We start from the raw sequence: 43951 nt of genomic DNA on the forward strand, positions 1-43951 counted from the left end.
GACGCCGTCAGCTCTCCGTCTTCCGCCGTCCCTGCCGTCGATTTCATGGCATTGCGGGTTGCCTCATGGCCCGCCCTGCCCCCATATTGCAAAGGCGGCGGCTTCGGGCGGCGCATATCCGACATCGCGATTTCTGAAAGGCGCTCCATAGATCATGCCGCAAGACACGCCCCTTATCGCCACCATCGTCGCCGGTCTGGGGCTGGCTTTCGTCTTCGGCGCTCTCGCCAACCGCTTCCGCATCCCGCCGCTGGTCGGCTACCTCGTCGCCGGCGTTCTGGTCGGGCCGAACACGCCGGGCTTCGTCGCCGATGCCGGCCTCGCCAACGAACTGGCCGAGATCGGCGTCATCCTCTTGATGTTCGGCGTCGGCCTGCATTTCTCGCTGAAGGACCTTTTGTCGGTTCGCGCCATCGCCGTGCCCGGCGCCATCGTGCAGATCGGCTTTGCGACCGCGCTTGGCGCCGGCCTCGCCTGGCTGCTCGGCTGGTCGATCGGTGCCGGGCTGGTCTTCGGCCTGGCGCTGTCCGTCGCCTCGACCGTGGTGCTGTTGCGCGCCCTGCAGGAGCGGCGGCTGGTCGAGACCGAACGCGGCCGTATCGCCGTCGGCTGGCTGATCGTCGAGGATCTGGCCATGGTGCTGGCGCTGGTGCTTTTGCCGGCGCTGGCCGGCGTGCTTGGCGGTCAGCAGCAGGTCGAGACCCACTCGAGCCTGCTGTCGCTGCCGGCGAGTTACGGCATCTGGGGCGTCGTCGGCGTCACGCTGGCCAAGGTCGTCGCCTTCGTTGCGGTCATGCTGGTGGTCGGTCGCCGGGTCATTCCCTGGATCCTGCACTATGTCGCCCATACCGGGTCGCGCGAACTGTTCCGGCTGGCGGTGCTTGCGATTGCGCTTGGCGTCGCCTTCGGCGCCGCCAAGCTGTTCGGCGTGTCGCTGGCGCTGGGCGCTTTCTTCGCCGGCATGATCATGAGCGAATCCGAACTCAGCCACCGGGCGGCCGAGGAATCGCTGCCGCTGCGCGACGCCTTTTCCGTGCTGTTCTTCGTCTCGGTCGGCATGCTGTTCGACCCGTTCAGCCTGATCGACAACGGTTTGCCGATCCTGGCGACGCTGGCGATCATCGTCATTGGCAAATCGCTGGCGGCCTTCGTCATCGTCGTCGCCTTCCGCTATCCCTTGGCCACGGCGCTGATGATCTCGGCCAGCCTCGCCCAGATCGGCGAATTCTCCTTCATCCTGGCCGAGCTCGGCGTCGGCCTGAAGCTGTTACCCGAACAGGGCCGCGACCTCATTCTGGCCGGCGCCATCCTGTCGATCCTCCTCAACCCGCTGATGTTCCTCGCCCTCGACTGGATGAAGCCGTGGCTGGAGGCGCGCGCTGCCAAAGCATCGCCACCGGTCGAGGCAAAGCCGATCGGTCCGGCGACGGAACCGGGTCAGGTGGCTTCGGTTGCGGTCCCAATGAAAGACGACGGTCCACCGCCCGGGACAGCACTCACCGGCCACGCCATCCTGATCGGCTATGGCCGGGTCGGCAGCCTCGTCGGCGCAGCGCTGAAGGAGGCCGCCCTGCCCTTCCTCGTCATCGAGGACGCCGACAAGACGCTGGCCAAGCTCAAGGCGGACGGCATTGAAACCGTCGCTGGCAACGCGGCCAATGCCAATGTCTTCGCCGCCGCCAATCCGGAGGGCGCCAAGCGGCTGATCCTGGCCATCCCCAACGCCTTCGAGGCCGGACAGATCGTGCTGCGCGCGCGTGCCGCCAATCCTGGCATCAGCGTCATCGCGCGCGCCCATTCCGATGCCGAGGTCGAGCATCTCAAGGGGCTCGGCGCCGATACGGTCATCATGGGCGAACGCGAGATTGCGCGCGGGATTGTGGAAGAGGTGCTTGGTCACAAGCCAGAGGCGGCTGAACCGTCCGCTGCCTGAGCCGCTCCTGCATGATCATGCGTACTGGTAGCCAACAGCCGATGGTTGGCGAAGATTACACAGTCGATCTGAACCGTCCGTCCGCAGGCGAGTTGATCACGCCACGAATGCAGAGCCACCATTTTGAGTGATACTGCCGAGGTATTTTGCCGGGGGCTTCCCAAGCGCCTTCTTGAACATGGTGATGAAGGCCGTGACGGAACCATAGCCGAGATCGCCCGAAACTTGCTGCACGCTCGCACCGGAGGTTAGCTCTCGTATTGCGACGATCAAGTGCAATTGCTGGCGCCAGCGCCCGAAGCTCAGCCCTGTCTCCTTTACCACCAGGCGGGCGAGGCTGCTCTCGCTGAGCGCAACGCGATTGGCCCATTCCGCCAGGGTGCTGCGGTCGGCGGGGTCTTGCGCCAACGCTTCGGCGATCCTCCTCAAGCGTGGCTCGGATGAAATCGGCAGATGCAGCTGCTGGACAGGCATACGAGGCAGTTCGGTGAGCAGCGTCCTGATCAAAAGCCCGTCCCTCGCCTCATCATCCTCCACGCCATCGGACAGCTCGATGATCAGTTCGCGCAACAGTGGCGAGATCGAAAGGGTGCAGCACCGGTCCGGCAGATCGGCGGCTCCCGGCTCAATGTAGACGAAGAAAATCCGAGCATTGGCGGTCGCAACATTGCTGTGCTCCATGTCGCCGGGAATCCAGACCCCGCAATGAGGCGGTACCATCCACAGGCCGCTTGGGACGTGGCACGTGACGCCGCCTCCGAGCGCGAAGACGAGTTGGCCTTTGCGGTGCCGATGGGCGGGCACCTCCGCTCTGGTCTCGGGGACGTCAACGCGCACGGCAATCGCCGGCGCGGAAGGGTCATCCACATCGAGATTGAGCCAAGGGTAACGGAGGGGCTGTCTCATGATTGACTGTTTTTAGCGATCGAATGCTTCAATATCTAGATTATTCGAAGGGGAAAATCGATAGGTTCCGCTTGTGAATGAGCAACTCTGGAGCGTGCGGAGCTGGCGAACTTTTCTTCGGCCAGCGGCCGCCGACGCTCCAAAGTCGAACCAGCAAGACCCGGGCACACAACTGCCCGAAGAGCCGTGCGTCCACCCGCACGGCAGTGAGGTATGAACCATGCTCGCCCTCGTCATCTCTTCCGATAGCGCGACCGGACTGAGGATCGCGGAGCTCGCCGAGCCTCAAGCGGCCTCGAACGAGGCGCTTGTCTCGGTCCACGCAACCTCGTTGAACCGCGGCGAACTGCGCCTGCTCACCATACGTCCGAACGGCTGGATACCCGGCCAGGACATCGTTGGGGTTGTCGAACGGGCAGCAGCCGATGGCTCCGGGCCAGCCGTGGGCACCCAGGTTGCGGCTCTGGTCGACCAGGCCGGTTGGGCCGAACGTGTCGCTGTTTCAACCGACCGTCTCGCCGTCCTGCCGGATGACGTCAGCTTCGTTTCCGCAGCCACGCTTCCGGTCGCGGGCACGACGGCGCTGAGGACTTTGCGCCATGGCGGCGACCTGGCCGGCCAGCGGGTCCTGATCACCGGCGCAAGCGGCGCGGTCGGTCGTTTCCAGATCCAGATCGCCCGCGAGCAGGGCGCGTCGGTGACGGCGATCGCCGCCGCCCGGCATGCCGACGACCTCCGCGGCCTTGGAGCCGGGAAAGTAGTCGAGTCGATCGAGCTGGCCGAGGGGCCGTTTTCACTGATCACCGAGTCGGTCGGCGGTGAAAGCCTCGCACACGCGATCGAACGGGTCGCGCCTGGCGGCACCGTTGTCATGTTCGGTTCGAGCAGCGGCGAACTCACGCCCATTGGATTCCGCCAGTTCGTTCCGGGTCACGAGGGGGCGAGGCTTCAGACTTTCGCGTACTACGCCTCTGGTCCGAGCATTGGTGTGGACATCGCCTCGCTGCTCGCTCTGGTAGCGGCTGGCCGGCTGGAAACCCGCGTGGCCATGACCGTGCGGTGGACAGACATCGCCCAAGCTCTGGACGCACTGCGACAGCGCAGCTTCAGCGGCAAGGCTGTTCTCACCATAACCGGATGAGCCGGCCGTTTCGGTCGATGGCTCTGCGCCCCGGCACGGGCCAGACGATTGACGATATTTAGCGATCATTTTCCACAGTACGCAAATCAAAGCGCCCAGGACAGAAATAGACCGCGTCGCGCTAACAACAGGTCAGGAGCCTGCAATGACGGCAAGAGAGGTTACTCGGACATCGAGCGGTCAAGGGCTTCTCGTATTTGGCATCCTGCTGATCGCCTCGACGCTCCGCACGCCCATCACCGGTGTGGCGCCGATGCTCGGCATGATCCGCGAAACCAGCGGCATCAGCGCAGCCGAAGCAGGGGTGCTGACGACCCTTCCCTTGCTGGCGTTCGCGGCGATCTCACCCTTCGCGGCCGGCCTGGCGCGCCGATACGGCATCGAGAAATCATTGTTAGGCGCGATGCTTGTTGTTGCGACCGGTATTGCCCTGCGCTCGATCGGCCCCATCTGGGCGCTATTTCTTGGCACCGGCACGCTTGGGGCCGGGATTTCTGTCGCTAACGTCCTGCTCCCAAGCCTGCTGAAGCGGGATTTTCCCAACCGGGTCGCCGGCCTGACCGGCGCCTATGCTATCGTGTCCGGACTTGCGCAGGCACTCGCATCGACAGCGGCGATCCCGCTTGCTCAACTACCCGGATCGAGTTGGCACCTCTCGCTTGCCTGCACGCTGATCTTTCCAGTCGCGGCCCTGATTGTCTGGGCTCCCCAGCTTCAGCTGCCCGCCGCCCCGGAGCGAGAGACATCGTCCATGCATGACCGCGGACGCATCTGGCGCTCGGCCCTTGCGTGGCAGGTGACGGGCTTTCTTGGCCTCACCTCGCTGGTCTTCTACGTGATCGTCGGATGGTTGCCCTCGATCCTGGCAGAGTCAGGCTATTCGGCGGCGACCGCAGGCTCGCTGCATGGGCTGTCTCAACTGGCAATCGCAATCCCCGGCCTGCTCCTCGGTGCCGCCGTCAAACGTACGAAGGACCAGCGGGCGCTCGCCACGGGCGCGGCGCTGACCACCTGCCTTTCGCTGCTGGGCCTATGGCAGCTTCCGGCCCTTGCCGCGCTATGGGTAGCACTGTTCGGCTTCGGCGCGGGTGCCGCCTTCGTGCTTGGCCTTTCGTTCGTCAGCCTGAAGGCCTCGGATAGCCAGGAGGCGGCGGCGCTGTCGGGAATGGCGCAATGCCTGGGCTATTCGCTGGCGGCCGCGGGCCCGCCGCTAGCCGGTCTTGCCCATGACGCGACGGGGAATTGGAGCTTTGCGCTTGGCGCCTGCGCCATCGCCACCTTGCTGATGGCCGTCCTGGGAAGCTTTGCGGGACGCGCGAGGACGATCTGACCTGGAGCAATTCCAGGAAAAGTGTGAAACGGTTTTCCGTCCGGAATTGCGTCAAAACAAGGAACTCTACCGTCTAAACGTGCTGGCCGCCATTGATGTGGATTTCCGAACCCGTCACATAGGACGCCTGCTGCGAGCACAGGAAGAAGATGATGTCGGCGACTTCGGCCGTGGTGCCAAGCCGTCGCAGCGGGATCGTCTCGACGATCTTTTCCGTGCCCGGCGACAGGATCGCCGTATCGATCTCGCCGGGCGCGATCGCATTGACGCGGATGCCGTGCGGGCCGAAATCATGCGCCATTTCGCGGGTCAGCGAGCCGAGTGCGGCCTTCGACGTCGCATAGGCGGTGCCGGCAAAGGGATGCACGCGGCTGCCGGCGATCGAGGTGACGTTGACGATCGAGCCCCTGGCCGCCGCCAATTCCTTGAACAGCCCGCGCGCCAGCATGATCGGCGCGAAGAAATTGACCTGGAACACATCACGCCAGACATGCATCGGCGTGTCGATCGAGTTCATCCGGCTGTTGCCGTCCTTGAGCTTGGGCGAGATGCCGGCATTGTTGACCAGCGCATGCAGCTGGCCGTCATGCGCTTCCAGCCGATGGCGGATTTCCGAGATCGCGATGCCGACATCCTCCTGGTCGGCGAGATCGACCTTGATGTGGTCTTCCGGCCCGGCCGGCCATGGGCAGTCCTCGGCGAATGCCTGGCGCGAGCAGGTGATGACGCGCCAGCCCTCGCGTGAAAAGCGCTTGACCGTGGCATGGCCGATGCCGCGGCTGGCGCCGGTCAGCACGATGGTCTTTCTGGTGTCGGTCTCGGCCATGTCGCCATCTCTCTAGAGCGACGCGCGTCCGCTTGGACGCACAAAGTACGCTCTAGTACCTTGAATCAACGCATCGCGCGCTCTGAAAATCGATTCCGATTTTTCGGAGAGCACGATGCGCGGGAGATGTAGCGGAAGGCGGCAGCGGTGGCGAGGGGCGAGTTGACGCTCACCCCCCGGTGAGGATGTCGAGGATCGAGGTCTGCCGCTTCTTGACCGGACCGCCGACATTGCCGGGGGGCACCGGGTGCTTGATCGGTCCCGTGGCGCCGTCATTGCCCGGCATGCCGAAACCGCCGGCATCGACCGTTTCCGCGGGACGCGCAGCGCGCGCCGGTGCAGGCGCCTGGGCAGCCGGAGCCGGCTGGCCAACCGAAGCGGGCGGCGCCGGTTGCGCTGTGTTGGACGGAATCTCATCCTGCACGATCGTATCCGCCGGCGTCGATTTCCATGTTCCAGGCAGCGGCCTGACCGGCACGCCTTCATGTGCTGCGACCATGAACTCGTGCCAGGCCTGCGCCGGCAGCGCGCCGCCGGTGACCTTCTTCATCGGACTGCCGTCATCATTGCCGAACCAGACGCCGGTGGTGAGGTTGGCGGTGTAGCCGACGAACCAGGCGTCGCGCGAATTCTGGCTGGTTCCGGTCTTGCCGGCGGACGGCCAGGCGAAAGCCGCCTTCCTGGCCGTGCCGACCTCGACCGTCCCTGTCATCATCGAGTTCATCATGCCGACGATATCGGGCTTGACGACACGCGGCGCGCTGCCGCCATTGTTGTCGTAGAGCACCTTGCCATCGGTTGTCGTCACGCGGCGGATGAAATGGACGTCCGGCCGATAGCCGCCATTGGCGAAGGGGACATAGGCCGATGTCAGTTCCAGCGGCGTCACTTCCGAGGTGCCGAGCGCGATCGACGTGTTGGCCGTCAAGTCGGACTGGATGCCCATGCGATGCGCCGCCTCGACCACCGCGTCGGGTCCGACTTCCATGGTCAATTGGGCGGCCACCGAGTTCAGCGATTTCGCCAGCGCGGTGGCCAGCGTCACCTTGCCGAAATATTTGCCGCCGTAATTGTCCGGCGTCCATCTGCCGATCTTGATCGGCGCGTCGTTGCGCACGCTGTCGGGGTTCCGGCCGGCTTCCAGCGCCGCCATGTAGACGAAGGGCTTGAACGCCGAACCTGGCTGGCGGCGCGCCTCCGAGGCGCGGTCGAACTGGCTGGTCGAATAGTCGTAGCCGCCGACCATGGCGCGCACCGCGCCGGAATTGTCGATCGACACCAGTGCGCCCTGGCTGACATTGAGCTTCTTGCCGCTCTCGTCGATCAGCCTGCGGATCGATTGTTCGGCGAGCTTCTGCAAATTCAGATCGACGGTGGTGTCGACGACGATGTCGCCGCGCACGTTGCCGATCAGGTCGGGCAGTTCTTCCATGATGGTGTCGGCGACATAGTTTTCCGAGCCGGTCCAGTAGGATGGCGAGCGCGTCGCCGGCGCGCTCATCGCGCTGGTCAGCTCCTTGGCGCTGATCTTGCCTTCGTCGCGCATGGCGGCGAGCACGAGCTGCGAGCGCTCCTCGGCCGCCTTCGGGTCGCGCGCCGGAGACAGCCGCGACGGCGCCTTCAAAAGCCCGGCCAGGAGTGCGGCCTCCGACAGCGTGACATCGCGCGCGCTCTTGCCAAAATAGCGGCGCGAGGCCGCCTCGACGCCATAGGCGCCGGAACCGAAATAGACCCGGTTGAGGTACATTTCGAGGATCTGGTCCTTGGTATGCTTGTGCTCTAGCCACAGCGCCAGCAGCACTTCCTGTACCTTGCGTTCCAGCGTGCGGTCGGGCGTCAGGAACAGGTTCTTGGCCAATTGCTGGGTCAGCGTCGAGCCGCCCTGCGAGAAACGCCCACCGACAACGTTGGTGACCATGGCTCTGGAAAGACCGATCGGGTCGATGCCGAAATGCGAGTAGAAGCGGCGATCCTCGATGGCGATGACGGCCGCGGGAATATAGGGCGACATTTCATGCAGGCCGACGGCTTCGCCGCCGCTCATGCCGCGATTGGCAAGCAATTGCCCGTCGACGGAGACGATCTTGATGTTGGGTGCGCGATCGGGGATGGCCCAGGTGGTGGCCGCCGGCATTTTCGCGCCGTAGTAGACGACGATGCCGGCAGCGGCGATACCGCCCCATATGGCCAGCACGAAGCACCAGTAGACCATGCGGCCAAGCACGCCGAACAGGCCGCGCCGGCTTTTGCCGCGCCCGCGACGTGACGATTTCGCCTTGGCCGATTTGCCTTTTGCGGCGCTCTTGCGGTTGCCCGGCACGACGCGGTCCTCCTCGCTCACCGAAAAACCGGCCGATGATTTCGCCCCCGGCGCTCCCTCGAAGCTGGGTTCGATGCGGCTGTCTTTGCGGTTCGCCATGCGCTGTGCTGTCTGTCCCGATGCGACGCTTCAAAGTCTTAGAGCGTACTTTGTGCATCCGAATGGGCGCACGTCGCTCCATGGCGCTCGGGGTGAAGACTAGATGCGGCGGTTTAAAGGCGCGTTAAGCGGGAAGAATTCAAAGCAATTGATAATCAAATGGTTGGTGAAGGCTCATTGCCGCTTCGCTCGCGGCGATCGCCCTGGCAGTCGCCAACGGTCGCGAACTCATCTGGCACGCGAACGAACTATCGTCGGCAGCCGCAAGATATCCTCCTTATCAGAGCGCGATTGACCAAGGCAGCGACCGGCCTCGCGTTCGATCGCGCTCCAAATCATTTGAATTTGCCCATGATCCTATTACCAAGTCATGACCTGGTGGATCACGCGTCAGCCGATAGCGGCACGAACCGAAAGCGCTGCCCTGGACGACTGCATCGTCTCGCCGACATGGCAATAGCAGACGATTTCGTGCAGTTGATTGTCGGTCAATTCGAAGAAGCGCTTGGCTTCGCCATAGCTGTCGTCTTTCAGACCCTCATCGCGCAAGATGGGATCCGCCAAGGCCACCGATATTGGCGAACCATCGCCACGCATCACGTCGCGCTCGGGCGGCGCCCGGTATTCGGTGCCGGCGAGTGCAGTAAGAAGCCGGCTGGGCTCCCGCTCGAGAAGTTCCGACCAACGCACGAGACGCTGGGTTCGGTTCATTGCAGTTTGTGCTGGGTCTTTGCGAACCTCAGCCACTGTATGCAGTTGGTCCAGTGTTTGGTGCCTCATGGCAACCTCCTGAAGTAGGTGGGTTGACCCCAAACGCCCTTTGCCAGGATGATACCGCGAAAGTGCCGATCCGTCACTCAGATTCCATATCCGGATTGGCTTCTCTTTCCAGGCGCATCGAAGGACGGAGCAGGCTCCGTCGGCAATAGTGTCAACCAGATCAATGACTTAATTTAGCCGACCTCAAACTTCCGAAGTGGCTCACCTGCTATCGAGGCGAGCGAAAAGAACGCGAGTGTCTGCTCTTCGCAGGTTATCGCCACAACGCTGTTCGACCGATCGATGTCGAGGCCCTTCGGCCCCCCTTCCTCGACACTGGCCCTGCCCCTTGCGAAGGTTTCATCGTCAAGAACGGCGATGGAGCGGGAGGGCATGCGGCAGCCGCTCCAGCCAGCATTGCCATCGTAGACGTGCAGCATCGGACTGCCTGCATCGGCCACCAGGATCTGCCGGTCATCGCCGGTGAAGCGCAGGCCATGCGGATAGTTGGCGTTCCGCAGGATCCCAGCGGGTTCGGTGTCCGGTCCAAGCGACGCGGACATGTTGTAGATTTTCACATCCCTGGTGCCGTGGCTGCTGACGGCGACCCATTGGCCATCGTGACTGAGCGCAATGCCGTCGGGTGTATCCAGACCATGCTTGAGAAGCAGCTGGTTCTTGCTGGCGCGGTATCCCCACCACCGATTGACGACGTGCCGGGTCACCCGGTTTCTGTAGTTGTTGCAGACGAGAAGGCTAAGCCGGCCCCACGACTCGTGCCGAACGGCCACCGAGCCAGGCGTTTTCAGCTTGCAGAACAGCCCGCCCTTGATCTGGCGCACCGGTGCGATTTCGCACTGGCGGCCGGCCGGATCTCCCGAGGGCAAGGCGAATATCGCGATCAGCCCATCGCGATTGGCGATCACCAGGGTTCGGTCGTCGATGAAATCGAGGCCGTGCACCTCGCCGATACTTGCCGACGCCAATTCCATGAAATCATGAGCGGTGACCTGCGGGCCACCCGGCGTCGATTCGACGTCGATCCGCAGGACCAGGCAGCGTTTTCGTGCAAACCCGGCAATTGCCAGCAATCGATTGTCCGGCGAAAAGCGCAGATCTTCCGTGCGTCCGACCGCTGCAAGCGCGGCATGCACAGCTTTGCTGGCTTTGAAGTCGATCCGAGGTGTCACCTGAGAGTCGGACCCGAAGAGTGATGGAAGGTGGGTCATCCGCACCTTGGCGCACCTGACCCAAAGCGGTCAGTTCTGCTGGATCGAAATGCCCTTGTCGTCGATCTTGAGCTCCACACCCTTTGGCCTGGTTTGCTCGCGATAGACATAGATGCCGAGCGCTATGACCACGACCAGGAGCGCGCCGACGAGAAGATAGAGCGTGTTCTGTTTCATGGCGCGCCCTTTTTCATATCGAGCATCACGCCCGCTTCAGGACCTTGACCAGCACCAACAGAATGACGGCGCCAATCGTGGCGTTGATGATGGAGGCGATGGTGCCGCCGCCAATGGCGAAGCCCAACCTTGGGAAAAGCCAGCCGGCGATGAAGGCACCGACGATGCCGACGACGATGTTGCCGATCAACCCGAAGCCGAAGCCCGAGACGATGAGGCCTGCGAGCCAACCGGCGATGGCGCCGATGATGATGAAGACGAGAAGGCTTTCGATACCCATAGAGCGTTCCTCCGAGAGAAGAGGCTGGAGCGGAAGAGCCCGAATCAGCCTCGATATCAACGGCTTCAGGCTATCGCATCGGCCCGAAATTCGGAATCGATTTTCGGAAAGCACGATGCGTGGATACAAAGTGTTAGAGCGTACTTTCCAAGTGGACGCACGTCGCTCTAAAAGCGGCCGGTCCTACCAGCGGCGGCGTCATTCGTCGTCACTATCCTCGGCGACCGGCCGCCAGCTCGTCGGTTCGACCCTCTTCTGCGTGTCGCTGTCGATATAGGTCCACCAGCCCGCGTCGCGATACTGCGCGATGGATTCATTGATTACGCCGTTGCTGTCTTTCCATTGGACAGTAATCTTGGAGCCGTCCGTCGGGGCCGTCGATATCGGCTTGCGGTCTACCATGTCATTCCCTCATTAGGCCGACAGAACGCGGCGAACGGCGCACCGGTTCCGCCATCAACTGTGAGCGAAGATATCCTCCTCGCCCCAGCCCATCAGATCCAGTTTCGCACGCGTCGACAGGAAGCGGAAGCAGGCCTCGGCCTCCTTCGTTCGGTGCTCGCGCGCCAGCCGGGCACCCAGCACGTCGCGCAGCCGGTGCAGATAGAGCACGTCGGAGGCGGCGTATTCGAGTTGTTCGGGCGACAGTGTCTCCGCCGCCCAGTCCGACGATTGCTGCGCCTTCGACAGGCCGACGCCGAGGAGTTCGAAGCAGATGTCCTTCAGCCCGTGCCGGTCGGTGTAGGTGCGGGTCAGCCGCGAGGCGATCTTGGTGCAGAACACCGGTTCCGCCATGACGCCGAAGGCGTTGTAGAGCACGGCCAGATCGAAGCGGCCGTAGTGGAACAGCTTGGTTACATTGCGGTTCCTCAACAGGCTGACGAGGTTCGGCGCCTTCTTCTGTCCGGGTGCGATCTGGATGACGTCGGCCGAGCCGTCGCCCGGCGAGATCTGCACCACGCACAGCCGGTCGCGATGCGGGTTCAGCCCCAGCGTCTCCGTGTCGATGGCGACCGCCGCGACATTGTAGAGCGCAAGGTCGGGCAGGTCATTTTTGTGGAAGCGGATGTCGCTCATCGTCTTCTCCGGTGAGGGCGTGCTCCGTCCTCGCCGCGATCCGGTGAAAAATCAACAAAAACTTGTCTTTCCACCACTTCAGCTTGTCAGCGCATCGAGAATGCGCGCCCAGGAGCGCTGTCCCTTGTGGAAGGAACTCATCTCGTATTTCTCATTGGGCGAATGGATCCGATCGTCGTCGAGGCCGAAACCGACCAGCAGGGATTCGATGCCAAGATAGGTCTGGAAATCGCCGACCACCGGGATCGAGCCGCCACCACCAATCGTCACCGCCGGCTTCGGCCATTCGTCGGACAGCGCGTCCTTGGCCTTGGCGAGGAACGGCGAGTCGTAGGAAAGCTGGATCGCCGGCGAACCGCCATGCGGATGGAATTCGACAGAACAATCGGCCGGAATCCGCTCCTTGACGAACGTCTCGAAGGCGGCGCGAATCTTTTGGGGATTCTGCTTGTGGACCAGACGGAACGACACCTTCGCCGAGGCTTCCGCGGCGATCACCGTCTTGAACCCCTTGCCGGTATAGCCGCCGGTGATGCCGTTGAACTCGGCCGTCGGCCGCGCCCAGGTGAGTTCGAGCACCGAGCGGCCCTTTTCACCCGCCGGGATCGACAGGCCGATCGGCCCGAGGAACGTCTCGGCGGTCTCGCCAAGCGTCTCCCACGATTTCAGGACCTGCGAGGGCGTTTCCTCGACGCCGTCATAGAAACCCGGAATGGTGACGTGACCGTCCTTGTCGTGGATGTCGGAGAGAACCCTGGCAAGGATGCGGATCGGATTGGCTGCGACACCGCCATACAGGCCGGAATGCAGATCGCGGTCGGCGGCTTTCACCGTGATCTCCCCACCGACCAGTCCGCGCAGCGAAACGCAGATCGACGGCGTATCACGGTCCCACATGCTGGTGTCGCAGACCAGCGCGAAGTCGGCCTTGAGCTCGGCCGCGTTTGCCTCGAGGAATGGCTTCAGCGACGGTGAGCCGGACTCCTCCTCGCCCTCGAACAGGATGGTGATGCGGCACGGCAGGCTGCCATGCACCTGCTTCCAGGCACGGCAGGCCTCGACGAAGGTCATCAACTGCCCCTTGTCGTCGGCCGAGCCGCGCCCGGTGATCACCTTGTGGCCGGGCTCGATCTCCTTGACAGCGGGCGCGAACGGGTCGTTTTCCCAGAGCTCGATCGGGTCGACCGGCTGCACGTCGTAATGGCCGTAGAACAGGACATGCGGCGCGCCGGCCGGCCCCTCATGGTGCGCCACCACCATCGGATGACCTGGCGTGTCGCGCACGCTGGCCTCGAAGCCGATCAGCTTGAGCTCGGCCACCAGCCATTCCGCCGCTTTGCGACACTCCGCGGCATAGACCGGATCGGTGGAGATCGACTTGATCGTGAGCAGGCCGAACAGGCGTTCCAGGCTCTGGTCGAGGTTCTTGTCGAGGCGGTCGAGGACGGGGGAAACTGCTGACATTTTTCAAGACCTTTCGATTCAGAACCGGCACCGTAAAGGCAGGACTGGAAAACGAAAAGCCCGGGATCGTTGGAGGCGAAAAAATGCCGCCGTGGTGGAGGGGGAACCACGGCGGCCTTTTACTCGAAACGATGCGGCAGCCCGGAGAGGGGGGATAGGCTGCCGCAAGTGTCCGGGATAGGCGGGGGACGGGCCTTGCTCCGGACTTCGGCGAAAACTGCCGATGCCCTTTATTTGTGTCTTCGAACGTGGCGATTCAAGGGCGTGAAAATTACACTTTTGTAACGTGCGCGTGAGCGACCCAGCCTCGGAGTGGAACCTCCATCAGGTGGCCAGTTCTGTCAGGGTGTTGCCGGAACCAGTGATCAGCACTGCCTTTGGCATGGACCGCAACGCCGGGTCGCGCTATCCCTGCCGGCATGAAAAAAGGCGATCATCTCTTTCTTGTCGACGGCTCCGGCTACATCTTTCGCGCCTATCACGCGTTGCCGCCACTCAACCGCAAATCGGATGGGTTGCCGACCAATGCCGTGCTTGGCTTCTGCAACATGGTGTGGAAGCTGATGCAGGACGCCCGCAATACCGACGTTGGCGTGGTGCCGACGCATTTCGCCGTCATCTTCGACTATTCGTCGAAGACCTTCCGCAACGACCTCTACCCCGAATACAAGGCCAATCGCTCGGCTCCGCCCGAGGATCTGATCCCGCAATTCGGCCTGATCCGCCAGGCGACGACGGCCTTCAACCTGCCCTGCATCGAAATGGAGGGCTTCGAGGCCGACGACCTCATCGCCACCTATTGCCGGCTTGCCCGCGAAGCCGGCGGCGACACCACCATCATTTCCTCCGACAAGGATCTGATGCAGTTGGTGGGCGCCACCGTCGGCATGTACGACCCGATGAAGGACCGGCAGATCGGCATTCCCGAAGTCGTCGAGAAATGGGGCGTTCCGCCGGAAAAGATGATCGACCTGCAGGCGCTGACCGGCGACTCGGTCGACAATGTGCCGGGCGTACCCGGCATCGGCCCGAAGACGGCTGCGCAATTGCTCGAGCAGTTCGGCGATCTCGACGGCCTGCTCGCCCGCGCCGGCGAGATCAAGCAGGACAAGCGGCGGGAATCGATCATCGCCAATGCCGACAAGGCGCGCATTTCGCGTGAACTGGTGACGCTCAAGAACGATGTGCCGGTTGCCGAAGGGCTCGACGATTTCGTGCTGCATGCGCCCGACGGACCGAAGTTGATCGGCTTCCTCAAGACCATGGAATTCACCACGCTGACCCGCCGTGTCGGTGAAGCGACCGGGACCGAGGTCGGCGATGTCCAGGCCGTTGCCGTCACCATCGAGCGCGCTGACGCCGCGCATGGCCCTGACGTCGGGTCCGGAGCGCCGGCGGCCGCCGAAAGCGCTGCTAGTGCCGGGCCGGACGAAGCGGCGTCCGCCAAGGCGCAAGCATCCGCGCAAGGCGACACCCCCTCCCTGCTTTCGGCGCTTCGCCTGGAGGCAGCTTCCGCCGGCAAGATCGATACATCAGCCTATGTCGCCATCCGCGATACCGCGACGCTGAAGGCCTGGTTGGCAGAGGCGAAGGAGACAGGTGTCGTCGCCTTCGATACGCAGACCACCTCGTCGGACCCGATGCTGGCCGACCTCGTCGGTTTCTCCATGGCGATCGCGCCCGGCCGCGCCGCCTATGTGCCGCTCGCCCACACGAGCGGAAACGGCGACCTGCTCGGCGGCGGGTTGATCGAGAACCAGATCCCGGTCCGCGAAGCGCTGGCCCTCCTGAAACCTTTGCTCGAGGACCGCTCCGTCCTCAAGGTCGTGCAGGACGTCAAGTACGACATCGTCGTCATGAGCCGCCATGGCATCGACGTCGCGCCCTTCGACGACACCATGCTGATCTCCTACGTGCTCGACGCTGGTACCGGCCATCACGGGCTGGCCGCTCTTGCCGAAAAATGGCTTGGCCATGCGACGACCCCGCTCAGGGATCTCGCCGGTTCCGGAAGGAGCCTGGTCGGCTTCGACCAGGTCGATATCGACAGGGCGACCGGCTATGCCGCCGAACACGCCGACGTGACGCTGAGGCTGTGGCGGGTGCTGAAGCCGCGACTAGCCGCCAAGGGCCTCGTCTCCGTCTACGAGCGTCTGGAGCGGCCATTGGTGCCGGTGCTGGCAAGGATGGAGCAGCGCGGCATATCGGTCGACCGGCAGATCCTGTCGCGGCTCTCCGGCGAGCTGGCGCAAGGTGCGGCACGGCTGGAAGAGGAAATCTACGGGCTGGTCGGCGAGCGCATCAACATCGGTTCGCCAAAGCAGCTCGGCGACATATTGTTTGGACGCATGGGCCTGCCGGGTGGTTCGAAAACCAAGACCGGACAATGGTCGACCTCGGCGCAGCTGCTGGAGGATCTCGCCGCCGAAGGCCACGAACTGCCCAGAAAAATCGTCGACTGGCGCCAGCTCACCAAGCTGAAATCGACCTACACCGATGCGCTGCCAGGTTTCATCCATCCCGACACCAGGCGCGTGCATACCTCATACGCTCTCGCCGCGACGACGACGGGCCGGCTGTCATCCTCGGATCCGAACCTGCAGAACATTCCGGTGCGCACCGCCGAAGGGCGGAAGATCAGGACGGCCTTCATCGCCGACAAGGGCCACAAGCTGGTTTCGGCCGACTATAGCCAGATCGAGCTGCGCGTGCTCGCCCATGTCGCCGAAATCCCGCAGCTGACGCAGGCCTTCGCCGATGGCGCCGACATCCATGCGATCACAGCGTCGGAAATGTTCAACGTGCCGGTCGAGGGCATGCCGTCAGAGGTGCGCCGCCGCGCCAAGGCGATCAATTTCGGCATCGTCTACGGCATTTCGGCCTTCGGCCTCGCCAACCAGCTGTCGATCCCGCGCGAAGAGGCCGGCGCCTACATCAAGAAATATTTCGAGCGCTTCCCCGGCATTCGCGACTACATCGAAGCCACCAAGGCCTATGCCCGCGAACATGGCTTCGTCGAAACCATCTTCGGCCGCCGCATCCACTACCCCGAGATACGGTCGTCAAATCCTTCGATCCGCGCCTTCAACGAGCGCGCCTCGATCAATGCGCGCCTGCAGGGCACCGCCGCCGACATCATCCGCCGCGCCATGGTGCACATGGACGAGGCGCTGGAGAAGGCAGGGCTGTCAGCCCGCATGCTGCTGCAGGTGCATGACGAGCTGATCTTCGAAACGGTGGAGGCGGAAGTCGAGGCGACGATCCCTGTCGTGCGTCAGGTGATGGAAAACGCGCCGATGCCGGCGGTTTCGATGTCGGTGCCACTGCATGTCGATGCCCGCGCCGCCAACAACTGGGACGAGGCGCATTAGCAGATCGGAACGGCTGGACGCCGCGTTCCTTCACACCCCCCTCTGTCCTGCCGGACATCTCCCCCGCAAGGGGGGAGATCGGCAGCTTCACGGGCAGCGCTTTCATTTCAACGCTGGCAATTAGCGAAAGCCGAAGCGACAGCTAATCTCCCCCTTGCGGGGAGTCCGGCAGGACAGAGGGGGGTGCTGTCCCTCCAGCATCGACAAGGCAGGCCTTCAGGCAGCCTCAGCCAAACACTTCGCACACGTCCCGCGGAATTCGATCACCGCCTTCTTGGCGGCAAAGCCGGTCGAGCGCACCCATTCGTCCAGCCGGTGGTCGACATCATGGTCGGACATTTCGCTCACTTGCCCGCATGTGTCGCAGATGGCGAAGGCCGTCATCGAATGGCTGTGGTCGCGCGGCTCGGCGCAGGCGACGAACGAGTTGAGGCTTTCGAGCCTGTGCACCAAACCGGACTTCACGAGCGTATCGAGCGCGCGATAGACCTGCAGCGGCGCCCGGAAGCCGCGCTCGCGCAGCTGATCGAGCAACGTATAGGCGCTGAGCGGCCCGCTGGCGGCCTCGAGCTTCTCGAGCACGCACAATTGGTTCTTCGTCAGCACATCCCTAGCCGCCATGATCCCGTTTCCAACCTGTCTGCGCCATTCGCACATCACGTCTGGATGCAAATGGTCCTTGTCCTACCCAGATAGCGACGAACAGGCGTTTTTGCTACTGTTTCTGCCTGACGGGCAATACAGTCACCTTCGTGGCGCAATGGCGCGCCGCAAGTCGACCGTGGCGCCGCATTCAAAATACTGACAAAATCTGGACGAGAGCCCGGCCTCACAGGCGAACGCACAGTTCTGCGGCGGCAGCCTGATCGCGCCGCAATGGGTGCTGACGGCGGCGCACTGCCTCATCGACAACGGCCAGCCGATTTCGCCTGGTGTTGTCACCGTGCTGACCGGTGCCACTGATCTCAGCGAAGGCAGGCGCTACAAGGTGGCGGAGATCATCGTCAACGAGAGCTACACGGCTCAAAAGCCGGCCAAGCCCTGAGCGGGTTCACGTTCGAATGAAAGACGGTGGGATCAAGCCCGCCGTCTTTCATTTTGCCGGCTATTGATTTCCGGTCACTTCCTCGGGGGACCTTTTCGTTCCGCCGAGGACGCCCACAGATTGATGTCGGCTTCGCGCGCGTAGGTGTCGATCTCGGCGAGTTCGGCGTCACTGAAATCGAGCGCCTTCAGCGCGCCGACGCAATCCTCGACCTGTTCCGGCCGGCTGGCGCCGATCAGCGCCGAGGTCACACGGCCCTTGCGCAGCACCCAGGCCAGCGCCATCTGCGCCAGCGTCTGGCCGCGGCGGCCGGCAATGGCGTTCAGCGCCTTGATGTTGGTGATGGTCTTGTCGTCGATGAAAGCCGCCTTCAGCGACTTGCCCTGGGCAGCGCGGCTGTCCTCGGGGATGCCGCCGAGATATTTGTCGGTCAGCATGCCTTGCGCCAGCGGCGAGAACACGATCGAACCGACGCCCAGCCCCTCCAGCGTATCCAGCAGCCCGTCTTCCTCGACCCAGCGGTTGAGCATCGAATAACTCGGCTGGTGGATGACGCAGGGCGTGCCGAGCTGCTTCAATATGTCGGCGGCCTCACGCGTGCGTTGCGAATTATAGGAGGAGATGCCGGCGTAAAGCGCCTTGCCTGAACGCACCGCATGGTCGAGCGCACCCATCGTCTCCTCCAGCGGGGTATCGGGGTCGAAGCGGTGCGAATAGAAGATATCGACATAGTCGAGCCCCATCCGCTTCAGGCTCTGGTCGAGGCTGGCCAGCACATATTTGCGTCCGCCCCATTCGCCGTACGGGCCGGCCCACATTTCATATCCGGCCTTGGTCGAGATGATCAACTCGTCGCGATAGGCGGCAAAGTCGGTGCGCAGGATTTCGCCGAAGGCGGTCTCGGCCGAGCCGGGCGGCGGACCGTAATTGTTGGCGAGGTCGAAATGCGTGATGCCAAGGTCAAAGGCCTTGCGCGCGATGGCCTGCTTGGTCTTGTGCGGCGTGTCGTTGCCGAAATTGTGCCAAAGCCCAAGCGAGATTGCCGGCAGCTTCAGGCCGGACCGCCCACAGCGGTTGTAGATCATTTTCTCGTAGCGGTTTTCGGCGGCGACATAGGGCATGGGGAAATCCTCGTATCTGATCGGACCGGGGGCCGTCATCACGAACGCAACGAGCAGGCCCAGCGCGCCATCCTTACCCTCTCCCCAAGGCAACGGGGAGAGGGGTGGTCAAAATTATCGATAATCGCTGCGGCTTATTTCTTCTTGGTCAGCAGCGCCTTCGCTTCCTCGACGCCGAGTGCGGCCGGCCGTTCGCAGCTTGTCTGCATGGCGACGAACTTGCCGGTCTCGCCAGACAGCAGCATGCCGGTCATGACGTCGACGGCATGCAGCGCCAGTTCCATCGAACAGCGGTGCGGCCGTCCTTCGGTGATCGCCAATGCCATATCGGCCAGACCGGCGGTCCGGTAATTGGCCATCATGCCGTGCGAATGCATCTCATTGGCGACGCCGAACGGATGCTTCCATTTCGGCAGCTTCTTGACCGGCTTGTCCGCCTCGGTGAGACGCACTTCGCCACCGAAGAAATTCGGATCCGGCACGAACACCGTGCCCGTCTCGCCATAGAGTTCCATCGGCGCGTGACCATGGCTCCAGACGTCCCAGCTGGTATTGAGCGTCACCACGGCGCCGTTCTCGAACTCCATCAGGCCGTGGATGGTCGTCGGCGTGGCGACCGGGATTTTTTCGCCAGCGCGCGGCTTGGACGAAATCGTCCGCTCCTTCGCCGGGATCGAGGCAAACGCTGCGACCTGGCTAACCGGCCCGATCAACTGGATCAGATTGGTGATATAGTAGGGTCCGATATCGAGCACCGGTCCCGCGCCAGGCAGGAAGAAGAAGTCCGGATTGGGATGCCAGTGCTCCATACCGTGGCTCATCACATGGCAGGTGCCGCTGGTGATCTTGCCGAGTGTGCCGGTGTCGATCAGATTGCGGACAAGCTGATGCGCGCCGCCGAGGAAGGTGTCGGGCGCCGAGCCGATGCGCAGTCCCTTTTTCTCTGCTCGCTTCTTCAGGTCGAGCCCTTCCTTGACCGACAGCACGAAGGGCTTTTCCGAATAGACGTGCTTGCCGGCATCGAGCACCTGCTTCGACACTTCGTAGTGCACCGCCGGAATGGTGAGGTTGACAATGATGTCGATGTCGTCGGCCTTGAGTAGATCGTCGACGGTTTCCGCGCGCAGTCTGAACTCCTTCGCCCGCGCCTTCGCCGCCTCCATGTTGATGTCGGCGCAAGCACGCATCTCGATGCCCCGAAACAACGGGGCAAGCGAGAAATATGCCTTCGAGATGTTGCCGCAGCCGATGACGCCGATACCCAGTTTTTTTGCCATGTTGGTTGTTCCTAGTAATTCTTGACGGATGCGATCGAGCGGCGGGCGAAGCGCTCGACATCGTTGGGATTGTCCTGCTCCATGACGTAGTACTTGGCGGCGCTGTTGGCGCGCAATGCCTTGATCAGGCCGGCCCAGTCGATCGTGCCGTGGCCGACATCCGACCAGCCGTCCTCGTCGAGCCCCTCGCCAGGCTTGGCCATGTCCTTGACATGGACGGCGACGATACGCTTGCCATGCTTCTCGATCCACGGCAGCGGATCGTCGCCGCCGCGCACCACCCAGGCGACGTCCATTTCCCAGCCAATGTCGGGTGCGGAAGACAGGATGTGGTCCTGCGGCACCGAGCCGTCGGCAAGCGTCTTGAATTCGAAATCATGGTTGTGCCAGGCAAAGCCGTAGCCGGCTTTCCTTGCGGCCTCGCCGACCTTAGCCAGGCGTTCGCCGAAACCGCGCCAGCCGGCCGCGTCCGCCGGCCTGGCTTCGGCAACCAGATAGGGGCAGATCAGCAGTGTGATGCCGAGTGCATCGGCGATTTTGCGCACGCCGTCGAAATCCTTCTCCAGCGCGTCGATCGAGAAATGCCCGGTCGGCATCGCAAGCCCGTTCTTATCGAGCTCGGCACGGAAGGATTTGGGATCGTCATAAACGCCGCCGAACCCTTCGACTTGCGCGTAGCCGAGTTCGCCGAGCGTCTTCAGCACGCCCTCCCAGGGCAGGAAGTTGCGGGCGCTGTAAAGTTGGAATGACCAGTTCATCGTCTCTGTCCGTTCTCTTTGGGGTAGTTTCTTGGGGGATGGGTGGTTGGGAGGCTAAAGGCGATTGCCGGTTTTGGCGTCGAAGAGCGAGGCGCGCATCGGGTCGAAACCGATGCTCACCGTGTCCGCATTGTTTGGTGTGCGCTCCGACGTCACCCGCACGGTGAAATTCTGCCCGCCGAGCTTCAGCCAGACCAGCGTGTCGGAGCCCATCGGCTCGACGACCTCGACACTTGCCGTCGCGGCAAACGGCCAGCCCGCGCCGCTGTTGAAGGCGACATGCTCGGGGCGGATGCCGAACACCGCCGGACCCGGCGTCGGTTCCTTCTCGAAAGTGTAGGTCGAAAGCGGGATACGCGCGTCCTCGACAGCGAAGTACCAATTGCCGCCGTCCTTCACCAGCCTGCCCTCAAGGAAATTCATTGCCGGCGAGCCGAGGAAGCCGGCGACAAACCGGTTGACCGGCCGGTTGTAGATCGTCTGCGGCGCGTCGAGCTGCTGGATGACGCCGCCCTTCATCACCGCGATGCGATCGGCCAGCGTCATCGCTTCGATCTGGTCGTGGGTGACGTAGATCATCGTGTTCTCAAGCTTGCGGTGCAAGAGCTTGATCTCGACGCGCAGCTCGGAACGCAATTTGGCGTCGAGGTTGGAGAGCGGCTCGTCGAACAGGAAGACATCGACGTCGCGCACCAGAGCCCGCCCGATCGCGACGCGCTGGCGCTGGCCACCAGACAGGGCGGCCGGCTTGCGCTGCAGCAACGGCTCGATCTGCAGGATTTCTGACGCGCGCGCGATGCGCTTGGCGATCTCTTCCTTGGGTAGGCCGGCGACGCGCAGGCCGAAGGAGAGGTTCCTCTCCACCGTCATTTGCGGATAGAGCGCATAGGACTGGAACACCATGCCGATGCCGCGGTCCTTGGGTTCCTCCCAGGTGACGTTCTTGCCCTTGATGAAGATGCGGCCCTCCGAAATGTCGAGCAGGCCGGCGATGCAGTTGAGCAAGGTCGACTTGCCGCAGCCGGACGGCCCGAGCAGCACGATGAACTCGCCCTCGGCGACATCGAGGTTGAGCGTCTCCAGCACCGAGATAGCGCCGAAATTCAGCGACAGGTCCTGGATCGACACGCTGGGGTTCGCGATTGCTGTCATCATCACCCTTTCACCGCGCCGGCGGCGATGCCGCGCACGAAGAGCTTGCCGGAGAGGAAGTAGACGATGAGCGGCACCAGCCCGGTCAGGATGGTGGCGGCCATGTTGACGTTGTATTCCTTCACGCCCTGCACCGAATTGACGATGTTGTTGAGCTGCACCGTCATTGGATAGGTGTCGGGGCGGGTGTAGACGACGCCGAACAGGAAGTCGTTCCAGATGCCGGTCACCTGCAGGATGACGGCGACGACGAAGATCGGCAGCGACATCGGCAGCATGATGCGCAGATAGATGCCCCAGAAGCCGGCGCCGTCGACGCGCGCCGCCCTGAACAGCTCCTCCGGCATGGAGGAGAAATAATTGCGGAACAGCAGCGTCAGGATCGGCATGCCGAAAATGGAGTGGACGATCACCAGGCCGCTCAGGCTGCCGTAAAGGCCGATCTCGCGCAGGATGATGACGATCGGATAGATCATCACCTGATAGGGGATGAAGGCGCCGACGATCAGGATGACGAAGAACGTGTCGGCGCCCTTGAAGCGCCAATTGGCCAACGCGTAGCCGTTCACCGAGGCGATCGCGATCGACAGGATCACCGACGGGACTGTGATGCGCACGGAGTTCCAGAAGCCGCGCGAGAGCCCGTCGCAGTTGAGCCCCGTGCAGGCCTTCGACCAAGCCTTGACCCACGGCTCGAAAGTGATTTCGAGCGGCGGCGAGAAGATGTTGCCGAGGCGTATCTCGGGCATGCCCTTGAGCGACGTGACGACCATCACGTAGAGCGGCAGCAGATAATAGAGCGCCACGACGATAAGGGTGCCGTAGAGGAAAATATTGCGGCGCGAGAACCTATGCCGCGGCTTCGGCCCACTCGGCCCCGAGGCTTCGCGCCCGATGGTGGCAGGGGGCAAGGGCAAGGAGACAGCCTGATCAGACACGCTTCCTGCCTCCGAATTCGAGATAGGCCCACGGCACGATGACGATCATCACCGACAGCAGCATCATCGTCGAGGCGGCGAAGCCCTGGCCGAGATTCTGAGCGAAGAACATGTAGTCGTAGACGTACTTTGCCGGCACTTCGGAGGCGATGCCGGGGCCGCCGCTGGTCTGGGCAACGACGAGATCATAGACCTTGACGATGCCGGAGGCGATGATGACGAGCGTGGTGATGAAGACCGGCCGCATCATCGGGATGATGATGAACAGATAGGTCTTCCACATGGGTATCCCATCCACCCGCGCGGCCTTCCAGATGTCCTCGTCGATGCCGCGCAGGCCAGCCAGCATCAGGCACATGATGAGCCCGGTGCCTTGCCAGAGTGCGGCGATCGATATGCCGTAGATGACGATGCTGGAATCATAGAGCGGATTGAAGCTGAAGCTTTCCCAGCCCAGTTCCCGCACCACACGCTGTATACCGAAATCCGGGTTGAGCAGCCACTGCCAGACAAGGCCGGTGACGATGAAGGAGAGCGCGAAGGGATAGAGGAAGATGGTGCGGAACGTGTCCTCGAAGCGGATCTTCTGATCGAGCAGGGCCGCGAGGATGAAGCCGATCACCAGCGAGAATACCAGCGACAGCACGCCGTAGATCAAGAGGTTCTCGATCGAAACCAGCCAGCGCGGCGTCGACCACAGCCGGTAATACTGATCGAGGCCGATGAAGTTCAGCCGTGGCAGCAGCTTCGAGTTGGTGAAGGAATAAAGCACCGTCCATGCGGTGCCGCCGACGAACACCACCAGCGCGGTGAGGATCATCGGGATCGATGCGACCTTCGCATTGAGATTGCGGAAAAGCTGGTTGGGGCGTTCGCTCTTGCTCATCTCGACAGCCGGGCTGGATCGGGTAAGGGCGGGAGGGTCAGGACCGGGGTCCTGCCCCTGAGCTTCCGGCCACGCGCTTGCGCGGCCGGAAGTGAGGCGGTTGGTCGAAAGTCAGTCTGCCGAGCCGACGATGTCGGCGAAGCGCTTCTGCGCGTCTTCGATGGTCATGTCGGGCTTGGCGAAGAATTCGGAGAACAGATCCTCCTTTTGCTTCTGGGTGTCCTGCGAGAGCAGCTGGTCCGTCCACGGCATGACGCTGCCCTTGGCCAGGATATCGAGGCCCTTCTTCATGCAGTCGTTCGCCGCTTGCAGATCGACGTCGCCGCGCACCGGCAGCGAACCCTTCTTGAGGTTGAAGGCGACCTGCGTCTTGGGATCGAGCAGGGTTTCGGCCAACACTTCTTGCGCCTTGGCTTTGTCGGCGTCCTTCAGCAGCGGGAAGTAGAAGGCGTCACCACCCGTGGCGATGACCTCGTTCAGGCCAAGGCCCGGGAGGCAGGTATAGTCCTTGCCGGCGGTCTGGCCGGCGACCTGGAACTCGCCCTGCGCCCAGTCGCCCATGATCTGGCCGCCGGCCTTGCCGGTGATCACCAGGTTGGTCGCCTGGTTCCAGTCCTGCACATTCGTGTTCTTCGCCATCTTGCGGGCATCGTCGGCGGCCTTGAAGACCTTGGCGACTTCGGGTCCGGCGGCGAATGTCGCGTCCTTGTCCTTGTAGACCTTGAGGAAAGCATCGGTGCCGCCCACCGCCGCCAGCAGCACGTCGAAGGCGCCGGAGGACTGCCAGGGCTGCCCGCCGACGGCGAGCGGGATGATGCCTGCCTTCTCCAGCGCGGGAGCGGCGGCGACATATTCGTTCCAGTTCTTCGGCACCGGCACGCCGGCTTTTTCGAAGGCCGCGTTCGACAGCCACAGCCACTGCCAGGAATGGATGTTGACCGGCACGCAATAGATCTTGCCGTCGATGGTGCAACTGTCGAGCAGGCTCTTCGGCCGCACGACTTCCGTCCATTTGCCCTTGGTGGCGATATCGGTGAGATCGCGCATCAGCCCGGCCTGCACCAGCTCCTCTGCCTGCCGGCCGTGGTTGAACTGGGTCGCGCCCATCGGGTCGCCGCCGGTGATGCGGCTGATCATGATCGGCCGTGCCGTGCCGCCGGAACCGGCAATGGCGCCGTCCACCCAGCGATTGCCTGTCGCATCAAAAGCCTTGGCGAATTCGGCAACCGCCGCCGCCTCGCCACCCGAGGTCCACCAATGGGTGACTTCCAGATCGGTCGCGCTCGCCTGGCCGGCGAAGTTCAGCGCGACCGTCGCCGCGAACGCAGCGGTCAGGACCTTGTATCGCATTTCGGTTTCCTCCCAGAATCTGAAACGTTACAGATTTTCGATACTGCAATTGCGAAACCTGTGCAACCCCTCGCGCAAAAGCCGCCATGATATTTTTTCGAGGCACGAACAAAATCATCCTGCCTAGTCGCATTTTGTGCACCGCAACATGCCAGACTGCATTGCAAAACGATGAAAGTTGGCAAGGAACCCGTCTGGAAGGCCTTCCCTACTGATTTCCAACGGTTTTCCGTCCTGGCAGTACTGGCGCCCTGAGAGGCTCGCCAGCGCCGCTCCAGATGCCACTCGTGACAATCTGTAACGTTTCAGTGTATTGAGACTTCGCCGTGCGGAAAATCGCGCAGTCCGGCGATTGCGCCGATTGCCGGCCCGCCCGGCGACTGCTATGCGCCTGACGGGGCGGGACCAATGGACAGGGATCAGACAGACAAGGATGACGCGGCCCCAGGCCGACCGACGCTGAAGACGCTCGCCTTCATGACCGGGCTGGGCGTCACCACCGTGTCGCGCGCGCTCAAGGACGCGCCCGAGATCGGTGCCGAGACCAGGCGGCGCGTCCAGCTCGTCGCCAAGCAGATCGGCTACCGGCCGAACCGCGCCGGCGTGCGCCTCAGGACCGGCAAGACCAACGTCATCAGCCTCGTGCTCAACACCGAGCGCGAGATCATGAGCTTTGTCTCAGATATAATCTATGGCGTCTCGGAAGTGATCGCCGACACACCCTATCACCTGATCGTCACGCCCTATTCACGCTCGCAGGATCCGCTCGACCCGATACGCTATCTGGTCGAGACGGGCTCCGCCGACGGCGTCATCATCTCGCGCACGCAGCCGAACGATCCGAGAGCCCGCTACATGCTGGAGCGTGGCATTCCCTTCGCCACGCACGGCCGCACCGACATGGGGCTCGTTCACCCCTATCATGATTTCGACAATTACGCCTTCGCGACCGAGGCGGTGCGCCATCTGGCGGGCATCGGCCGCCGCAGGCTGGCTCTGCTGGCGCCGCCTGTCGGCTTGACCTACCACAGTCACACATTGAACGGCTTCGCCGATGCGCTGGGCGAGGTCGGCGCCAGCGAGGTGCCGTTCAACACCGTTTCGATCGACCACTCGATCGAGCAGATCAGGATGCGGACGGCGCAGGTGATGCGCCGTCAGGACCGGCCGGACGGCTTCGTCAGCAGCGCCGCCGCGGCGACGCTGGCCGTCGTCGCCGGTATCGAGGATGCCGGCCTCAAGCTTGGCCGCGACGTCGACGTGGTGTCGAAGCAGTCGTCGGACCTGCTGCATCTGTTCCGGCGCGAATTGCTGGTCGTCAACGAGAACTTCCGGCTGGCCGGCTCCGAGCTCGCCCGCTCGGTGCTCGGCTGGATCGGCGGCGCCGCCCCGGGCTCCTTGCAGTCGCTTAGCCTGCCTGGCGAGGTTGTGGCCTATCGGGGTTAGCCCGCCGCGCCGCTGCCCCACGGGCCATGGAAGGCGCCCTGTCCGTCGATGCGCTCGAAGCCATGCGCGCCGAAGAAATCGCGCTGCGCCTGGATCAGGTTCGAGGTGCCTCGACCCTGGCGATAGCTGTCGAAATAGGCTAGCGCCGACGACAGCGCCGGCACCGGCGAACCGGCCTCGGACGCGCGCGCCACGACGCGCCTGAGCGACGGGTGCGCCTCCTGCATCATCGTGATGAAGGCCGGCGCCATCAACAGATTGGTCGAGGCACCACCGGCGCCGAAGGCTTCCGCCATCGTGTCGAGCATTTGCGAGCGAATGATGCAGCCGGCTCGCCAGATCTTGGCGATGGTCGGCATCGGCAGATTCCAGTTGAACTCCTTCGAGGCCCCGCTCATCACCGCGAAGCCCTGCGCATAGGCAGCGATCTTGCCGGCGAACAGCGCCAGTTCGAGATCCCTGAGAAGAGCCGCCTTGTCGCCGGAAATCTTTGTCACGCCGCTGTTTCCGTAGGCTTTCTCGGCGGCCAGCCGCTCGTCCTTGATCGACGACAGCACGCGAGCCGCAACCGCCGCTTCGATCGCGGTTGCCGGAATGCCGAGTTGCTGCGCCTCGATGACCGACCATTTGCCGGTGCCTTTCTGGCCGGCACGGTCGAGGATGATGTCAACCACGGGCTTGCCGGTCTTCGGATCGTCGGCGGCCAGCACCTTGGCGGTGATCTCGATCAGATAGGAGTTGAGCCGGCCCTTGTTCCAGCCGGCAAACGCCTCGCCGATCTCCTTCGGCCCCATGCTCAAGCCGTCGCGCAAGATGCCGTAGATTTCGGCGATCATCTGCATGTCGGCATATTCGATGCCGTTGTGGATGGTCTTGACGAAATGGCCGGCGCCGTCGGTGCCGAGCCATGCCGCGCAGGGCTCATCCCTGAACTTGGCTGAAATCGCGGTCAGCACTTTTTCGACGCGTTTCCAGGACTCTTCGGTGCCGCCGACCATGATCGAGGGACCGTGGCGAGCACCCTCCTCCCCGCCGGACACACCCATGCCGATGAAAGTCAGGCCCGAGCCGGAAAGTTCTGAGAAACGCCGCATCGTGTCGCGGAAATTGGCGTTGCCGGCATCGATGACGATGTCATTGGCCGACAGCACGCCGCGCAAGGCTGCGATCTGTTCGTCGACCGGCTTGCCGGCCAAAACCATGATGATGATCGGGCGCGGCGGTCGAATCGCGGCGGCGAGTTCCTCGAGGCTGTAGCAAGGCACCACCATGTTTTTCAGCGCGCCGGCGTTTTCGACAAAGGCGTCGGTGCGCGCTCTGGTGCGGTTGAAGACGGCGATGCGGTGCCCGTGCTCGGCGATGTTGAGCGCCAGGTTGGAGCCCATCGTGCCAAGGCCGATCAGGCCGATTTCGGCTTTTTCCATCGTTTCTTCCCTGCTTTCGGATGTTTGTTTGAGGCCGCGTTTTGTGGCGGGATGATTGACGGGCCTTTGCGGCGGCGTCAACCACCTCGCCGATAGCATCTGGGCCGCGATGCGTGAGATTCGGGTCAGGCCGGCATCACCTGAATATCACTCAGCGCGGATGTCGATCGGCGCTTCTATCTTCACCATCTCGAAATCGGAGAGGAGGATTTCGAGCCGCGCCGTCCATCGGCCGGCAACCGGAATGACGAGATCGTCGACGCGCCATGTGCCGTCGCCAGGCTTGGTCGCCGGACGCTTGATCGGTTCAATGCCGGAATCGGACTTCGACAGCACCAGCGTCACTTCCTTTGCGTCGAGTGGACCGAAATCGCCGGTCATGACGACGATCGAGGCGGCAACCGGCCCCGCATGGCCGGGCGTGATGCTGAGGTCAGCCATCGCTTTCAGCGTGTAAATATGGATCGATGCCGGCTGTGCCGCGGCAATTGCCAGCGCGCGCGGCGGCGGCGTGAAACGCCAGCCGGCGGCAACGCCGAAGATAGCCAGCACGATAAGGACTTCAACGCCGATCGAACGGACCAGTCGTCTCTGGACTTCGGTTTCTCCCGCCTCGGTCGGCGCGGTGAGCTTCCAGCGATTGGTCGCGGCGAGCGTGAAGAGAAAAATCAGCAGCGCCAGCTTGACCAGCAGCAGCCGGCCATATGCGGTGTCGAGCAACGCTCTCGGCGTCTGCACCTGTATGGCGGCCAGCACGATGCCGGCAGCCGTAAGCCCCACCACGACATACGGGATCGCTCGCGAAAACCGGCGAAGGAACAGCCCTGCCTCGGCCGGCTGCCGCCTCACTGCAAGACCGAGCGGGACCAGTGCGCCCGTCCAGAAGGCAATGCCGACGCCATGCAGAAACACCATCGGCCGCGTCAGCCATTGCGGCTCGGCGGCGCTGGCATGCCCACTGGCGGCGAGCGCGGCGCCGGCACACACCAATCCGGCAAGAGCGAACAGTCTTGCGTCGGCGCGCGGCCCGACCAGCGACAAAAGGCCAAGCCCGAGGGCCATCAGCGCGATCAGCACCGTCCAGCCGAAGCTGGTGCCAAGCCCGGTCTGCCAGACGACCGGCTGTGCCAGATGCGTAAGCGGCGCACCCAGCGCATCCAGCCCCTGCAAACCGAGCGACAAGGACGCCGCCACCAGTCCGCACAGGATCGCGGCGATTGCGAAGCGTTGGCCGGAACGCCCAACCTTTGCCAGCCAGGCAATGGCGAAAGCACCGCCAACGCCGAGAAAAAGGCCGACATAGAGCAAGATTTTGCCGGTCCAGATTGCCGACCGCAGCCCCCAGTCGACGGCTTCGGAGACGATCGGCGCCGCACTCGCCGCGCCGATGGAAAACAGCAACGGGCCACCGAGCGGATGGCCATCGGCGGAAACCACCCGCCAGTTCAGCACATGCGTGCCGGCCCCGAGCACCTGCGGATTGTCGATCTCGACGGTTTGGCCGCTGAGGCGAAAGGACGTCAGCGGAACTGGCGTGCCATCGGGCCGCACCAGGGTGAGCACCAGCGGTGACACCGGCTCGCTGAAGGTCAGCGAAAACTGTGCCGGGCTCTGTCCCAGCACCGCGCCGTCGGCCGGATCGGTTGTGACCAGCGCCGCATGGGCAAAGGCCTGACCTGGCGCGGCAATGACGGCGAGCAGCATGATCGCGGCCAGCAGGCCAATGGCACTGCGACCAGTCTGCTTGCCCGCCGCACAGATCGTTCGCAGAAGTGATGCCAAGCTCATGTCACCGTCACAAGGAACGGCGGCGCGCTCTTTCGAATGGAGCGCGCCGCCAAAAAGATCACTTCCCCGGCAGAAGCTTGAGGCCAGGCGCCGGATATTCCAGCGCGTCCTCATCCTGGCCCGCCGCAGGGATCTCGATCCAGCGATCAATTTGCGTGGTCGTCCATGCCGCCCATTTCGCCCATGCCTTCGACGGCGAACTCGACGGTGACCGTGCCGGCCTTCTCGAAGGTCAGCGTGGCGGAAAACTTTTCGCCTTGCTTGGGCTGCTGCTTCAGGCCGATGAACATCAGATGATAGCCGCCGGGCTTGAGCACGACCTTGCCGCCGGCCGGGATTTCGAGGCCGCCGCTGACCGGCCGCATGGTCATGACGCCGTCCTTGACGCCCATTTCGTGCAGGCCGGCTTTGTCCGACACATCGGAAGAAATCGACAGCAGCCGGTCCGGTGAGCTGCCGGTATTGGTGACGGTGAAATAGCCGCCCGCGACTTTGGCACCGGCAGGCGTTGCCCGCGACCAGGGATGCTCGATTTCGAGATCGCCGACCTTGAATTCATGCGCGAAGGACGACTGGGCCCCGACGAAAAAAAGAGCGACGGTGAAGACAATGATACAGAGGCGTTGCTCGGCACTGCGCAGGAGGGAGTTTCTGTTGCCGGATGCGCGCGCATGCGCGGTGGCGCGGAAAAAGTAAGACATGATGGCTCCATTGATAGGGTTTCGCGCCGTGGGCCGGCCGCGAACAATTTCAGCGTTGGATGAGTGCGCCCGCGGAAGGTTCCACGAGCCGCTGGCTCAGGCCACCGGCGGCGCGCGCGGGTTCGATGGAGAGCGGGCGCGGGCGAAATCGAAATGCCTGAACGCCGGCAGCACGAAGGCGACGGCCTTAACGTGCAGATTGCCGGACAATGTCTCGGCATCGGGCGGCGGCGCATGAACAGGCGAAACCATGCCGCAGCCGAGCATGCAGCCGGCCGGCATGTGCTGCTGGTGCGGATCGCCACCGGGAAGTTCGGCCGCGCCCTCACGGGTGCAGATGACATTGCCGAAGGCGTCGAGCCGCGAAGCATTCGGGCTCAAGCCGAAGGCGAAGGCGCCAAGCACAAACTGGAGCACGAGCAGATAGGCCGCGACCAGCGCTGCCGGCATGCTCCATCGTCTCCGCCGGATGTTCAAAGCCCTGCCTCTTCACGCAGCAACGTCAGCTAACTAGCACGGGGCAGGCAAGCAGAAAATCGTCAAATCAGGGCTGCGGCAACGCGGCGCGATCGGGGATGGAGGTCAAAAGCGTATTGCGCGCCGACTTCAGGTGCCCGCGGCAGGCGGCATCGACCTTGCCGAGGTCGCGCGATTTGAGCGCGGCTATGTAAGCCAGGTGTTCCGCGACCGCCACTTCGTTGCGCTCGCGTTCCTGCGCCTTGTTCCACTGGTAGTGATAGTGGAAGATCATGGCGATCACATCATAGAAATCGACGATGAAGCGGTTGTGCGAGGCGCGGTGGATCAGCCGGTGGAACCGCTCGTCGAGCTCCGAGAACTCGTTGAAGCGCGCGGCGATCTCGCGCGCCAGCAGGCGGTGCTCGTCCTCCAGCAGATCGAGATCGGCCCACACCGGACTGTCCTCAGGCAGCGCGGCAAAGGCGGCGGCCGAGCGCAATTCGAACATCTCGCGGATTTCGGTCAATTCCAGCGCGAAGGCGCGGGTGAAGCCCTTCAGCACCCAGTGGCTGTTGCGGCGTTTTTCGATCAGCCCGAAGCGGGAAAAGCGGATCAGGAACTCGCGCACGCTGGTGGTGCCGACGCCGATCTCGCGCGCCAGTTCGAGCTCGTTGATCTGCATGCCGGCCTCGGCGCCGCCCGCGAGCAGCCGCCGCATGAAGGAACGCTCGATGATCTGCGACAGCGTGTCGGTCTCTTCCTCGGGAAAAAAGTCGTCCAGCCGCGGCGCGCGCAACACCGTCTTGCTGCGCTTGTTCCAGGCGATCAGCCCCGTCTCTTCCATGCGCGCAAGGATGGTACGGATCGTCGTGCGGCTAACGCCGAGCAGCGCGCCCAGTTCCGGTTCCGACGGCAGGCTTTTCGTTTCGCCGAGCAGCCTGAGACCGCGATTGTAGGCGTCCTTGTAGACGTTGTTGCTCTTCGACATCCCCTGCCCCGTTGCGCGCCGACGCTTGCAGCGGCTGGCTTGAAGCGCGATATGACAGATGTTCCTAGCGCATGCCCTCGAAAAGCGGAATCGCTTTCCAAAAGGGATACGCGGTTCCGATGCTGGAGCGTCCTTCAAGACGCACCGTGCATCCATGAAAAAACGATTGACGCAAAAATGTTTTTTCACGATAAAAGACATTATATGTTAAGAGGCGCGTGTCAATCCGCGCCCATCCCAGGACCATACCCAGGAAACTGCCCGTGAACGCCTCAAACAGCATCCTTCTGTCTCCCGCGGACAATGTCGCGGTTGCCAATGGCCGCATCGAGATCGGTACGCCATTGCCGAACGGCGCCGTCGCCGCCGCGCTGATCGAACCCGGTCACAAGGTGGCGATCAAGCCGATCGCAGCCGGCGAGGCCGTGGTGAAATACGCCCAGGCCATTGGCCGCGCCACTGAAGCCATCGCGCCCGGCGAGCATGTTCATTCGCACAATCTGGTTTTCGAGTCCGGCCGTCTGCCGGTGGTGCCGCCGAGCGAGGCCGAGCATGCGACGGAGGCCGACCGCGCCCGCACCTTCATGGGCTACCGCCGCGCCGACGGCCGCGCCGGCACCCGCAACTTCATCGGTATCGTCGCCAGCGTCAATTGTTCGGCCACCGTCTGCCACTCCATCGCCGATCAGGCCAACCGCGAGCTGCTGCCGAAATATCCGGGGATCGACGGTTTCGTCCCGATCGTCCATGGCCAGGGTTGCGGCATGAGCGCCACCGGCGACGGCATGATGGTTCTGCACCGCACGCTGGCCGGTTATGCCCGGCATCCGAATTTCGGCGGCGTGCTGATGGTCGGGCTCGGCTGCGAGGTCAACCAGCTCACCCTTTACGGCCAGAAAGGCGTCGCCGCCGGCAAACGCCATTTCAATATTCAGGAGGCTGGCGGCTCGCGCAAATCCGTCGAGAAAGCGATGGGCGTGCTGGCCGAGATCGCCGAGGAAGTCGGTAAGCTCGAGCGTGAGCCGATCCCGGTCAGCGAGATCGTCGTCGGCCTGCAATGTGGCGGCTCCGACGGCATGTCGGGCATAACAGCCAATCCGGCGCTGGGAGCCGCTGTGGATATCCTGGCCGGCGTCGGCGGCATCGGCATCCTGTCCGAGACCACGGAAATCTACGGCGCCGAGCACCTGCTCGCCTATCGCGCCGCGACTCCCGAGATCGCCGCCAAGCTCGACGGCTATGTGAAGTGGTGGGAGGACCATGTCGCCAAGCATGGCGCCTCGATCGACAACAATCCCTCGCCCGGCAACAAGCGCGGCGGCCTGACCACCATTCTGGAGAAGTCGCTGGGCGCGGTGGCCAAGGGCGGCCAGACGCCGCTCAACGGCGTTTTCGGCTATGCGGAGAAGGTCAGCGGACACGGGTTGGTGTTCATGGACACGCCCGGCTACGACCCGGTCTCGGCCACCGGCCAGGTGGCCGGCGGCGCCAATGTCATCGTCTTCACCACCGGCCGCGGCTCCTGCTTCGGCTGCCGGCCGACGCCGTCGATCAAGGTCGCCACCAATTCGACCATGTATCACCAGATGGAAGAGGACATGGACGTGAATTGCGGCGTCATCGCCTCGGGCGAGAAGACCATCGCCGGCATGGGCCGCGAGATCTTCGAACTGATCGTCGAGACCGCTTCCGGCCGCAAGACCAAGAGCGAAGAGTTCGGCTATGGCGACAACGAATTCGTGCCTTGGCACCTCGGAGCGACCCTTTAACGCATGCCGCTCAAAGCATGCCCCTGACCTGAGGCTGCGCAGCGGTTTGGGACAACGACATGTACACGGTCGACATAGCGTCGAATGCCCGTGGCCTCAAGAAAGAATGAACATTCCATATTGACACTTCAATGGAATTAATATTCCATACCGCTCGGGAGGATCGAGAGCAGTTGGAGTGGCATGACGCCGGGGCGAGGAGGTCTCCTTCCTTCTGAGCCATACGGAAACGTTACGAAACACCGCTTGCGTCGGCCGAACCGATGCAATATCAAAACGCGGTAAGTGTTTTTTATTGATAAAGTTCTGTTTGGGCTGCGCCTATCCGAATGGAGCTTGCGTAACGTTCACCGGGCGACTTAGGGAGGAATCCTAAATGAAATTCGTGACCAGCATTCTCAACCGCCGCGCCTTCGTGGCGCTTGCAGCCGCATCGATGCTTGCCGGCGTTTTGCATTCGGCGCCGGCTTCGGCGGCGGACGTGACCATTCCGATCATCGTCAAGGACACCACCTCTTTCTACTGGCAGATCGTTCTGGCCGGCGCCCGCAAGGCCGGCAAGGACCTCGGTGTCAACGTGCCGGAACTTGGCGCCCAGGCCGAGACCGACGTCAACGGCCAGGTCTCGATCCTCGAGAACGCCGTTGCCAGCAACCCGGCCGCGATCGTCATCGCGCCGACCGAATTCAAGGCGCTCGGCAATCCGATCGACGACGCAGCAGCCAAGGTCAAGATCATCGGCATCGACTCTGGCGCCGACTCCAAGGCCTTCACCTCGTTCCTGACCACCGACAACATCCAGGGCGGCCGCGTTGCCGCCGATGGCCTGGCGGCAGCGATCGGCGAAGCCAATGGCGGCAAGATCGAAGGAGACGTGGCGCTGATCACCAACGCTCCCGGCGCCGGTTCGCTGGAACAGCGCAAGCAGGGCTTCACCGAGCAGCTTGCCGCGAAGTACCCGGGCCTCAAGCTGGTCGCTGACAAATATGCCGACGGCCAGGCGACGACCGGTCTCAACATCGCGACCGACCTGATCACCGCCAACCCGAACCTGAAGGGCATCTTCGCTTCCAACTTGATCATGGCGCAAGGCGTCGGCCAGGCGGTCGCCGAGAACAACCTTGGCGGCAAGCTGGCTCTGGTCGGCTTCGACAGCGACGAGAAGCTGATCAAGTTCCTCAATGACGGCGTCATTTCGGCGCTCGTCGTGCAGGATCCGTACCGGATGGGCTATGACGGCATCAAGACGGCGCTCGCGGCCTCGAAGGGCGAGAAGGTCGAAGCCAATGTCGACACCGGCGCCAATCTGGTGACCAAGGCCAACATGAAAGAGCCGAAGATCGACGCATTGCTCAATCCGAAGCTCGACTGAGCATCGCCACAGGCGCACTGTTTCCGGGGCGTTCGCCCCGGAAACATCCTACACTCGTGCCAATCGTGAGGCCAATCTGGGAGGATTGTCATGACGTCCACGGCGCAGGAACTGCACCCGGCCCCAACGCTGGAACCCGGCAGGACGATCCTCGAACTCAAGGGGCTGGAGAAGCGGTATCCCGGCACGCACGCGCTGAAGCCGGTGAACCTCGCCTTCAAGGCCGGAGAGATCCACGCCATCGTCGGCGAGAACGGCGCCGGCAAGTCGACCCTGATCAAGCTTCTGACCGGCGTCATGCCGCGCACGTCCGGCGACGTCGTGTGGGAGGGCCAGCCGGCGGCGCTGGCCACCCCGCATGAGGCGATGGCGCTCGGCATCAACGCCGTGCATCAGGAGGTCGTTCTGTGCCGCCACCTCACCGTCGCGGCCAACATGTTCCTCGGCGAAGAGGATTCCCGCTTCGGTATCCTGCAGCAGAGGGCCATGGTCAGGCAGGCGCAGAAGATCATCGACGATCTCGGCTTCGACCTGCCGGCGCATGTCGTGCTCGGCGATCTCACCATCGGCCAGCAGCAGTTGATCGCCGCCGCCCGCGCCACCGTGCGCGGCACCAAATTCCTCATCTTCGACGAACCGACCGCCTACCTCACCCGCAAGGAAGCCGACCAACTCTTCACGCTGATCCGCCGGCTGAAGGGCGAAGGCGTCACCATCATCTATATCAGCCATCGCATGGAGGAGGTGTTCGAGCTTGCCGACCGCGTCTCCGTGCTGCGCGACGGCACGCTGGTCGGCACCAGGAGCATCAATGAGACCAGCGAGCCCGAGCTGGTCAAGATGATGATCAATCGCTCGATCGAGCAGATCTACCACAAGGAGCATTTCACCCCGGGTGCTGCGATCCTCGAAGCGCGGAACCTGTCGGGCAAGGGCTTCGAAAATGTCTCGATGTCCGTCCGTGCCGGCGAGATCGTCGGCCTCTACGGCCTGATCGGCGCCGGTCGCAGCGAATTCGTCACCACGCTCTACGGCCGCCACCGCAAGTCGGCCGGCCATATCCTCTGGGAGGGCAAGCCAGTCCAGGTCAACTCCGAGCACGATGCGATCAGGCTCGGCATGGCGCTGGCGCCGGAAAGCCGCCGCGACCAGGGCCTATGCCTCAATTTGCCGGTCGGCCTCAATCTCAACCTGCCGATCTACAAGCGTATCTCGAGCAATCTCCTGATCTCAAATGCACAGGAGAAGACCGAGGCGGATCGCCAGATCGCCGACCTCAGGATCAAGACGCCGACGCGCAACGCCTTGGCCTCCAGCCTGTCCGGCGGCAACCAGCAGAAGATCGTCATCGGCAAATGGCTGGCGCACGGCGCCAAGCTGTTCATCTTCGACGAGCCGACGGTCGGCGTCGACGTCGGCACCAAGGCCGAGATCTATCGCCTGTTCGGCGCGCTTCTGTCCAAGGGCGCCGGCATCATCCTGATCTCGTCCTATCTGCCGGAGGTCTATGAACTGGCCGACACGCTGCATGTCTTCCGACGCGGCAAGCTGGTGGCCACGCATGGGTTCCGCACCTCCGATCACGAGGAAATTCTCACACAGGCGCTCGCCGAGAAACAGGAAAAGCTGGGAGGACAGACATGAGCACGGAGGCTATTCCCGCCGAAAAGCCGAAGCGCAACTACAACGCCCTGTTCGGGCTGACGCTGCTGGCGCTGCTGGTTCTTTTGTGGATCATCCTGTCGGTGGCGACGCCGAGCTTCGCCTCCACCAACAATATCTCGAACCTCCTGCGGCAAGGCTCGATGATCGCGATCCTGGCTGTCGGCCAGACCTTCGTCATCATCACCGGTGGCATCGACCTCTCCGTCGGCGCCGTCGTTGGCTTCGCAACAGTCATCGTGGCGATGCTGATCAATGCCGGGGTGCCGGTTTTCATCGCCATCCTGATCACCTTGCTGGTCGGCGTCGCCATCGGCATGTTCCATGGCTTCGGCATCGTCAGGATGGGCCTGCCGCCCTTCATCATCACGCTGGCGACGCTCACATCATTGCGCGGCATCGGCCTGTTGATGACCAACGGCAACTCGATCTCGATCAACAACGATGCCTTCCAGCTTTTCTCGCGCAGTTCCTTCCTGGGCATCCCCAATCTGTTCTGGATGGTGATCCTGGTCGGTATCCCGGCCTATATCTTCCTGCATCACACTCGCTGGGGCCGCTATCTGTTCTCGGTCGGCTCCAACGCCGAGGCCTCGCGTCTGTCCGGCGTCAATGTCCAGCGCACCATCTACATGGCCTATACGCTGTCCGGCCTGTGCGCGGCTTTCGTCGGCGTGCTGCTCGCCTCGCGCATCGGCATCGGCAATCCAACGCAGGCAGAAGGCTGGGAATTGCAGGCGATCGCCTCGTCGGTGATCGGCGGCACCTCGCTGTTCGGCGCGGTCGGCTCGGTGCACGGGCCGCTGCTCGGCGCCTTCATCCTCGCCACCATCAACAATGGCGCCAATCTTCTGAACGTCAACGCCTTCTGGCAACGCATCATCACCGGCGTGCTGATCATCGTCATCGTCTATTTTGACGGATTGCGCCGCCGCGGCAAGTAAGTCCCCCAGTGGCCGCGAAACCATGGGCCGGCGGTATCATGAATTGGATTGAAGCATGAAAGCTGTCGTCTGCCGCTCGCCCGGCAACCTCGTTCTGGAAGACCGTGCCGCTCCCGGCGCACCACCTCCCGGCTGGGCGCTGGTCGCGGTCAGCCATGTTGGCATTTGCGGCACCGACTATCACATCTTCGAAGGCAAGCATCCGTTCCTCGCCTATCCCCGCATCATGGGGCACGAGGTCTCCGGCACCGTGATCGAGGCTGGCGAAGGCGTCGATCTTGCGATTGGCGAAGCCGTCATCATCAATCCCTATCTCGCTTGCGGCAAATGCATCGCCTGCCGGCACGGCAAGCCGAATTGCTGCGTCGGGATCGAGGTGCTCGGCGTCCATCGCGACGGCGCCATGTGCGAGAAAATCCTGGTGCCGGCGCAAAATCTCTATCCGGCCAACGGCCTGTCGCAGGCTGATGCCGCCGCGGTCGAGTTCCTGGCGATCGGCGCGCACGCGGTGCGACGCTCGCGGGCCGACCCTGGCGCACGCACGCTGGTCATCGGCGCCGGCCCGATCGGGCTCGGCACGGCGCTGTTTGCCCGCATCGCCGGACTGGACGTGAGCCTGCTCGACATGAGCACCGAGCGGCTGGACTTCGCCGCAAGCGAACTCGACTTCGCGACCCTCGATGGGTCACGGGCAGCGGCCGCCGATCTGGTACGGGACGCGACGGGCAGCGAGGGCTTCGATGTGGTTTTCGACGCCACCGGCAACACCCAGTCCGTGCAATCGGCCTTCGCTCATGTCGCGCATGGCGGAACCCTGGTCCTGGTCAGCGTCGTCAAGGACGACATCGCCTTTTCCGATCCCGAATTCCACAAGCGCGAGATGACGCTGATCGGCAGCCGCAACGCGCTTCGCGCCGACTTCGACCACGTCGCCGCTTCGATTCGTGACGGCGCGATGCCGCTGGCAAAGCTCGTCACCCATCGCACGACGCTTGGCCAGGCCCCCCGTGACCTCGCCCGCTGGGCGCATGAGAAATCCGGCCTGATCAAGGCCGTCATTCAGGTCGGATGAGACGATGCAGCGATCGTTCTAGTGCATGTCGCCCAAAAGTGTGCAGCGGTTTTGGGGCAACGACATGCATAAAAACAAAGGCTTAAAGTGCCGACAGTTTCAGCTCCACCCGCTCCGCCGGAAACCGCGTCTCTGCGAACTGGATCGGCTGGCCGTCCGGCGTGACGTTGACGGCGACGGTGACCAGCACGATGGCGCCAGGCTGCAGGTCGAGATCGGCGAGATCTGCGGCATCGGCATGGCGCGCCGACAACACCGTCGATTGCCTGAGATAATCACTGACACCGAAGCGCTCGAGCGAGGCGGTCACCGATCCGGTCTCCGCCATCGCGGCGTCGATGCCGGAAAAACGCCCGGCTTCAAACCAGCTCGTGGCGCGTGACACCGGCCGTCCGTCGGCTTCACCGCGCACCTCCAGGCGTATCACCTCAGACCCTCTGGCAAGACTTAACGCATCGGCGACGCGACGGCTGGCCGGCTCGACCGCGGCTTCGAGCAGCACGCTGCGGCGTTCGGACGCCTGTCCCTGCAGACCGGCCGAAAAACGCGTGCGCGTGCCGATCGGATAGGACAGGCGCTTGCGCGAGAGCACGAAGGTGCCGCGCCCCTGCTCGGCCCGAAGCACCCCTTCCTGCACCAATGCGGCGATGGCGCTGCGCACCGTATGGCGGTTGACGCCATAGCGTTCGGCAAGTGCCATTTCCGGCGGCAGCGCCGCGTTCTCGGCAAAGTCGCCGATGGCGATCGAATGCAAGATCTGATCGGCGATCTGCCGCCACAGCGAGACACCGCTGCGCCGCTCGATGCTATTGACCATTGCCTGTCCGGTCATTTCCTGCCCCGATCTTTCGCCTTGTCACGCACTCGTCATGGACTCACGCTACCCAAGGGTATAAATTGTATAGTTGTCTATATCAATAGACAAATTTTACGCAACTGGAGTGCAAGCCATGCGAGGACGGGAAGCGCGCGAACAGGCAGAGCGCAAGGCGGTCATGGCGACGCTGGCGCAATCCTCCGGCGACGACATCGTGCGCCTCTGGAACGAGGCCGGACTGCCTTCGGAGGCGGAACTGCTGCGCGGTCCAGAAACAGGCCTGGTCACCGTGCGTGGCCGCATCGGCGGTGGCGGCGCGCCGTTCAATGTCGGCGAGGCGACGGTCACGCGCGCCACCGTCCGGCTGGCGTCCGGACAGGTCGGTCATTGCTATGCGCTTGGCCGCGACCGGGAGAAGGCAAGACTGGCGGCGATCGCCGACGCGCTCTGGCAGGATCCAGCCCGCCGCGGCGAGGTCGAGGCCAAAATTGTCGCGCCTTTGCAGGTGGCCCTGGTCGAGGCGCGTGACAAGCGCCGCGCCGAGACGGCGGCGACGAAGGTGGATTTCTTCACCATGGTGCGCGGAGAAGACTGATGGAGATCGCAACGCAATCGATCGAAGGCGGCTTTGCCGATCCGGTGTTCAACGCGCAGACGGTGTTTCGCGCCGTCATGGACGCAATGGCCCAGCCGGGCAGCGTGCAGTCCCTCCCGGCATTTGCCCATCCGCCAGCGCCGCTCTCGGCCACCGCCGGCTCCGTCGCGCTGGCGCTCTGCGACAATGACACGCCGCTCTGGCTCGACCCTGCCCTGCAGATTTCAGCAGCGGTGAAATCCTGGCTCGGCTTCCATACCGGCGCGCCATTGGCCAACACGCCGGCCGACGCGCATTTCGCGCTGATTGCCGCGCCGGCCGAGATGATGGCGCTCGACGGCTTTTCGCAGGGCACCCAGGATTATCCTGACCGTTCCACCACGCTGATCCTGCAGGTGAACGATCTCACGTCGGGCACGCCTTTGCGGCTCGAAGGCCCCGGTATCGAAAGAACAGCGACGATCGCGCCGGCACAGATGCCGCGCCATTTCGTCGAGCAATGGAAGCAGAACAACCAGCGCTTTCCGCGCGGCATCGACATCATCCTCGCCGCGCCGGACGGCATCGCTTGCCTGCCGCGCACGACACGCATCAAGACGATGGAGGCATAGGATGTACGTCGCGGTAAAAGGCGGCGAAGCGGCCATTGCCAACGCCCACAGACTACTCGCCGATCGCCGGCGCGGCGACCGTTCCGTGCCGGCGCTGCGCCTCGACCAGATCGTCGAGCAACTGGCGCTCGGCGTCGACCGGGTGATGAGCGAAGGCTCGCTCTATGACAGGGAATTGGCCGCGCTCGCCATCGTCCAGGCGCGCGGCGACATGATCGAGGCGATCTTCCTGGTTCGCGCCTATCGCACCACATTGCCCCGCTTCGGCTACACCAGGGCAATCGACACCGGCACGATGCTGGTCGAGCGGCGGGTGTCGGCGACCTACAAGGACCTGCCCGGCGGCCAGCTTCTCGGCCCGACCTTCGACTACACACACCGCCTGCTCGATCCCGAGCTAGCCGTCGGCGGCGATGTCGCGGAACCGCTGCGGCGCGAAAGCGAAGCGGAGGCCATGCCGCGCGTCTCGGCGATCCTCGCCCGCGAGGGCCTGATCGAGCCGGACGGTGAGTTGCCGCAGGATCATGTCCCCGGCGACATCACCCGCGAGCCGCTGGAATTTCCGATGGCGCGCGACATCCGCCTGCAGGCGCTGTCGCGCGGCGACGAGGGCTTTCTGCTGGCGCTCGGCTATTCCACCCAGCGCGGCTATGCCCGCAACCATCCCTTCGTCGGCGAGGTCCGCATCGGCGAGGTCGAGCTGGAACTCGACGTGCCGGAACTGCCCTTTGCCGTGCCGCTCGGCAGCATCCGCGTCACCGAGTGCCAGATGGTCAACCAGTTCAAGGGTTCGGCCAAGGCGCCGCCGCAATTCACTCGCGGCTACGGCCTCGTCTTCGGCCAGAGCGAACGCAAGGCGATGGCCATGGCGCTCTGCGACCGGGCATTGCGCGCCTCGGAATTGGGGGAGGATGTCGTCGCCGCAGCCCAGGACGAGGAGTTCGTCATCTCGCATTCCGACAATGTCCAGGCGACCGGTTTCGTCGAGCATCTGAAGCTGCCGCATTATGTCGACTTCCAGGCCGAGCTCGATCTGGTGCGCCGCATGCGCGCCGAGCATGAAGCCCGCGAGAATGCCGGCAAGGCCGAGGAGAAGAGGGAGGCCGCGGAATGACCGTACAACCAACCGACATCGCCACCTATAACTTCGCCTATCTCGACGAGCAGACCAAGCGCATGATCCGCCGCGCGATCCTCAAGGGCATCGCCATTCCTGGCTATCAGGTGCCGTTTGCCTCGCGCGAAATGCCGATGCCCTACGGCTGGGGCACCGGCGGCGTCCAGGTCACCGCCTCGATCATCGGCCCCGACGATGTGCTGAAGGTCATCGACCAGGGTGCCGACGACACCACCAATGCCGTTTCGATCCGCGCTTTCTTCAAGAAGGTCGCCAATGTCGCCGTCACCACCGAGACGGCGAAGGCCACCATCATCCAGACCCGTCACCGCATTCCCGAACATCCGCTGATCTCGGGCCAGGTGCTTGTCTATCAGGTGCCGATCCCCGAGCCGCTGCGCTTCCTCGAACCGCGCGAGACCGAGACGCGCAAGATGCATGCGCTGGAGGAATACGGCCTCATGCATGTGAAGCTCTACGAGGACATCGCCAAACACGGCCGCATCGCCACCACCTACGCCTACCCGGTCAAGGTCGAGGGCCGCTATGTGATGGACCCGTCGCCGACGCCGAAATTCGACAATCCGAAGATGCACCGTTCGCCGGCTTTGCAACTGTTCGGCGCCGGCCGCGAAAAGCGCATCTATGCATTGCCGCCATTCACCGAGGTGGTCAGCCTCGACTTCGAGGACCATCCCTTCGAAGTGCAGACCTTCGACCAGCCTTGCGCGCTGTGCGCGGCCGAGAATGTCTATCTCGATGAGGTCATTCTCGACGATCATGGCGGCCACATGTTCGTCTGCTCCGACACCGACCATTGCGAGAAGCGCCGCGAAGAGGGCCATCGCGGCCATCTCGCGGCCGAAACCCATCTTGCTCTGGAAAAAATGGAGCCGGCGCAATGACCGACGAACCGCTGCTGCGCGTCTCGGCGCTATCCAAATTCTACGGCTCGCGCGTCGGCTGCGAGAACGTCACCTTCGACCTCTGGCCGGGCGAAGTCTTGGCTGTCGTCGGCGAATCCGGCTCCGGCAAGACGACGCTGCTCAACTGCCTGTCGACCAGGCTGCTGCCCAGTTCCGGCACCGCCAGCTACCGCATGCGCGACGGCCAGTTCCGCGAGCTCTACCGCATGAGCGAGGCGGAACGCCGCTTCCTGATGCGCACCGACTGGGGCTTCGTCCACCAGAACCCGGCCGACGGGCTCCGCATGACGGTGTCGGCCGGCGCCAATGTCGGCGAACGGCTGATGGCGGTCGGCGACCGCCACTATGGAAAAATCCGCGCCACCGCCGTCGACTGGCTGTCGCGCGTCGAGATCGACGAGGACCGCATCGACGACGAGCCGCGCGCCTTTTCCGGCGGCATGCGCCAGCGCCTGCAGATCGCCCGCAACCTCGTCACCGGGCCACGGCTGGTGTTCATGGACGAGCCTACAGGCGGCCTCGACGTGTCGGTGCAGGCGCGCCTGCTCGACCTGCTGCGCGGCCTCGTCACCGATCTTGGCCTCGCGGCGATCGTCGTCACCCACGACCTCGCGGTGGCGCGTCTCCTGTCGCAGCGCATGATGGTGATGAAGGACGGGCTCGTCGTCGAAAGCGGCCTCACCGACCGCGTGCTCGACGATCCGCGCGCGCCCTACACCCAGCTTCTCGTTTCTTCGATTTTGCAGGTGTGATGATGGCGCTTGTACACCCCCCTCTGGCCTGCCGGCCATCTCCCCCTCAAGGGGGGAGATTGGCAGCTT

Annotated in this window: 40 protein-coding genes; 16 read left to right on the top strand and 24 right to left on the bottom strand. The window is 63.5% G+C overall.

Translation table 11 applies throughout. The annotated features are described in order from the left end of the window. Positions 1-154: 154 nt before the first annotated feature. A complete protein-coding gene (gene ybaL / locus MESS4_RS29500) occupies positions 155-1933 on the top strand; it encodes a YbaL family putative K(+) efflux transporter (protein WP_006339234.1) in 1779 nt (592 codons plus the stop codon). 96 nt (positions 1934-2029) lie between these two features. Here the strand turns inward: ybaL and MESS4_RS29505 are convergent, their stop codons facing one another. Next, positions 2030-2839 (bottom strand): helix-turn-helix transcriptional regulator, encoded by an 810-nt coding sequence (locus MESS4_RS29505; RefSeq protein ID WP_006339235.1) that lies wholly within the window; start codon positions 2837-2839, stop codon positions 2030-2032. 220 nt (positions 2840-3059) lie between these two features. On the opposite strand from MESS4_RS29505, the gene MESS4_RS29510 reads away from it, so the two are divergent. Together MESS4_RS29510 and MESS4_RS29515 are read left to right on the top strand one after the other, a co-directional pair. Then, complete coding sequence (locus MESS4_RS29510; RefSeq protein WP_006339236.1) at positions 3060-3980, top strand: zinc-binding dehydrogenase; 921 nt, start codon at positions 3060-3062, stop codon at positions 3978-3980. 145 nt (positions 3981-4125) lie between these two features. After that, complete coding sequence (locus tag MESS4_RS29515) at positions 4126-5310, top strand: MFS transporter (protein WP_006339238.1); 1185 nt, start codon at positions 4126-4128, stop codon at positions 5308-5310. Positions 5311-5383: 73 nt separating this feature from the next. Here the strand turns inward: MESS4_RS29515 and MESS4_RS29520 are convergent, their stop codons facing one another. The 9 genes from MESS4_RS29520 to MESS4_RS29560 all read right to left on the bottom strand — a co-directional run bounded on the left by MESS4_RS29520 (position 5384) and on the right by MESS4_RS29560 (position 13541). Then, positions 5384-6136 (bottom strand): SDR family oxidoreductase, encoded by a 753-nt coding sequence (locus MESS4_RS29520; protein WP_006339240.1) that lies wholly within the window; start codon positions 6134-6136, stop codon positions 5384-5386. Positions 6137-6305: 169 nt separating this feature from the next. Continuing rightward, a complete protein-coding gene (locus tag MESS4_RS29525) occupies positions 6306-8555 on the bottom strand; it encodes a transglycosylase domain-containing protein (protein ID WP_006339243.1) in 2250 nt (749 codons plus the stop codon). Positions 8556-8945: 390 nt separating this feature from the next. Further along, complete coding sequence (locus MESS4_RS29530; protein ID WP_006339245.1) at positions 8946-9335, bottom strand: hypothetical protein; 390 nt, start codon at positions 9333-9335, stop codon at positions 8946-8948. 173 nt (positions 9336-9508) lie between these two features. After that, positions 9509-10543, bottom strand: a complete 1035-nt coding sequence (locus MESS4_RS29535; protein ID WP_006339247.1) for a hypothetical protein — start codon at positions 10541-10543, stop codon at positions 9509-9511. A gap of 30 nt (positions 10544-10573) precedes the next feature. Beyond that, positions 10574-10720, bottom strand: a complete 147-nt coding sequence (locus MESS4_RS32890; RefSeq protein WP_006339248.1) for a hypothetical protein — start codon at positions 10718-10720, stop codon at positions 10574-10576. A 25-nt stretch (positions 10721-10745) separates the two neighbouring features. Beyond that, positions 10746-11000 carry a GlsB/YeaQ/YmgE family stress response membrane protein gene (locus MESS4_RS29545; RefSeq protein ID WP_006339249.1) on the bottom strand — a complete coding sequence of 85 codons (255 nt, stop codon included), beginning with the start codon at positions 10998-11000 and terminating at the stop codon, positions 10746-10748. Positions 11001-11198: 198 nt separating this feature from the next. Next, positions 11199-11402 carry a hypothetical protein gene (locus MESS4_RS29550; protein ID WP_006339250.1) on the bottom strand — a complete coding sequence of 68 codons (204 nt, stop codon included), beginning with the start codon at positions 11400-11402 and terminating at the stop codon, positions 11199-11201. A gap of 54 nt (positions 11403-11456) precedes the next feature. Then, positions 11457-12077 carry a ribonuclease D gene (locus MESS4_RS29555; protein WP_006339251.1) on the bottom strand — a complete coding sequence of 207 codons (621 nt, stop codon included), beginning with the start codon at positions 12075-12077 and terminating at the stop codon, positions 11457-11459. A 78-nt stretch (positions 12078-12155) separates the two neighbouring features. Continuing rightward, positions 12156-13541 (bottom strand): M20/M25/M40 family metallo-hydrolase, encoded by a 1386-nt coding sequence (locus MESS4_RS29560; protein ID WP_006339252.1) that lies wholly within the window; start codon positions 13539-13541, stop codon positions 12156-12158. A 419-nt stretch (positions 13542-13960) separates the two neighbouring features. Here MESS4_RS29560 and polA point away from each other — a divergent pair, with 419 nt between their 5' ends. Then, on the top strand, positions 13961-16912 hold the full coding sequence (polA, locus tag MESS4_RS29565) for a DNA polymerase I (protein WP_006339256.1): 2952 nt from the start codon (positions 13961-13963) through the stop codon (positions 16910-16912). Between the two features lie 216 nt (positions 16913-17128). Here polA and MESS4_RS29570 read toward each other — a convergent pair whose 3' ends face one another. Beyond that, a complete protein-coding gene (locus tag MESS4_RS29570; protein ID WP_006339258.1) occupies positions 17129-17533 on the bottom strand; it encodes a Fur family transcriptional regulator in 405 nt (134 codons plus the stop codon). A 190-nt stretch (positions 17534-17723) separates the two neighbouring features. Here MESS4_RS29570 and MESS4_RS32900 point away from each other — a divergent pair, with 190 nt between their 5' ends. After that, a complete protein-coding gene (locus MESS4_RS32900) occupies positions 17724-17957 on the top strand; it encodes a trypsin-like serine protease (RefSeq protein WP_280110264.1) in 234 nt (77 codons plus the stop codon). 74 nt (positions 17958-18031) lie between these two features. Here MESS4_RS32900 and mgrA read toward each other — a convergent pair whose 3' ends face one another. The 7 genes from mgrA to MESS4_RS29605 all read right to left on the bottom strand — a co-directional run bounded on the left by mgrA (position 18032) and on the right by MESS4_RS29605 (position 25439). After that, positions 18032-19078: an L-glyceraldehyde 3-phosphate reductase gene (mgrA, locus tag MESS4_RS29575; protein WP_006339267.1), complete on the bottom strand. Its 1047-nt coding sequence runs from the start codon at positions 19076-19078 to the stop codon at positions 18032-18034. A gap of 134 nt (positions 19079-19212) precedes the next feature. Beyond that, on the bottom strand, positions 19213-20355 hold the full coding sequence (locus MESS4_RS29580; RefSeq protein WP_006339270.1) for a Gfo/Idh/MocA family oxidoreductase: 1143 nt from the start codon (positions 20353-20355) through the stop codon (positions 19213-19215). Positions 20356-20366: 11 nt separating this feature from the next. After that, on the bottom strand, positions 20367-21113 hold the full coding sequence (locus MESS4_RS29585; RefSeq protein ID WP_006339272.1) for a sugar phosphate isomerase/epimerase: 747 nt from the start codon (positions 21111-21113) through the stop codon (positions 20367-20369). A 54-nt stretch (positions 21114-21167) separates the two neighbouring features. Continuing rightward, complete coding sequence (gene ugpC, locus MESS4_RS29590) at positions 21168-22265, bottom strand: sn-glycerol-3-phosphate ABC transporter ATP-binding protein UgpC (protein ID WP_036242500.1); 1098 nt, start codon at positions 22263-22265, stop codon at positions 21168-21170. A gap of 2 nt (positions 22266-22267) precedes the next feature. Beyond that, on the bottom strand, positions 22268-23161 hold the full coding sequence (locus MESS4_RS29595) for a carbohydrate ABC transporter permease (RefSeq protein ID WP_244441239.1): 894 nt from the start codon (positions 23159-23161) through the stop codon (positions 22268-22270). A 34-nt stretch (positions 23162-23195) separates the two neighbouring features. Then, entirely contained in the window at positions 23196-24089 is an 894-nt protein-coding gene (locus MESS4_RS29600) for a sugar ABC transporter permease (protein ID WP_006339278.1), read from the bottom strand. 111 nt (positions 24090-24200) lie between these two features. Next, positions 24201-25439, bottom strand: coding sequence for an ABC transporter substrate-binding protein (locus MESS4_RS29605; protein WP_006339281.1), 1239 nt, complete (start codon positions 25437-25439; stop codon positions 24201-24203). A gap of 408 nt (positions 25440-25847) precedes the next feature. Here MESS4_RS29605 and MESS4_RS29610 point away from each other — a divergent pair, with 408 nt between their 5' ends. Continuing rightward, positions 25848-26885, top strand: coding sequence for a LacI family transcriptional regulator (locus tag MESS4_RS29610; protein ID WP_006339285.1), 1038 nt, complete (start codon positions 25848-25850; stop codon positions 26883-26885). Here MESS4_RS29610 and gndA read toward each other — a convergent pair. The 5 genes from gndA to MESS4_RS29635 all read right to left on the bottom strand — a co-directional run bounded on the left by gndA (position 26882) and on the right by MESS4_RS29635 (position 32245). Next, the gene (gene gndA, locus MESS4_RS29615; RefSeq protein ID WP_280110263.1) at positions 26882-28408 is read right to left on the bottom strand and encodes an NADP-dependent phosphogluconate dehydrogenase; all 1527 of its coding nucleotides are present in this window, start codon (positions 28406-28408) and stop codon (positions 26882-26884) included. The genes MESS4_RS29610 and gndA overlap by 4 nt on opposite strands. 48 nt (positions 28409-28456) lie before the next feature. Further along, the gene (locus MESS4_RS29620; protein ID WP_006339287.1) at positions 28457-30097 is read right to left on the bottom strand and encodes a copper resistance CopC/CopD family protein; all 1641 of its coding nucleotides are present in this window, start codon (positions 30095-30097) and stop codon (positions 28457-28459) included. Positions 30098-30243: 146 nt separating this feature from the next. Beyond that, positions 30244-30798: a copper chaperone PCu(A)C gene (locus tag MESS4_RS29625; RefSeq protein ID WP_006339288.1), complete on the bottom strand. Its 555-nt coding sequence runs from the start codon at positions 30796-30798 to the stop codon at positions 30244-30246. Positions 30799-30894: 96 nt separating this feature from the next. Beyond that, positions 30895-31248, bottom strand: a complete 354-nt coding sequence (locus MESS4_RS29630) for a DUF2946 family protein (protein WP_006339290.1) — start codon at positions 31246-31248, stop codon at positions 30895-30897. Positions 31249-31342: 94 nt separating this feature from the next. Then, positions 31343-32245 (bottom strand): GntR family transcriptional regulator, encoded by a 903-nt coding sequence (locus tag MESS4_RS29635; protein ID WP_006339291.1) that lies wholly within the window; start codon positions 32243-32245, stop codon positions 31343-31345. A gap of 263 nt (positions 32246-32508) precedes the next feature. On the opposite strand from MESS4_RS29635, the gene MESS4_RS29640 reads away from it, so the two are divergent. The 5 genes from MESS4_RS29640 (at position 32509) to MESS4_RS29660 (ending at position 39064) form a co-directional block, all read left to right on the top strand. Next, positions 32509-34014 (top strand): altronate dehydratase family protein, encoded by a 1506-nt coding sequence (locus tag MESS4_RS29640; protein ID WP_006339292.1) that lies wholly within the window; start codon positions 32509-32511, stop codon positions 34012-34014. A gap of 376 nt (positions 34015-34390) precedes the next feature. Then, the gene (locus MESS4_RS29645) at positions 34391-35386 is read left to right on the top strand and encodes an ABC transporter substrate-binding protein (protein WP_006339296.1); all 996 of its coding nucleotides are present in this window, start codon (positions 34391-34393) and stop codon (positions 35384-35386) included. 90 nt (positions 35387-35476) lie between these two features. Further along, positions 35477-37030: a sugar ABC transporter ATP-binding protein gene (locus MESS4_RS29650; protein ID WP_006339300.1), complete on the top strand. Its 1554-nt coding sequence runs from the start codon at positions 35477-35479 to the stop codon at positions 37028-37030. Further along, entirely contained in the window at positions 37027-37992 is a 966-nt protein-coding gene (locus tag MESS4_RS29655; protein WP_006339302.1) for an ABC transporter permease, read from the top strand. Before MESS4_RS29650 ends, MESS4_RS29655 begins: the two co-directional genes overlap by 4 nt. Positions 37993-38047: 55 nt before the next feature. Then, on the top strand, positions 38048-39064 hold the full coding sequence (locus MESS4_RS29660; RefSeq protein ID WP_006339303.1) for a zinc-binding alcohol dehydrogenase family protein: 1017 nt from the start codon (positions 38048-38050) through the stop codon (positions 39062-39064). An 82-nt stretch (positions 39065-39146) separates the two neighbouring features. On the opposite strand, the gene phnF is transcribed toward MESS4_RS29660, so the two are convergent. After that, positions 39147-39896: a phosphonate metabolism transcriptional regulator PhnF gene (gene phnF / locus MESS4_RS29665; RefSeq protein ID WP_036242410.1), complete on the bottom strand. Its 750-nt coding sequence runs from the start codon at positions 39894-39896 to the stop codon at positions 39147-39149. Between the two features lie 118 nt (positions 39897-40014). On the opposite strand from phnF, the gene phnG reads away from it, so the two are divergent. From phnG to phnK, 5 genes are read left to right on the top strand one after another with little or no spacing between them, the layout of a single operon-like run. Next, positions 40015-40476 carry a phosphonate C-P lyase system protein PhnG gene (gene phnG, locus MESS4_RS29670; protein WP_006339306.1) on the top strand — a complete coding sequence of 154 codons (462 nt, stop codon included), beginning with the start codon at positions 40015-40017 and terminating at the stop codon, positions 40474-40476. Continuing rightward, positions 40476-41087, top strand: a complete 612-nt coding sequence (gene phnH / locus MESS4_RS29675; protein ID WP_006339311.1) for a phosphonate C-P lyase system protein PhnH — start codon at positions 40476-40478, stop codon at positions 41085-41087. Before phnG ends, phnH begins: the two co-directional genes overlap by 1 nt. 1 nt (position 41088) lies before the next feature. Next, positions 41089-42201 carry a carbon-phosphorus lyase complex subunit PhnI gene (locus MESS4_RS29680; protein WP_006339312.1) on the top strand — a complete coding sequence of 371 codons (1113 nt, stop codon included), beginning with the start codon at positions 41089-41091 and terminating at the stop codon, positions 42199-42201. Then, on the top strand, positions 42198-43109 hold the full coding sequence (locus MESS4_RS29685; protein WP_006339313.1) for an alpha-D-ribose 1-methylphosphonate 5-phosphate C-P-lyase PhnJ: 912 nt from the start codon (positions 42198-42200) through the stop codon (positions 43107-43109). Before MESS4_RS29680 ends, MESS4_RS29685 begins: the two co-directional genes overlap by 4 nt. After that, positions 43106-43882, top strand: a complete 777-nt coding sequence (phnK, locus tag MESS4_RS29690) for a phosphonate C-P lyase system protein PhnK (protein WP_006339314.1) — start codon at positions 43106-43108, stop codon at positions 43880-43882. The genes MESS4_RS29685 and phnK overlap by 4 nt, the downstream gene beginning before the upstream one ends. Positions 43883-43951 lie beyond the last annotated feature (69 nt).

Source organism: Mesorhizobium sp. STM 4661 (assembly GCF_000359125.1).
Lineage (GTDB): Bacteria > Pseudomonadota > Alphaproteobacteria > Rhizobiales > Rhizobiaceae > Mesorhizobium.

Bases quoted from the DNA above. Each gene is read 5' to 3' on its own strand.
- MESS4_RS29545 (WP_006339249.1), bottom strand. From the start codon at position 11,000: ATGGGTATCGAAAGCCTTCTCGTCTTCATCATCATCGGCGCCATCGCC.
- MESS4_RS32890 (WP_006339248.1), bottom strand. From the start codon at position 10,720: ATGAAACAGAACACGCTCTATCTTCTCGTCGGCGCGCTCCTGGTCGTG.
- MESS4_RS29530 (WP_006339245.1), bottom strand. From the start codon at position 9,335: ATGAGGCACCAAACACTGGACCAACTGCATACAGTGGCTGAGGTTCGC.
- MESS4_RS29585 (WP_006339272.1), bottom strand. From the start codon at position 21,113: ATGAACTGGTCATTCCAACTTTACAGCGCCCGCAACTTCCTGCCCTGG.
- MESS4_RS29520 (WP_006339240.1), bottom strand. From the start codon at position 6,136: ATGGCCGAGACCGACACCAGAAAGACCATCGTGCTGACCGGCGCCAGC.
- MESS4_RS29680 (WP_006339312.1), top strand. From the start codon at position 41,089: ATGTACGTCGCGGTAAAAGGCGGCGAAGCGGCCATTGCCAACGCCCAC.
- MESS4_RS29645 (WP_006339296.1), top strand. From the start codon at position 34,391: ATGAAATTCGTGACCAGCATTCTCAACCGCCGCGCCTTCGTGGCGCTT.
- MESS4_RS29555 (WP_006339251.1), bottom strand. From the start codon at position 12,077: ATGAGCGACATCCGCTTCCACAAAAATGACCTGCCCGACCTTGCGCTC.
- phnG (WP_006339306.1), top strand. From the start codon at position 40,015: ATGCGAGGACGGGAAGCGCGCGAACAGGCAGAGCGCAAGGCGGTCATG.
- MESS4_RS29525 (WP_006339243.1), bottom strand. From the start codon at position 8,555: ATGGCGAACCGCAAAGACAGCCGCATCGAACCCAGCTTCGAGGGAGCG.
- MESS4_RS29510 (WP_006339236.1), top strand. From the start codon at position 3,060: ATGCTCGCCCTCGTCATCTCTTCCGATAGCGCGACCGGACTGAGGATC.
- phnF (WP_036242410.1), bottom strand. From the start codon at position 39,896: ATGACCGGACAGGCAATGGTCAATAGCATCGAGCGGCGCAGCGGTGTC.
- MESS4_RS29515 (WP_006339238.1), top strand. From the start codon at position 4,126: ATGACGGCAAGAGAGGTTACTCGGACATCGAGCGGTCAAGGGCTTCTC.
- MESS4_RS29655 (WP_006339302.1), top strand. From the start codon at position 37,027: ATGAGCACGGAGGCTATTCCCGCCGAAAAGCCGAAGCGCAACTACAAC.
- ugpC (WP_036242500.1), bottom strand. From the start codon at position 22,265: ATGACAGCAATCGCGAACCCCAGCGTGTCGATCCAGGACCTGTCGCTG.
- polA (WP_006339256.1), top strand. From the start codon at position 13,961: ATGAAAAAAGGCGATCATCTCTTTCTTGTCGACGGCTCCGGCTACATC.
- MESS4_RS29605 (WP_006339281.1), bottom strand. From the start codon at position 25,439: ATGCGATACAAGGTCCTGACCGCTGCGTTCGCGGCGACGGTCGCGCTG.
- MESS4_RS29560 (WP_006339252.1), bottom strand. From the start codon at position 13,541: ATGTCAGCAGTTTCCCCCGTCCTCGACCGCCTCGACAAGAACCTCGAC.
- gndA (WP_280110263.1), bottom strand. From the start codon at position 28,408: ATGCTATCGGCGAGGTGGTTGACGCCGCCGCAAAGGCCCGTCAATCAT.
- MESS4_RS29650 (WP_006339300.1), top strand. From the start codon at position 35,477: ATGACGTCCACGGCGCAGGAACTGCACCCGGCCCCAACGCTGGAACCC.
- phnH (WP_006339311.1), top strand. From the start codon at position 40,476: ATGGAGATCGCAACGCAATCGATCGAAGGCGGCTTTGCCGATCCGGTG.
- MESS4_RS29660 (WP_006339303.1), top strand. From the start codon at position 38,048: ATGAAAGCTGTCGTCTGCCGCTCGCCCGGCAACCTCGTTCTGGAAGAC.
- MESS4_RS29625 (WP_006339288.1), bottom strand. From the start codon at position 30,798: ATGTCTTACTTTTTCCGCGCCACCGCGCATGCGCGCGCATCCGGCAAC.
- MESS4_RS29535 (WP_006339247.1), bottom strand. From the start codon at position 10,543: ATGACCCACCTTCCATCACTCTTCGGGTCCGACTCTCAGGTGACACCT.
- MESS4_RS29610 (WP_006339285.1), top strand. From the start codon at position 25,848: ATGGACAGGGATCAGACAGACAAGGATGACGCGGCCCCAGGCCGACCG.
- MESS4_RS29580 (WP_006339270.1), bottom strand. From the start codon at position 20,355: ATGGCAAAAAAACTGGGTATCGGCGTCATCGGCTGCGGCAACATCTCG.
- MESS4_RS29550 (WP_006339250.1), bottom strand. From the start codon at position 11,402: ATGGTAGACCGCAAGCCGATATCGACGGCCCCGACGGACGGCTCCAAG.
- mgrA (WP_006339267.1), bottom strand. From the start codon at position 19,078: ATGCCCTATGTCGCCGCCGAAAACCGCTACGAGAAAATGATCTACAAC.
- MESS4_RS29630 (WP_006339290.1), bottom strand. From the start codon at position 31,248: ATGCCGGCAGCGCTGGTCGCGGCCTATCTGCTCGTGCTCCAGTTTGTG.
- MESS4_RS29685 (WP_006339313.1), top strand. From the start codon at position 42,198: ATGACCGTACAACCAACCGACATCGCCACCTATAACTTCGCCTATCTC.
- phnK (WP_006339314.1), top strand. From the start codon at position 43,106: ATGACCGACGAACCGCTGCTGCGCGTCTCGGCGCTATCCAAATTCTAC.
- MESS4_RS29505 (WP_006339235.1), bottom strand. From the start codon at position 2,839: ATGAGACAGCCCCTCCGTTACCCTTGGCTCAATCTCGATGTGGATGAC.
- MESS4_RS29635 (WP_006339291.1), bottom strand. From the start codon at position 32,245: ATGTCGAAGAGCAACAACGTCTACAAGGACGCCTACAATCGCGGTCTC.
- ybaL (WP_006339234.1), top strand. From the start codon at position 155: ATGCCGCAAGACACGCCCCTTATCGCCACCATCGTCGCCGGTCTGGGG.
- MESS4_RS29570 (WP_006339258.1), bottom strand. From the start codon at position 17,533: ATGGCGGCTAGGGATGTGCTGACGAAGAACCAATTGTGCGTGCTCGAG.
- MESS4_RS29600 (WP_006339278.1), bottom strand. From the start codon at position 24,089: ATGAGCAAGAGCGAACGCCCCAACCAGCTTTTCCGCAATCTCAATGCG.
- MESS4_RS29620 (WP_006339287.1), bottom strand. From the start codon at position 30,097: ATGAGCTTGGCATCACTTCTGCGAACGATCTGTGCGGCGGGCAAGCAG.